We start from the raw sequence: 46931 nt of genomic DNA on the forward strand, positions 1-46931 counted from the left end.
CTGATAGAAACAGAAGCCACTGGAGCACCTCAAAAACACCATCATACACTAAATCAGTAAGTTGGCAGCATCACCCGTTATTTATTCCCACCGGTTGGCTGCCTAACGAACATTTCGCCAAAATTGTCGGCCCGATGATTACCTATTTATTGCCCGTGATGATTGGTTCTACAGGTGGTCATCTGGTCGGCGGTAAACGCGGGGCGGTCATGGGCGGAATAGGTACTATTGGTGTGATCGTTGGCGCAGAGATCCCGATGTTCCTTGGCTCAATGATCATGGGGCCGCTCGGTGGGTTGGTCATAAAATATGTCGATAAGGCACTGGAAAAACGCATACCTGCCGGTTTTGAGATGGTTATCAATAACTTCTCATTAGGTATCGCGGGGATGCTCCTTTGTCTGCTGGGTTTTGAAGTTATCGGCCCGGCGGTGTTAATTGCCAATACTTTCGTCAAAGAGTGTATTGAGGCGCTGGTACATGCGGGTTATCTGCCATTGTTGTCAGTCATCAATGAACCGGCGAAAGTGCTTTTCCTCAATAATGCGATCGATCAGGGCGTCTATTATCCGCTGGGAATGCAACAGGCTTCGGTTAACGGTAAATCCATCTTCTTTATGGTGGCCTCTAACCCAGGTCCGGGCCTGGGGCTGCTGCTGGCGTTTACCTTGTTTGGTAAAGGGATGAGTAAACGTTCTGCGCCCGGGGCGATGATTATTCACTTCCTCGGTGGGATCCACGAACTGTATTTCCCGTATGTGCTGATGAAGCCGCTGACCATTATTGCCATGATTGCGGGCGGTATGTCTGGCACCTGGATGTTTAACTTACTGGACGGTGGTCTGGTGGCTGGCCCAAGTCCGGGGTCTATCTTTGCTTACCTGGCACTGACGCCGAAAGGCTCGTTCCTGGCGACAATTGCCGGTGTTACGGTAGGTACCCTGGTGTCCTTTGCTATTACTTCGCTGATACTGAAGATGGAAAAAACGGTGGAAACGGAGAGCGAAGATGAGTTTGCTCAGTCAGCCAATGCGGTTAAGGCGATGAAACAAGAGGGTGCATTCTCGTTAAGCAGGGTTAAGCGTATCGCCTTTGTTTGCGATGCGGGGATGGGCTCCAGTGCGATGGGCGCGACCACCTTCCGTAAACGCCTGGAAAAAGCGGGGCTGGCAATTGAAGTAAAACATTACGCCATAGAAAACGTGCCTGCGGATGCGGATATCGTCGTTACTCATGCCAGTCTGGAAGGGCGCGTGAAACGTGTGACGGATAAACCACTGATATTGATTAATAACTATATTGGCGATCCAAAACTCGACACTTTATTTAATCAATTAACCGCCGAACATAAACACTGATTACAGAGGTAAAAATGAAAACCAAAGTTGCTGCTATTTATGGCAAGCGGGATGTCCGTCTGCGCGTATTTGAACTGCCAGAAATTACCGATAATGAATTACTGGTGAGTGTAATTTCTGACAGCGTCTGTTTATCGACCTGGAAAGCGGCGTTACTCGGTAGTGAACATAAACGCGTACCCGACGATTTAGAAAATCATCCGGTCATTACCGGGCATGAATGTGCCGGGGTTATTGTCGAAGTGGGTAAAAATCTCACTGGCAAATATAAAAAAGGCCAGCGTTTTGTATTGCAACCGGCGATGGGGTTACCAAGCGGATATTCAGCGGGCTACAGCTACGAATATTTTGGCGGCAATGCCACTTATATGATTATTCCCGAAATCGCCATTAATTTGGGCTGCGTATTACCGTATCACGGCTCTTATTTTGCTGCGGCGTCGCTGGCAGAGCCTATGTGCTGCATTATTGGTGCTTATCATGCCAATTATCACACCACGCAATATGTTTATGAGCATCGCATGGGCGTCAAACCTGGCGGCAATATTGCACTGCTGGCGTGTGCAGGTCCGATGGGCATTGGCGCTATCGATTACGCCATTAACGGCGGCATACAACCGTCGCGGGTGGTGGTGGTCGATATCGACGACAAACGTCTGGCGCAGGTACAGAAGCTGCTGCCGGTGGAACTGGCGGCCAGTAAAGGCATTGAGCTGGTGTATGTGAATACCAAAGGGATGAGCGATCCTGTCCAGATGCTGCGGGCGCTGAGAGGAGATGCCGGGTTCGATGACATTTTTGTTTATGCGGCGGTGCCTGCTGTCGTTGAGATGGCTGATGAATTACTGGCGGAAGATGGCTGTCTGAACTTCTTTGCCGGGCCGACGGATAAAAACTTCAAAGTGCCGTTTAATTTCTACAACGTCCATTACAACAGCACGCACGTCGTCGGTACATCTGGCGGTTCAACGGACGACATGAAAGAGGCGATTGCCCTTAGCGCCACTGGGCAGTTACAGCCGTCGTTTATGGTGACCCATATCGGTGGCCTGGATGCGGTGCCAGAAACCGTGCTCAATCTGCCGGATATCCCTGGCGGTAAAAAAACTCATTTATAACGGCGTGACCATGCCGCTCACTGCCATTGCCGATTTTGCCGAAAAAGGCAAAACCGATCCGCTGTTTAAAGAGTTGGCGCGGCTGGTTGAGGAAACGCACGGCATCTGGAATGAACAGGCCGAGAAATATCTGCTGGCACAATTTGGCGTTGATATCGGGGAGGCCGCGCAATGATGTCCCTGGCGTGGCCATTATTTCGCGTTACGGAACAGGCAGCGTTGGCTGCCTGGCCGCAAACCGGATGTGGCGACAAAAATAAAATTGATGGCCTGGCGGTCACCGCGATGCGCCAGGCATTAAACGACGTCGCTTTTCGTGGACGAGTGGTTATCGGCGAAGGAGAAATTGACCATGCGCCGATGCTGTGGATTGGCGAAGAGGTGGGCAAAGGCGATGGGCCAGAAGTCGATATCGCGGTTGATCCCATTGAAGGCACGCGGATGGTGGCGATGGGGCAGAGCAATGCGCTGGCGGTCATGGCTTTCGCCCCTCGAGATAGCCTGTTACATGCGCCCGATATGTATATGAAAAAGCTGGTTGTTAATCGGCTGGCGGCGGGCGCGATTGATCTGTCTTTGCCTCTGACGGACAACCTGCGCAACGTGGCGAAAGCGTTAGGCAAACCGCTGGATAAGCTGCGCATGGTTACGCTGGATAAACCGCGCCTGAGTGCCGCGATTGAGGAAGCAACACAGCTGGGCGTGAAGGTTTTTGCCCTGCCGGATGGCGATGTCGCCGCCAGCGTGCTGACCTGCTGGCAGGATAATCCTTACGATGTGATGTACACCATCGGCGGTGCGCCAGAAGGCGTGATTTCTGCCTGTGCCGTTAAAGCATTAGGCGGGGATATGCAGGCCGAGCTGATTGACTTTTGCCAGGCTAAAGGGGATTACACGGAAAATCGGCAGATTGCAGAGCAGGAGCGCAAGCGTTGCAAGGCAATGGGCGTTGACGTTAACCGTGTGTACTCGCTCGATGAACTGGTGAGGGGGAACGATATCCTCTTTAGCGCTACGGGCGTGACGGGCGGTGAGCTGGTGAACGGTATCCAACAGACGGCGAATGGGGTGCGGACGCAGACATTACTGATCGGCGGCGCGGACCAAACGTGTAATATAATAGACTCCCTGCATTGATGGTGATCTATCGGAAGACCAATGGCGACGCTGACAGAAGATGATGTGCTTGAGCAACTGGATGCACAGGACAATTTATTTTCATTTATGAAAACTGCGCATACCATTTTGCTCCAGGGGATACGCCAGTTTCTGCCGTCGCTGTTTGTCGATAACGATGAAGAGATCGTGGAATATGCAGTGAAGCCGTTACTCGCCCAAAGCGGCCCGCTTGACGATATTGATGTTGCACTGCGTTTGATTTATGCGTTGGGGAAAATGGATAAATGGTTGTACGCCGATATCACGCATTTTTCCCAGTTCTGGCATTACCTGAACGAACAGGATGAAACGCCCGGATTTGCCGATGACATGACCTGGGATTTTATCAGCAACGTCAATAGCATAACCTGCAATGCGACGCTCTATGACGCGTTGAAAGCGATGAAGTTCGCCGATTTCGCCGTCTGGTCAGAGGCGCGTTTTAGCGGAATGGTCAAAACGGCGCTGACGCTGGCAGTAACGACCACCTTAAAGGAATTAACGCCGTGAAAATTGAATTAACGGTGAATGGGCTGAAGATACAGGCACAGTACCAGAACGAAGAGATTGAAAATGTACATAAACCGTTGCTGCACATGTTGGCGGCCTTACAGACGGTAAATCCGCAGCGGCGTACGGTGGTTTTTCTTTGCGCTCCGCCGGGGACGGGTAAATCAACCCTAACCACCTTCTGGGAATATCTCGCGCAACAAGACCCGGAACTGCCCGCTATTCAGACGCTCCCGATGGATGGTTTTCACCATTACAATAGCTGGCTGGATGCGCATCAATTGCGCCCCTTCAAAGGCGCACCAGAGACATTTGACGTTGCGAAACTGACGGAAAATCTGCGCCAGGTCGTGGAAGGGGATTGTACGTGGCCGCAGTACGATCGACAAAAGCATGATCCTGTTGAAGATGCGTTGCACGTTACCGCACCACTCGTCATCGTCGAAGGAAACTGGTTGTTACTGGATGATGAAAAGTGGCTGGAGTTGGCATCTTTCTGCGATTTTTCTATTTTTATTCATGCACCTGCTCAAATTCTGCGGGAGCGCTTGATTAGTCGTAAAATTGCGGGAGGATTAACGCGGCAAGTAGCCGAAGCATTTTATGCCCGCACCGATGGCCCCAATGTCGAGCGTGTGCTGATGAATAGCCGTCAGGCCAATCTGATAGTAGAGATGACTGAAGAAGGCCGGTATCACTTCACAAGCTGACAATTTATTCCAGTTATTGTAGGGTTATTATTACGCCAGCCTGGAATAAAGCTTCCCACAAAAGGGGATAAAAGTGTGATGTGAGTCAGATAAATGTCTTCTTCGGCTGGACAAACATTCCTTTTATTCCACGTTTCGCTTATCCTAGCTGAAGCGTTTCAGTCGATTAAATGTTCGACAATTAACCAATCAGTCGCAGTTTGCGACAGGTAAGGTTTCCCCGGACGATTTGCTGGATTACTCTGTCTGGCAAATTTGCTCAGGGAAAACCTTGCAGGAGATCTATGACCGTACGCGTAGCGATAAATGGCTTCGGTCGCATCGGGCGTAATGTGGTTCGTGCTTTGTATGAATCCGGACGCCGGGCGGAAATTACCGTGGTGGCAATCAACGAACTGGCGGATGCTGCGGGCATGGCGCATTTGTTGAAATATGACACCAGCCATGGCCGTTTTGCATGGGAAGTACGACAGGAACGCGATCAACTTTTTGTTGGTGATGACGCCATCCGCGTATTGCATGAACGTTCACTGCAATCGCTCCCCTGGCGTGAACTTGGCGTTGATGTAGTCCTCGACTGCACCGGCGTATATGGCTCCCGCGAGCATGGCGAAGCGCATATTGCCGCCGGGGCCAAAAAAGTGCTCTTTTCACATCCTGGCAGTAACGATCTCGACGCGACCGTTGTTTACGGCGTCAATCAGGATCAACTTCGTGCGGAACACCGCATCGTTTCTAACGCTTCCTGTACCACGAATTGCATAATTCCCGTCATCAAATTGTTAGATGATGCGTACGGTATTGAGTCCGGCACTGTGACCACAATTCACTCCGCCATGCACGATCAACAGGTTATTGATGCATACCATCCTGACCTGCGTCGCACCCGGGCAGCCAGCCAGTCGATCATTCCGGTCGATACTAAACTGGCCGCCGGTATCACACGATTTTTTCCGCAATTTAACGATCGCTTTGAAGCGATTGCGGTACGTGTGCCAACCATAAATGTGACGGCAATCGATTTAAGCGTGACGGTGAAGAAACCTGTAAAAGCCAATGAAGTCAACCTGTTGCTGCAAAAAGCAGCACAAGGTGCATTTCATGGTATAGTTGACTATACGGAATTGCCGTTGGTCTCTGTAGATTTTAACCACGATCCGCACAGTGCCATTGTCGATGGCACCCAAACCCGGGTCAGTGGCGCACACCTGATCAAAACGTTGGTCTGGTGCGATAACGAATGGGGCTTTGCTAACCGAATGCTCGACACGACGTTAGCTATGGCTACTGTTGCTTTCAGGTAAGACGCAAGCAGCGTCTGCAAAACTTTTAGAATCAACGAGAGGATTCACCATGTCTGTAATTAAGATGACCGATCTGGATCTTGCTGGGAAACGTGTATTTATCCGTGCGGATCTGAACGTACCAGTAAAAGACGGGAAAGTAACCAGCGACGCGCGTATCCGTGCTTCTCTGCCGACCATCGAACTGGCCCTGAAACAAGGCGCAAAAGTGATGGTAACTTCCCACCTGGGTCGTCCTACCGAAGGCGAGTACAACGAAGAATTCTCTCTGCTGCCGGTTGTTAACTACCTGAAAGACAAACTGTCTAACCCGGTTCGTCTGGTTAAAGATTACCTCGACGGCGTTGACGTTGCTGAAGGTGAACTGGTTGTTCTGGAAAACGTTCGCTTCAACAAAGGCGAGAAGAAAGACGACGAAACCCTGTCCAAAAAATACGCTGCACTGTGTGACGTGTTCGTAATGGACGCATTCGGTACTGCTCACCGCGCGCAGGCTTCTACTCACGGTATCGGTAAATTCGCTGACGTTGCGTGCGCAGGCCCGCTGCTGGCAGCTGAACTGGACGCGCTGGGTAAAGCACTGAAAGAACCTGCTCGCCCGATGGTGGCTATCGTTGGTGGTTCTAAAGTATCTACCAAACTGACCGTTCTGGACTCCCTGTCTAAAATCGCTGACCAGCTGATTGTTGGTGGTGGTATCGCTAACACATTTATCGCGGCACAAGGCCACGATGTGGGTAAATCCCTGTACGAAGCTGACCTGGTTGACGAAGCTAAACGTCTGCTGACCACCTGCAACATCCCGGTTCCGTCTGATGTTCGCGTAGCAACCGAGTTCTCTGAAACTGCACCGGCTACCCTGAAATCTGTTAACGATGTGAAAGCTGACGAGCAGATCCTGGATATCGGTGATGCTTCCGCTCAGGAACTGGCTGAAATCCTGAAGAATGCGAAAACCATTCTGTGGAACGGTCCGGTTGGCGTGTTCGAATTCCCGAACTTCCGCAAAGGTACTGAAATCGTGGCTAACGCTATCGCAGACAGCGAAGCGTTCTCCATCGCTGGCGGCGGCGACACTCTGGCAGCAATCGACCTGTTCGGCATTGCTGACAAAATCTCCTACATCTCCACTGGCGGCGGCGCATTCCTCGAATTCGTGGAAGGTAAAGTACTGCCTGCAGTAGCGATGCTCGAAGAGCGCGCTAAGAAGTAAAAAATCACAGGGCAGGGAAACCTGCCCTTGTTTCAGCGCGCTTTTAGAGCACGCAATTTTTCATACTCTAAATAATTCGAGTTGCAGGAAGGCGACAAGAGAGTGAATCCCCAGGAGCTTACATAAGTAAGTGACTGGGGTGAGCGAACGCAGACGCAGCACATGCAACTTGAAGTATGACGAGTATAAGGCCCGACGATACAGGACAAGAGACATGTCTAAGATTTTTGATTTCGTAAAACCTGGCGTAATCACTGGTGATGACGTACAGAAAGTTTTCCAGGTAGCAAAAGAAAACAACTTCGCACTGCCAGCAGTAAACTGCGTCGGTACTGACTCCATCAACGCCGTACTGGAAACCGCTGCTAAAGTTAAAGCGCCGGTTATCGTTCAGTTCTCCAACGGTGGTGCTTCCTTTATCGCTGGTAAAGGCGTGAAATCTGACGTTCCGCAGGGTGCTGCTATCCTGGGCGCGATCTCTGGTGCGCATCACGTTCACCAGATGGCTGAACATTATGGTGTTCCGGTTATCCTGCACACTGACCACTGCGCGAAGAAACTGCTGCCGTGGATCGACGGTCTGTTGGACGCGGGTGAAAAACACTTCGCAGCTACCGGTAAGCCGCTGTTCTCTTCTCACATGATCGACCTGTCTGAAGAATCTCTGCAAGAGAACATCGAAATCTGCTCTAAATACCTGGAGCGCATGTCCAAAATCGGCATGACTCTGGAAATCGAACTGGGTTGCACCGGTGGTGAAGAAGACGGCGTGGACAACAGCCACATGGACGCTTCTGCACTGTACACCCAGCCGGAAGACGTTGATTACGCATACACCGAGCTGAGCAAAATCAGCCCGCGTTTCACCATCGCTGCGTCCTTCGGTAACGTACACGGTGTTTACAAGCCGGGTAACGTGGTTCTGACTCCGACCATCCTGCGTGATTCTCAGGAATATGTTTCTAAGAAACACAACCTGCCGCACAACAGCCTGAACTTCGTATTCCACGGTGGTTCCGGTTCTACTGCTCAGGAAATCAAAGACTCCGTAAGCTACGGCGTAGTAAAAATGAACATCGATACCGATACCCAATGGGCAACCTGGGAAGGCGTTCTGAACTACTACAAAGCGAACGAAGCTTATCTGCAGGGGCAGTTGGGTAACCCGAAAGGCGAAGATCAGCCGAACAAGAAATACTACGATCCGCGCGTATGGCTGCGTGCCGGTCAGACTTCGATGATCGCTCGTCTGGAAAAAGCATTCCAGGAACTGAACGCGATCGACGTTCTGTAAGATATTCCTTTCTGCTTATCTCAAGGCCCGCTCTGCGGGTCTTTTTTTCGCCAAAAGCAAAATTGCCTGATGCGCTACGCTTATCAGGCCTACACGTATCCTGCAATATATTGAATTTGCAGGTTTTTGTAGGCCGGATAAGGCGTTCACGCCGCATCCGGCATGACAAAACGCACATTGATATCTGTCTGAGCCCCGCTCTGCGGGGATTTTTTCGCCAAAAGCAAGGTGATTCAGATGAGAAATCTGTGATCTATTTGGCAAAATTATGCTTTATTGTTTACCCTTGTCAGACTGCCCGTCATAAGGCGGCGGAGTGTATTTCTCCATTTTGAGTCAGTTGAAAAGGAATATTGAATGGAAGATTTGAATGTTGTCGATAGCATAAACGGCGCGGGAAGCTGGCTGGTAGCTAACCAGGCGCTGCTGCTAAGTTATGCAGTAAACATCGTGGCGGCACTCGCGATCATCATCGTTGGTTTGATTATCGCGCGGATGATTTCCAACGCGGTGAATCGCCTGATGATCTCCCGTAAAATCGATGCCACTGTTGCTGATTTTCTTTCTGCATTAGTCCGTTACGGTATTATCGCCTTTACGCTAATCGCAGCCCTGGGACGCGTGGGTGTACAAACCGCGTCAGTCATTGCTGTACTCGGTGCCGCAGGCTTAGCTGTTGGTCTGGCTTTGCAGGGGTCACTTTCTAACCTGGCCGCTGGCGTGTTACTTGTCATGTTCCGCCCGTTCCGTGCCGGAGAATATGTTGACCTGGGCGGCGTAGCCGGTACTGTGCTGAGTGTGCAGATTTTCTCCACCACCATGCGTACTGCAGACGGTAAAATTATCGTTATTCCGAACGGTAAAATTATTGCCGGAAATATTATTAACTTCTCCCGCGAGCCAGTTCGCCGTAACGAATTTATTATTGGCGTGGCGTATGATTCCGATATCGATCAGGTTAAGCAGATCCTGACCAATATTATCCAGTCTGAAGATCGCATTTTGAAAGATCGCGAAATGACTGTGCGCCTGAACGAACTTGGTGCATCGTCGATTAATTTCGTGGTCCGCGTCTGGAGCAACAGCGGCGATCTGCAAAACGTGTACTGGGATGTGCTGGAGCGTATTAAACGTGAATTTGATGCCGCCGGTATCAGCTTCCCGTACCCGCAAATGGATGTGAACTTTAAGCGGGTGAAAGAAGACAAAGCTGCGTAATCAACGCTGAGGCCAGATAATACTCTCTGGCCTCTCTCTTATTAGTTTTTCTGATTGCCAATTAATATTATCAATTTCCGCTAATAACAATCCCGCGATATAGTCTCTGCATCAGATACTTAATTCGGAATATCCAACGTGTTTTCTTATTACTTTCAAGGTCTTGCACTTGGGGCGGCTATGATCCTACCGCTCGGTCCACAAAATGCTTTTGTGATGAATCAGGGCATACGTCGTCAGTACCACATTATGATTGCCTTACTTTGTGCTATCAGCGATTTGGTCCTGATTTGCGCCGGGATTTTTGGTGGCAGCGCGTTATTGATGCAGTCGCCGTGGTTGCTGGCGCTGGTCACCTGGGGCGGCGTAGCCTTCTTGCTGTGGTATGGTTTTGGCGCTTTTAAAACAGCAATGAGCAGTAATATTGAGTTAGCCAGCGCCGAAGTCATGAAGCAAGGCAGATGGAAAATTATCGCCACCATGTTGGCAGTGACCTGGCTGAATCCGCATGTTTACCTGGATACTTTTGTTGTACTGGGCAGCCTTGGCGGGCAACTTGATGTGGAACCAAAACGCTGGTTTGCACTCGGGACAATTAGCGCCTCTTTCCTGTGGTTCTTTGGTCTGGCTCTTCTCGCAGCCTGGCTGGCACCGCGTCTGCGCACGGCAAAAGCACAGCGCATTATCAATCTGGTTGTGGGATGTGTTATGTGGTTTATTGCCTTGCAGCTGGCGAGAGACGGTATTGCTCATGCACAAGCCTTGTTCAGTTAGGCGCTATCTGATGGAAAAATAAAACAGAGGCGCTAAGCTTGCCTCCAGAGGTCCTGAATTTTGGGCAAGTCAATTAACACGGAGAGACTAACGTGAAGTTCAAAGTTATCGCCCTGGCGGCATTAATGGGTATTAGCGGGATGGCAGCGCAGGCTAACGAATTGCCGGATGGACCGCATATTGTCACCTCCGGTACGGCAAGCGTGGATGCGGTGCCAGACATTGCCACTCTTGCGATTGAAGTTAACGTGGCCGCGAAGGATGCCGCTACTGCCAAGAAACAGGCAGATGAGCGCGTCGCACAATACATTTCCTTCCTTGAACTCAATCAGATCGCGAAAAAAGATATCAGCTCAGCGAACTTACGCACCCAGCCAGATTATGATTATCAGGATGGTAAAAGTATCCTTAAAGGCTACCGCGCTGTGAGAACGGTGGAAGTCACGCTCCGTCAGTTAGACAAACTGAATTCCTTGCTGGATGGCGCGCTGAAGGCGGGTCTTAACGAAATTCGTTCTGTGTCGCTGGGCGTGGCGCAGCCGGATGCCTATAAAGACAAAGCGCGTAAGGCAGCGATTGATAACGCGATTCATCAGGCGCAGGAACTGGCGAACGGCTTTCATCGTAAACTGGGGCCGGTATATAGCGTGCGCTACCATGTTTCCAACTATCAGCCCAGCCCAATGGTGCGGATGATGAAAGCCGATGCCGCGCCGGTGTCCGCCCAGGAAACTTACGAGCAGGCCGCTATTCAGTTTGATGATCAGGTCGATGTGGTCTTCCAGTTAGAACCTGTGGATCAACAACCCGCTAAAACACCTGCAGCACAATAATATTTGTAGCCCGACGTATTCGTCGGGCTAATGCCTTTACCCGATATTGCCTCCTTTTTCTGTAATTTTCTGTAAAACCATGACGTAATCACCTATCTTTGCTCGCGGTTTCATCAAGGATAGGCTGACTGAAACGGTTAAGCGGACAAGGATGCGGGGGAGGGGGATGGACATTTTTATTTCGAAAAAGATGCGCAATTTCATTTTATTAGCGCAAACCAATAATATTGCCCGGGCGGCAGAAAAAATCCATATGACGGCTTCGCCATTTGGTAAAAGCATTGCCGCGCTGGAAGAACAAATTGGCTATACGCTATTTACCCGCAAAGATAATAATATCAGCCTCAATAAAGCCGGACAGGAACTGTATCAAAAACTGTTCCCGGTTTATCAACGGCTTTCTGCGATTGATAATGAAATCCATAACTCAGGGCGTCGTTCACGAGAAATTGTGATTGGCATAGATAATACTTATCCGACAATTATTTTCGATCAGTTGATTAGTCTCGGAGATAAGTATGAAGGCGTGACCGCCCAGCCAGTTGAGTTCAGCGAAAATGGCGTTATCGATAATCTTTTTGACCGCCAGTTAGATTTTATTATCTCCCCACAGCATGTATCTGCACGAGTTCAGGAACTGGAAAACCTGACTATCAGTGAACTACCACCGCTGCGATTAGGCTTTCTCGTTTCTCGCCGTTATGAAGAGCGACAAGAGCAAGAGCTGCTTCAGGAGCTGCCCTGGCTACAAATGCGCTTTCAGAACCGGGCCAACTTCGAAGCAATGATTGATGCGAATATGCGACCTTGTGGGATCAATCCAACCATTATTTATCGTCCCTACAGTTTTATGGCCAAAATCAGCGCCGTGGAGCGCGGACATTTTCTGACGGTGATCCCGCATTTTGCCTGGCGACTGGTGAATCCGGCAACGCTGAAATATTTTGATGCACCGCACAGGCCGATGTATATGCAGGAATATCTTTATTCAATCAGAAATCATCGTTATACCGCCACGATGCTTCAGCATATTGCTGAAGATCGTGACGGGACGAGTCATTAACCCAGCATCGAGCCGGTTGCAATTAAATTACGGTGTAAGTCGAAGACGTGGCTAAGATCGTGGTGAATATGTCCGCCAGGCGCATTTTCCAGATAGCGATGCAGATAATCCCGATACATAGGATGTGCACAATTATCAATGATAGTGCGGGCGCGTTGAAGCGGGGAAAGACCGCGCAGATCGGCGATCCCTTGTTCGGTGATGATCACTTTGACGCTGTGTTCGCTGTGATCAACATGGCTGCACATTGGCACGACGGTTGAGATCTTGCCTTCTTTAGCAATCGACGGGGCCATAAAGATCGACAGATACGCGTTGCGTTCAAAATCACCGCTGCCGCCGATGCCGTTCATCAGATCGACCCCGGCTACGTGTGTTGAGTTGGCATGCCCGTAAATATCAAACTCCAGGCCGACGTTCAGAGCGATGACGCCCAGACGACGGATGATTTCCGGGTTATTGGAAATCTCCTGCGGACGCAACACAATGCGGCTGGCAAAGTAATCCATATTGTCGTAAATCTTGCGCAGGGAATCGGCCGAGATTGTCAGGCTGGAGGCGCTGGCCCCGCTGATTTTGCCGGTTTCCAGTAAATGCACCACCGATTCCTGTAGCACTTCCGAATACATCATAAACGGAGGAATTTCCGGGTTTTCCCCCAGACGCGCCATTACCGCATTATTGATATTGCCCACGCCACTTTGCAGCGGCAGAAATTCCGGCGGAATACGCCCATGCGCCATTTCCTGCAATAAGAACGTGACCACGTTATCGGCAATCTGCTGGCACATGGGATTTTGCTTATCCAGCATATTACCGGCGTCAGGCAAGTTGGTTTCCACGACGGCGACAATCTTTTTCGGATCGATTTGCACATAGCGGGTACCGACGCGATCCATTGCATGGAAGATCGACACGCTATTGCGCCGCGGTGGCGCGCCAGGAATCACAATATCCGCCAGTTCTGCAACGCGCGGATCGTGATAGTGATTGAGTTCAATGATCACTTTCTTCGCCCGCAGCAGCCATGTCGGCGCATTACCGATCCCGCTGGTTAACCAGACTCGACCATCTGGTGCCAGTGCCGATGCTTCAATGACGGCAACATCAATGTCGCCGAAGAAACCGTAATTGACCATTTGCGCCACTTCGCTCAAATGCAGGTCAACGAAACTCACCGCGCCCTGATTGATCTTTTTACGTAAACCGGACGATGTTTGATATGGCGCACGCCAGGAAACAGCATCGGCGTCAGAAAGTACATCGTCAGCGGCGGCGCTGATTGACGCCCCCGTCAGCAGGCGAATTTGATACGGCTTTTTGGCCTCATGCTGTTCGTTAGCTCTGCGGGCAATCGCGGTGGGTAGGGCTTTCGGCGAACCCGCCGGGGTAAAGCCGCTAAATGCCACCATGTCGTTATGCTGGATAATTTCTGCCGCTTCATTGGCGGTCATCCTTGTCCACTGAGTTTCCATTTTTACTCCTTCGTTCGCAGGGATTAATGACCAACGAAATTAGGTTTACGTTTTTCGAGGAAAGCGTTCATCCCTTCCTGGTAATCTTCGCTGTCATACACCGCGCGGCGCATCCCCTGAATACGTTCAAATTCATCGGAGTTCATGGTGTGTGCTTCGCCCAGTACACGCAGCTCTTCTTTGATAACGGCAATGGCTAACGGCGCTTTCTCAGAGATGTGGTGCGCCATTTGTAAGGTGAAATCTTCCAGTTCTTCCACTTCCACAACATGGTTGAGGATGCCGACAGCCAGCGCGCGCTGGGCGGTGATTGGCGAAGCGGTAAAAATCAGCTCTTTGACAATGTGGAAGCCCGCGTCGCGGGTCAGGTTGTGAATGCCGACCAGGTTATACGGGACGCCGAGGTTTACAGGCGTCATTGAGAAGGTTGAGGTACTGGCGGCGATGATCAGATCGGAACTCATGATCATTTCAAATGCGCCACCCCAAACACTACCTTCCACCATCGAAATGATCGGTTTCGGGAATTTTTGGATCATGCGGGTGATTTGACGCAATGGATCATCATAGGAGAGCGGATCGCGACCGCCAGACGGCAGTTCGTGAATATCGTGACCTGCGGAGAAGACTTTGGATCCACTCGGTGCGCGCAAAATGATACAGCGAATTTCCGGCCGGTTGAGATCGCTTAACGCCTGCATAAGATCATCAATAAAGACTTTACTTAAGGCATTAAGTTTTCGGCCATAGTTAAACTCAATGACCGCCACTTTGTTGATAGTGACAACGTTAACATACTGATAAGACATAAAAATTCCTTTAATCAAAATATTGCGTCTGGATAAATTCACTGAGCTGCCGCAGGCCGGTGCGCGGTGAGAGCGTATTGTTTTTGACCGCTAAAAGCGTCTGGCGGTAATAGCGATCGAAATCTTCATTCGCGAACAGGTGATTCAGTACTTCTTCTTCGGTCTGCTTACGCAGCCATTCCACCGATTGTTGTTGCCGCACTTGTTGTAAACGACCACTGGCAGTTAGCGCGGTTTTGAAGTCGATGATGGCGTGCCAGATCTCATCGATTCCACGTTTTTCCAGTGCGCTACAAGTCAGAACCCGTGGCTGCCATTCGTCGTATTTACGTCGCAGAATATGCAGGGCACTCTCGTACATATGCCGGGCAATGGCGACATTGGTATGGTTATCGCCATCGTCTTTGTTGATAACGATCAGATCAGCCACTTCCATCAGCCCTTTTTTAATGCCCTGCAGATCATCGCCGCCACCGGCAATTTGCAACGAGATAAAACAGTCCACCATGCGGGCGACTTCTGTTTCCGACTGCCCGACGCCAACCGTTTCGACAATCACTACGTCATAACCCGCTGCTTCGCATAACAGCATTAATTCCCGCGCTCGCTGACTGGCACCGCCCAGATGACCGGAGGATGGTACCGGGCGAATAAACGCCGCTTCGGCACGCGCCAGGTCATTCATGCGGGTTTTATCCCCGAGAATGCTACCGCCAGTGACCGGGCTGCTGGGATCGACCGCAATAACCGCGACCTTTAATCCCTCTCGAATCAACAACATGCCAAAGGCCTCAAGAAAGGTACTTTTCCCCGCGCCGGGGGTGCCGGTAACGCCCAGTCGCAGGGTGTTACCGCAGTACGGCATAATGGCATCAAGCAGCTGCGTACTTAGTGCCTGATGACGCGGGTGACGGCTTTCCACCAGCGTCATGGCCTGGGCGAGTGTGGCACGCTCACCCTGACGTAAGCGGCGAATACTTTCTGCCAGCGTGGCTTCATTAATCATGATGCTGGCTTATCAGATTCAGTACGTCGCGCACACTGTCGAGCATAGGTGTACCTGGACCATAAATCGCCGCCACGCCGCGCTCTTGCAGGAAGGCGTAATCCTGCGGCGGAATGACGCCACCCGCGACCACGCAGATATCTTCGCGTCCCCATTTTTTCAGCGCTTCGACCAGTTCCGGGATCAGCGTTTTATGACCGGCAGCCAGTGAGGATGCGCCCACTACGTGAACGTCGTTTTCTACGGCCAGGCGGGCGATCTCTTCAGGTGTAGAGAACATCGGGCTTAAATCTACGTCGAAACCGAGATCGGAATAGGCGCTGGCGATCACTTTCGCGCCGCGATCGTGTCCATCCTGGCCCATCTTAGCGATCAGAATGCGCGGGCGACGACCATTGTCGGCAAGGAACTGCTCCGTTTGCGCAACAATGGCATCGAACTCGGAGGCCGATTTCTCAGACTGATGATAGCTTTGCGCAATCACGCCGGTAACACACTGGCTTGGCACCAGATAACGGTCGAAAGCGACTTCCAGCGCATCGGAAATTTCACCCAGGGTGGCGCGAACGCGAGCGGCATTAACAGCGGCAGCCAGCAGGTTTTCGTTATGCTGTGCGGCGTGAGTCAGGGCGTTCAACGCGGCGGTTACGGCGGCATCATCACGGGTGGCGCGAATGCGTTCCAGCGAAGCAATTTGCTCGTTACGCACCATCACGTTGTCGATCTCAAGTACATCGGTTTCGTCTTCGTGATCCAGTTTGTACTTGTTGACACCAACGATGACACGCTTGCCCTGGTCGATCAGCGACTGTTCGCGCGCTGAGGCCTCTTCGATCATTCGTTTTGGCAGACCTGCTTCGATCGCTTTCGCCATGCCACCGGCTTCGTCGATCTGTTGGATAATAGCTCTGGCTTGTTTGACGATTTGATCGGTCAGCGACTCAATGTAATAGGATCCGGCCAGTGGATCGACGGTGCGGCAGAGTTCTGATTCTTCCTGGATGATGATCTGGGTGTTGCGGGCAATGCGTGCTGAGAAATCGGTAGGCAAACCAAGCGCTTCGTCAAAGGCGTTGGTATGCAGTGACTGAGTACCGCCCAGCGTCGCAGCCAGTGCTTCAATGGTGGTGCGGATAACGTTGTTATACGGATCCTGTTCAGTCAGGCTCCAGCCTGAGGTCTGGCAGTGGGTACGCAGCGCCAGTGATTTCGGATCCTGTGCGCCAAATCCACTGACCGCTTCGCTCCATAAATAACGTGCCGCACGCAACATGGCGACGTTCATAAACAGATCCATGCCGATACCGAAGAAGAACGACAGGCGAGGAGCGAAGTCATCAATTTTCAGTCCGGCAGAGATTGCTGCTTTGATGTACTCAATCCCATCAGCGAGCGTAAATGCTACCTGCTGCACGCAGTTGGCACCCGCTTCCCCCATGTGGTAACCGCTGATACTGATGGTATTAAATCGCGGCATGTTGCCGGAACACCAGGCGATGATGTCGGCGATAATGCGCATTGACGGTTTTGGTGGGTAAATATAGGTGTTGCGGCAGAGGTACTCTTTGAGAATATCGTTTTGAATGGTGCCGGTCAGTTTATCAGGTGTAACACCTTGCTCTTCTGCGGCGACGATATAAAACGCCAGTACTGGTAGCACTGCGCCATTCATGGTCATCGAAACCGACATTTTATCCAGCGGGATCTGGTCGAACAGGACTTTCATATCTTCCACGGTGTCGATAGCGACGCCCGCTTTGCCGACGTCGCCCGCCACGCGCGGGTTATCGGAGTCGTAGCCACGGTGGGTGGCAAGGTCAAACGCAACGGAAAGACCTTTTTGCCCGGCGGCCAGGTTACGGCGATAAAAAGCGTTGGACTCTTTTGCTGTTGAAAAACCAGCATACTGACGGATGGTCCACGGTTGGGCGGTATACATAGTGGCACGCGGGCCACGAACGTAGGGCGGCAAACCAGGAAGGGTACCTGTCACCTCCAGATTATCGAGATCGGCTTCGGTATACAGCGGCTTGATGGCGATCCCTTCCGCGGTTTGATGAACCAGCGAGTCGACAGTTTTCTCCCGACGGCTCAATTCCTTGTTGGCAAGCTGTTGCCACTCCTGCACGTTAGACATTATTTGCTCCGTAAAACGCAATCAAAATGAGGGTATTTGCGCCTACGGTGAGCTTTTTACGTGGGTTTGTCGCCAGCAAAAAAAATGCATTCAGACGTCGTTTTTTGCCGCCTGAGATTTGTCTATTTTGTGATGTGATTCAAGGAATACAAAAAGAAGTGAGGACAACGCCTGATATGTGCTATCAGGCATTATTTGATGGATTAATCCTGACGAAGGACTTTGTGACCATAATCGAGTAACGCATCAGTGACTTTACGCATCATGCGGCTTTCAGGAGCAAAGCGGTGCCAGTAGAGCATCCGTCGTTGAAATAGCCCAGGCGTTAAGTCAATCAGTTCACCGCTGGCCAGCTCTTTCTCGATTTGCAGGTGCGGGATCATACAGCAGGTGGTGCCCTGGCGAGCAAGTTGTACGAACGCTTCTGAAGAATTAACGATATGGCAGGGCACGCTGCCTGGAGGCAGATCGAAGTTTTGCTGCAAAAAGGCCTGGTGCATATCGTCAAGATGGTCAAACGCGACCACTGGCGCTTTCAGTAATGCCGAACGCGTTACGCCGTTAGGGAAATATTTTTCGGCAAAGGGTTTTGAGCTGACGAACAGATAGTCGAGCGCACCAAGTTTATCGACAAGACAACTCGGCAGCGCCTGATGTTGAATACTCACCGCGCCGACCACTTCGCCGCGGCGCAGACGTTCCTGAGTGCGGGTTTCATCTTCTACCTGCAAGTTGAGGCGGATAGGCGAATCAGCCAACACAGGAGCCAGTGCAGGAAGCAACCACGTCGCCAGACTGTCGGCGTTGACCGCCAGTGAAAGCAGCAGCGGAGTCGAACCGGTTTGTTCATCGCCCAGCCACTCTTCTTCCAGCAACTCCACCTGGCGCAGCAGTGCCAGCAGTTTTTGCCCTTGTTCCGTCGGGCGCGGCGGTACGGTACGCACCAACAGCGGCTGCCCGAACATATTTTCCAGTTGCTTAATGCGCTGTGAGACGGCTGATTGTGTAATGCACAGCTTTTGTGCCGCGCGCTCAAATCCTCGTTCACGTATCACCGCATCCAGTGCCTGTAATGTTCTGTAGTCCGGGCGTTTCATTGCTGTTGTCTGCTCCTGGTAAATGCTTTTTCCTGCACTATGACACAATTTTGTGTCAGGTTGCATATACCGAAGCCGTCGGCGGGTAACATTTGTATCCGTGGTTAAAAGCGCAGCTTAAAAGATCAGGGATTTGCGCTAATGCATTTCGCTCAGCGAGTTCGCGCCCTGGTTGTGTTGAATGGCGTGGCGTTATTGCCTCAATTTGCCTGTAAACAGGGGCTTGCGAACGGTGAACTGGTGCGCCTGTTTGCACCGTGGAGCGGCATACCCAGACCGTTGTATGCTTTATTTGCGGGGCGAAAGGGGATGCCTGCCATTGCGCGATATTTTATGGATGAGTTAACCACGCGGCTTGCCAACGGGGTCTGAATCGCTTTTTTTGTATATAATGCGTGTGAAATTTCATACCACAGGCGAAACGATCATGACGCAGGATGAATTGAAAAAAGCAGTAGGATGGGCGGCACTTCAGTATGTTCAGCCCGGCACCATTGTTGGTGTAGGTACAGGTTCCACCGCCGCACACTTTATTGACGCGCTCGGTACAATGAAAGGCCAGATTGAAGGGGCCGTTTCCAGTTCAGATGCTTCCACTGAAAAACTGAAAAGCCTCGGCATTCACGTTTTTGATCTCAACGAAGTCGACAGCCTTGGCATCTACGTTGATGGCGCAGATGAAATCAACGGCCACATGCAAATGATCAAAGGCGGCGGCGCGGCGCTGACCCGTGAAAAAATCATTGCTTCGGTTGCAGAAAAATTTATCTGTATTGCAGACGCTTCCAAGCAGGTTGATATTCTGGGTAAATTCCCGCTGCCAGTAGAAGTTATCCCGATGGCACGTAGTGCAGTGGCGCGTCAGCTGGTGAAACTGGGCGGTCGTCCGGAATACCGTCAGGGCGTGGTGACCGATAATGGCAACGTGATCCTCGACGTCCACGGCATGGAAATCCTTGACCCGATAGCGATGGAAAACGCCATAAATGCGATTCCTGGCGTGGTGACTGTTGGCTTGTTTGCTAACCGTGGCGCGGACGTTGCGCTGATTGGCACACCTGACGGTGTCAAAACCATTGTGAAATGATCTGACGGGGGAACCTCCCCCGTTAAAAAAATTCTCTTCATTAAATTTGGTGACATGTGTCACGTTTTTACCTGGCTATTGTCGATTGCTCTAAATAAATCTTCTAAACCAGCATATTCATCCAAGAATTACCTTTGCGTGATATTTCCTCAACATCGCGACGCAAACGTTCATATTGCCGCAATATTATTTTTTGATATGTTGAAAGGCGGACGCAAATCCGCACACAACATTTCAAAAGACAGGATTGGGTAAATGGCAAAGGTATCGCTGGAGAAAGACAAGATTAAGTTTCTGCTGGTAGAAGGCGTGCACCAAAAGGCGCTGGAAAGCCTTCGTGCAGCTGGTTACACCAACATCGAATTTCACAAAGGCGCGCTGGATGATGAACAATTAAAAGAATCCATCCGCGATGCCCACTTCATCGGCCTGCGATCCCGTACCCATCTGACTGAAGACGTGATCAACGCCGCAGAAAAACTGGTCGCTATTGGCTGTTTCTGTATCGGAACAAACCAGGTTGATCTGGATGCGGCGGCAAAGCGCGGGATCCCGGTATTTAACGCACCGTTCTCAAATACGCGCTCTGTTGCGGAGCTGGTGATTGGCGAACTGCTGCTGCTATTGCGCGGCGTGCCGGAAGCCAATGCTAAAGCGCACCGTGGCGTGTGGAACAAACTGGCGGCGGGTTCTTTTGAAGCGCGCGGCAAAAAGCTGGGTATCATCGGCTACGGTCATATTGGTACGCAATTGGGCATTCTGGCTGAATCGCTGGGAATGTATGTTTACTTTTATGATATTGAAAATAAACTGCCGCTGGGCAACGCCACTCAGGTACAGCATCTTTCTGACCTGCTGAATATGAGCGATGTGGTGAGTCTGCATGTACCAGAGAATCCGTCCACCAAAAATATGATGGGCGCGAAAGAAATTTCACTAATGAAGCCCGGCTCGCTGCTGATTAATGCTTCGCGCGGTACTGTGGTGGATATTCCGGCGCTGTGTGATGCGCTGGCGAGCAAACATCTGGCGGGGGCGGCAATCGACGTATTCCCGACGGAACCGGCGACCAATAGCGATCCATTTACCTCTCCGCTGTGTGAATTCGACAACGTCCTTCTGACGCCACACATTGGCGGTTCGACTCAGGAAGCGCAGGAGAATATCGGCCTGGAAGTTGCGGGTAAATTGATCAAGTATTCTGACAATGGCTCAACGCTCTCTGCGGTGAACTTCCCGGAAGTCTCGCTGCCACTGCACGGTGGGCGTCGTCTGATGCACATCCACGAAAACCGTCCGGGCGTGCTAACTGCGCTCAACAAAATTTTTGCCGAGCAGGGCGTCAACATCGCCGCGCAATATCTGCAAACTTCCGCCCAGATGGGTTATGTAGTTATTGATATTGAAGCCGACGAAGACGTTGCCGAAAAAGCGCTGCAGGCAATGAAAGCTATTCCGGGTACCATTCGCGCCCGTCTGCTGTACTAATTCCCCTTCTCTGAAAATCAACGGGCAGGTCACTGACTTGCCCGTTTTTTTATCCCTTCTCCACACCGTTGCCGCGTTGCGCATTCTACTTTGCGAGTCTGCTCCAGAAAATAAATCAAAGTCAGATCAATGCGTTGTGTTTATTTAATGGGGATTTACGATGGCAGGGCAGCATGGGGCTGTAACGGTAAAGCCCTCACCGAAGCGAGGGCTTGAAGGAGAAGGGTTATGATGCGACTTGTCATCATACTGATTGTACTGTTACTCATAAGTTTCAGCGCTTATTAACAGTCAGTCTCAGGGGAGGAGCAATCCTCCCTTACCCTTACTCACTAAATTAGGTCAAAGAATCAACGATGTCAATCAGGGCGATGCAGGTGTGTCGCCCTTACCACTCCCAGACTTTCGACGGTGTAACCACCGCAGGCAGTGGGATATCCCACTCTTCAACGGGGAGTTTTTCCACCAACTGACAATCATGCGCATAACCCACCGGTTGCATTTTATAGTGCTGCCAGTTTTGTAAGGTCCGATCATAAAAACCTCCGCCCATTCCCAGGCGCTGACCGTACTCATCAAAGGCGACCAGGGGGGTGATCAGGACGTCTAATCGGGAAAGGGGGAGCACGTCACGCACATCCAATTTTGGCTCATGGATCTTCAACCTGTTCATCACCAGTTCGCTTTGCGGATGGTAATTCAGGAACAGCAAATTACCGGCACTAAAGGGATGCAAAACTGGAAGATATACGCGCTTACCGGCGCGCCAGAGTTGTTCTATGAGTGGCTGGGTGTCGAGTTCGCCATCAAAAGAGAGGAATACAGCGACCGTATGTGCCATCACCACCGGGGGATAAGTCATCATCCGGGTAGCGGCTTGTTGACCCATTTCCTGCTGTTGTTCCGGCGTTAACGCACGACGACGTTGCCGAATCATTTTGCGGATTTCTTGTCGGGATAATATCAGTGGGAGTTCTGGTAGTTGCGTCATGGCTGGTGCCAGATAAGAAGGGAATCTCCGAGATGCCGCCGCAGGCTGTAACCCTTGAACCCTTGGTTCAAGGTGAATGTGTCGTCGCAGTTTTAAGGCTTCTCGGACGGACCGAGCATGCTCACCAACCGCGGAGCGCCACATTCTTGTGGTATGAAATATCGGCTCAGGGGACTGGCCCGCTTGCGAACATCTCAGAGAAATTTTGTCTTCACGGTTACTCTACCACAGTAAACCGAAAAGTGTCATTCAAAGTTTTGGTTAGTTTTTTCGGTGATGCGACCTTGTTCAAGTAACGCTTGTTCTATGGTCTGCTGCAGCATCCGAATACGCTGTTCCATACTTGCCGCGTAGTCACGAGTCTTCGCTTTTTCTTGCGCTAACTCATAGCTGATATTCAATGCGGCAATGAAGACCAACTGTTCAGTATTTGTGACTCTAGTGCGTTCTTTCAGATCTTGCAACCGTTGGTTCAGATCGTCCGCTGCCTGATTCAACGCATCCCTTTGGTCAGGCGGGCAGTTCACACGCAGTGAACGGCCAAAAATTTGGATATCGACGGGTTGTGCAGACATGCCACCTTCCTGCTGATTGACTGCGCTGCCTTCGTCTTTAGACCCATGGTCTGCGAAGGGGCGACACTATAGCTACCCTGATGAGAAGAGACAAGCCCTTTTCTGGTCCACCAGGGCCCAAAGTGGTAGCATATCATGAATATTCCTCCCTTTGACGACGAATGCTTATGTCTATACAGAACGAAATGCCTGGTTACAACGAAATGAACCAGTATCTGAACCAACAAGGGACGGGTCTGACCCCAGCTGAGATGCATGGTTTAATCAGCGGGATGATATGTGGCGGTAACGATGACAGCTCATGGCTACCGCTACTTCACGACCTGACGAACGAAGGCATGGCTTTCGGTCATGAGCTGGCACAGGCACTGCGTAAAATGCACTCTGCCACCAGCGATGCCCTGCAGGATGACGGCTTCCTTTTTCAGCTTTATCTGCCTGATGGCGATGATGTCAGCGTTTTCGCTCGGGCTGATGCATTGGCAGGTTGGGTCAATCACTTCCTGCTTGGTCTTGGCGTTACGCAACCGAAGCTGGATAAAGTGACCGGCGAAACCGGTGAAGCTATCGACGATCTGCGTAACATTGCGCAACTGGGTTACGACGAAGACGAAGATCAGGAAGAGCTTGAAATGTCGCTTGAAGAGATCATCGAATACGTTCGTGTTGCCGCGCTGTTATGCCACGACACCTTTACTCATCCGCAACCGACCGCGCCAAAAGTACAAAAACCGACTCTACACTAAAAACAAAAAACGTAAGGAGAGTGTTATGAGTGAGATATCCCGGCAAGAGTTTCAGCGTCGCCGTCAGGCCCTGGTGGAGCAAATGCAACCCGGCAGCGCCGCGCTGATTTTTGCTGCACCAGAAGTAACACGTAGCGCCGACAGCGAATACCCCTATCGTCAGAACAGTGACTTCTGGTACTTCACCGGCTTTAACGAACCGGAAGCGGTGCTGGTGCTGATTAAAAGCGATGACACTCATAACCACAGCGTTCTGTTTAACCGCGTTCGCGACCTGACGGCGGAGATCTGGTTTGGCCGTCGCTTAGGCCAGGATGCCGCGCCAGAGAAACTGGGCGTTGACCGCGCACTGGCATTCAGCGAAATCAATCAGCAACTTTATCAACTACTTAACGGCCTGGATGTGGTTTACCATGCCCAGGGCGAATATGCATATGCTGATGAAATCGTGAACAGTGCGCTGGAAAAACTGCGTAAAGGTTCGCGGCAAAATCTCACCGCACCGGCAACGATGATCGACTGGCGTCCTGTTGTTCATGAAATGCGCCTGTTCAAATCGCCAGAAGAGATTGCCGTACTCCGCCGCGCGGGAGAAATCACCGCCATGGCACATACCCGGGCGATGGAAAAATGCCGTCCGGGAATGTTCGAGTACCATCTGGAAGGCGAAATTCACCACGAATTTAACCGCCACGGTGCGCGCTATCCGTCCTATAACACCATTGTCGGCAGCGGTGAAAACGGCTGCATTCTGCACTACACCGAAAACGAGTGTGAAATGCGCGACGGCGACCTGGTGTTGATTGACGCGGGTTGCGAATACAAAGGTTACGCTGGCGATATTACCCGCACCTTCCCGGTCAACGGCAAATTCACCCAGGCCCAGCGTGAAATCTACGACATTGTGCTGGAGTCTCTCGAAACCAGCCTGCGCCTGTATCGTCCGGGAACTTCCATTCTGGAAGTCACTGGTGAAGTGGTGCGCATCATGGTTAGCGGCCTGGTAAAACTCGGCATCCTGAAAGGTGATGTTGATGAACTGATCGCTCAGAACGCCCATCGTCCTTTCTTTATGCATGGCCTTAGCCACTGGTTAGGACTGGATGTCCATGACGTTGGCGTTTATGGTCAGGATCGCTCGCGCATTCTGGAACCGGGGATGGTACTGACCGTAGAGCCTGGTCTGTATATCGCGCCGGATGCGGATGTGCCAGAACAATATCGCGGTATCGGCATTCGTATTGAAGACGACATTGTGATTACCGAAACCGGTAACGAAAACCTCACCGCCAGCGTGGTGAAAAAGCCGGAAGAAATCGAAGCGTTGATGGCTGCTGCGAGAAAGCAATGAGCGTAATCATCGTCGGTGGCGGCATGGCGGGCGCGACGCTGGCGCTGGCTATTTCCCGGTTAAGTCACGGGGCGCTGCCGGTACATTTGATTGAAGCGACTGCGCCAGAGTCACATGCTCATCCGGGCTTTGATGGACGAGCGATAGCGCTGGCGGCGGGTACCTGTCAGCAACTGGCGCGCATCGGCGTCTGGCAATCTCTGGCGGATTGCGCAACTGCCATCACCACCGTGCATGTCAGCGATCGTGGTCACGCTGGATTTGTCACCCTCGCCGCAGAAGATTACCAACTGGCGGCGCTGGGACAGGTTGTCGAATTGCACAATGTCGGGCAACGGCTGTTTGCATTGCTGCGTAAAGCACCTGGCGTAACGCTGCATTGCCCTGATCGCGTGGCTAACGTTGCCCGTACTCAGAGTCACGTTGAAGTGACGCTGGAGAGTGGCGAGACGCTGACGGGCCGCGTGCTGGTAGCCGCTGATGGCACCCATTCAGCGTTAGCCACCGCGTGCGGCGTTGACTGGCAGCAGGAGCCTTACGAACAACTGGCAGTGATTGCCAACGTTGCTACTTCTGTTGCGCACGAAGGCCGCGCTTTTGAACGCTTCACGCAACATGGCCCGCTGGCGATGTTGCCGATGTCTGACGGACGCTGTTCGCTGGTCTGGTGTCATCCACTGGAACGGCGCGAAGAGGTGCTGTCGTGGAGTGACGAGAAGTTTTGCCGTGAGCTCCAGTCGGCCTTTGGCTGGCGACTTGGAAAAATTACCCACGCCGGTAAACGCAGTGCTTATCCGCTGGCGTTAACCCGCGCCGCCAGAGCTATTACCCATCGTACCGTGCTGGTGGGCAATGCGGCGCAAACCCTGCACCCGATTGCCGGGCAAGGGTTCAACCTCGGTATGCGAGATGTGATGAGTCTTGCGGAAACCCTGACTCAGGCGCAGGAGCGCGGAGAAGACATGGGGGATTACGGCGTATTGTGCCGTTATCAGCAGCGTCGACAGAGCGATCGCGAAGCAACCATCGGCGTCACGGACAGCCTGGTACATCTTTTTGCCAACCGTTGGGCACCGCTGGTTGTCGGGCGCAACATCGGACTGATGACGATGGAATTATTCACCCCGGCACGCGATGTGCTGGCGCAGCGCACCCTCGGTTGGGTGGCGCGTTGAAGGCGGTTTTAAGGAATAAACAATGCAAAGTGTTGATGTAGCCATTGTTGGTGGCGGCATGGTGGGGCTGGCGGTTGCCTGCGGCTTACAGGGGAGCGGCTTACGCGTTGCCGTACTGGAGCAGCGCGTACCGGAACCTCTGGCGGCGGATGCACCACCACAACTGCGCGTTTCGGCTATCAATGCCGCCAGCGAAAAATTACTCACCCGTCTTGGCGTCTGGCAGGACATTCTCTCTCGTAGGGCCAGTTGTTATCACGGTATGGAAGTGTGGGACAAAGACAGTTTTGGTCACATTTCGTTTGACGATCAAAGCATGGGCTATAGCCATCTTGGGCATATCGTTGAAAACTCAGTGATTCACTACGCGCTGTGGAACAAAGCGCAGCAGTCGTCAGATATCACTCTGTTGGCCCCCGCAGAATTACAGCAGGTCGCCTGGGGAGAAAATGAAACTTTCCTGACGCTGAAAGATGGCAGCATGTTAACGGCGCGTCTGGTGATTGGCGCGGACGGTGCTAATTCCTGGTTGCGCAACAAAGCAGATATTCCGCTGACTTTCTGGGATTATCAGCATCACGCGCTGGTAGCGACCATTCGCACGGAAGAACCGCATGATGCGGTGGCGCGGCAGGTTTTCCATGGCGAAGGCATTCTGGCCTTTTTACCGCTTAGCGATCCGTATCTTTGCTCAATTGTCTGGTCACTGTCGCCAGAGGAAGCGCAGCGGATGCAGCAGGCAAGTGAAGATGAATTTAATCGCGCGTTAAATATCGCTTTTGATAATCGCCTGGGCTTATGCAAGGTTGAGAGCGCGCGTCAGGTGTTCCCACTGACGGGGCGTTATGCGCGCCAGTTTGCCGCGCACCGTCTGGTGCTGGTGGGCGACGCCGCGCATACCATTCACCCGCTGGCGGGGCAGGGAGTAAATCTCGGCTTTATGGATGCTGCAGAGCTGATTGCTGAACTGAAACGGTTGCATCGTCAGGGGAAAGACATCGGGCAGTACATTTACCTGCGCCGGTATGAGCGTAGCCGCAAGCACAGTGCGGCGCTGATGCTGGCTGGTATGCAGGGATTCCGCGATCTGTTTTCCGGTACCAATCCGGCGAAAAAACTGCTGCGTGATATTGGTTTGAAACTGGCCGACACGCTTCCTGGCGTTAAACCACAACTTATCCGCCAGGCAATGGGATTAAACGATTTGCCTGAATGGCTGCGTTAAAAATTTCTCTTCTGCTGTTTATTTGATACCCATCACACTTTCATCTCCCGGTTTTTTCGCCGGGAGATTTTCCTCATTTGAAATAAACTAATTTCACCTCCGTTTTCGCATTATATTTTCTAATGTCATTGTTTTTTGATTTAGTGTTTTTTGACATTTTTTTAGCTCTTAATATTGCCTTATTCAAATTAGCTTTCTAATGGCATCATCTTTATATAGAAACTGGTGTGTTTTTTGGTTTTTTATTCTGTCGCGATTTTGGCGTTTTTTAACCATAAGCTAATGTGATGATCAATTTTACCTTATGGTTAACAGTCTGTTTCGGTGGTAAGTTCAGGCAAAAGAGAACGATTGCGTTGGGGACCGGGAGTGGCTCCGATGCTGGGTTTCGTGGTGATAATTTCACCATGAAAAGTTGTCAGCCCCGCTTATTCAATGAGGACAAGATGGCACAACAGACTCCTTTGTACGAACAACACACGCTTTGCGGCGCTCGCATGGTGGATTTCCACGGCTGGATGATGCCGCTGCATTACGGTTCGCAAATCGACGAACATCATGCGGTACGTACCGATGCCGGAATGTTTGATGTGTCACATATGACCATCGTCGATCTTCGCGGCAGCCGCACCCGGGAGTTTCTGCGTTATCTGCTGGCGAACGATGTGGCGAAGCTCACCAAAAGCGGCAAAGCCCTTTACTCGGGGATGTTGAATGCCTCTGGCGGTGTGATAGATGACCTCATCGTCTACTACTTTACTGAAGATTTCTTCCGCCTCGTTGTTAACTCCGCCACCCGCGAAAAAGACCTCTCCTGGATTACCCAACACGCTGAACCTTTCGGCATCGAAATTACCGTTCGTGATGACCTTTCCATGATTGCCGTGCAAGGGCCGAATGCGCAGGCAAAAGCTGCCACACTGTTTAATGACGCCCAGCGTCAGGCGGTGGAAGGGATGAAACCGTTCTTTGGCGTGCAGGCGGGCGATCTGTTTATTGCCACCACTGGTTATACCGGTGAAGCGGGCTATGAAATTGCGCTGCCCAATGAAAAAGCGGCCGATTTCTGGCGTGCGCTGGTGGAAGCGGGTGTTAAGCCATGTGGCTTGGGCGCGCGTGACACGCTGCGTCTGGAAGCGGGCATGAATCTTTATGGTCAGGAGATGGACGAAACCATCTCTCCTTTAGCCGCCAACATGGGCTGGACTATCGCCTGGGAACCGGCAGATCGTGACTTTATCGGTCGTGAAGCCCTGGAAGTGCAGCGTGAGCATGGTACAGAAAAACTGGTTGGTCTGGTGATGACCGAAAAAGGCGTGCTGCGTAATGAACTGCCGGTACGCTTTACCGATGCGCAGGGCAACCAGCATGAAGGCATTATCACCAGCGGTACTTTCTCCCCGACGCTGGGTTACAGCATTGCGCTGGCGCGCGTGCCGGAAGGTATTGGCGAAACGGCGATTGTGCAAATTCGCAACCGTGAAATGCCGGTTAAAGTGACAAAACCTGTTTTTGTGCGTAACGGCAAAGCCGTCGCGTGATTTACTTTTTTGGAGATTGATTGATGAGCAACGTACCAGCAGAACTGAAATACAGCAAAGAACACGAATGGCTGCGTAAAGAAGCCGACGGCACTTACACCGTTGGTATTACCGAACATGCTCAGGAGCTGTTAGGCGATATGGTGTTTGTTGACCTGCCGGAAGTGGGCGCAACGGTTAGCGCGGGCGATGACTGCGCGGTTGCCGAATCAGTAAAAGCGGCGTCAGACATTTATGCGCCAGTAAGCGGTGAAATCGTGGCGGTAAACGACGCACTGAGCGATTCCCCGGAACTGGTGAACAGCGAACCGTATGCAGGCGGCTGGATCTTTAAAATCAAAGCCAGCGATGAAAGCGAACTGGAATCACTGCTGGATGCGACCGCATACGAAGCATTGTTAGAAGACGAGTAACGGCTTTATTCCTCTTCTGCGGGAGAGGATCAGGGTGAGGAAAATTTATGCCTCACCCTCACTCTCTTCGTAAGGAGAGAGGTTCACAATTCACTGCACGTTTCAGGAACCATCGCTCATGACACAGACGTTAAGCCAGCTTGAAAACAGCGGCGCTTTTATTGAACGCCATATCGGACCGGACGCCGCGCAACAGCAAGAAATGCTGAATGCCGTTGGTGCACAATCGTTAAACGCGCTGACCGGCCAGATTGTGCCGAAAGATATTCAGCTTGCGACACCACCGCAGGTTGGCGCACCGGCGACCGAATACGCCGCACTGGCAGAACTCAAGGCTATTGCCAGTCGCAATAAACGCTTCACGTCTTACATCGGCATGGGTTACACCGCCGTGCAGCTACCGCCGGTTATCCTGCGTAACATGCTGGAAAATCCGGGCTGGTATACCGCGTACACTCCGTATCAACCTGAAGTCTCCCAGGGCCGCCTTGAAGCACTGCTCAACTTCCAGCAGGTAACGCTGGATTTGACTGGACTGGATATGGCCTCTGCTTCTCTTCTGGACGAGGCCACCGCTGCCGCCGAAGCAATGGCGATGGCGAAACGCGTCAGCAAACTGAAAAATGCCAACCGCTTCTTCGTGGCTTCCGATGTGCATCCGCAAACGCTGGATGTGGTCCGTACTCGTGCCGAAACCTTTGGTTTTGAAGTGATTGTCGATGACGCGCAAAAAGTGCTCGACCATCAGGACGTCTTCGGCGTGCTGTTACAGCAGGTAGGCACTACCGGTGAAATTCACGACTACACTGCGCTTATTAGCGAACTGAAATCACGCAAAATTGTGGTCAGCGTTGCCGCCGATATTATGGCGCTGGTGCTGTTAACTGCGCCGGGTAAACAGGGCGCGGATATTGTTTTTGGTTCGGCGCAACGCTTCGGCGTGCCGATGGGCTACGGTGGCCCACACGCGGCATTCTTTGCGGCGAAAGATGAATACAAACGCTCAATGCCGGGCCGTATTATCGGTGTATCGAAAGATGCAGCTGGCAACACCGCTCTGCGCATGGCGATGCAGACTCGCGAGCAACATATTCGTCGTGAGAAAGCGAACTCCAACATTTGTACTTCCCAGGTACTGCTGGCAAACATCGCCAGCCTGTATGCCGTTTATCACGGCCCGGTTGGCCTGAAACGTATCGCTAACCGCATTCACCGTCTGACCGATATCCTGGCGGCAGGCCTGCAACAAAAAGGTCTGAAGCTGCGCCATGCGCACTATTTCGACACTCTGTGTGTGGAAGTGGCCGACAAGGCGGGCGTACTGACGCGTGCCGAAGCGGCTGAAATCAACCTGCGTAGCGATATCCTGAACGCGGTTGGGATCACCCTTGATGAAACCACCACGCGCGAAAACGTGATGCAGCTTTTCAGCGTACTGCTGGGGGATAACCACGGCCTGGACATCGACACGCTGGACAAAGACGTGGCTCACGACAGCCGCTCTATTCAACCTGCGATGCTGCGCGACGACGAAATCCTCACCCATCCGGTGTTTAATCGCTACCACAGCGAAACCGAAATGATGCGCTATATGCACTCGCTGGAGCGTAAAGATCTGGCGCTGAATCAGGCGATGATCCCGCTGGGTTCCTGCACCATGAAACTGAACGCCGCCGCCGAGATGATCCCAATCACCTGGCCGGAATTTGCCGAACTGCACCCGTTCTGCCCGCCGGAGCAGGCCGAAGGTTATCAGCAGATGATTGCGCAGCTGGCTGACTGGCTGGTGAAACTGACCGGTTACGACGCCGTTTGTATGCAGCCGAACTCTGGCGCACAGGGCGAATACGCGGGCCTGCTGGCGATTCGTCATTATCATGAAAGCCGCAACGAAGGGCATCGCGATATCTGCCTGATCCCGGCTTCTGCGCACGGAACTAACCCCGCTTCTGCACATATGGCAGGAATGCAGGTGGTGGTTGTGGCGTGTGATAAAAACGGCAACATCGATCTGACTGATCTGCGCGCGAAAGCGGAACAGGCGGGCGATAACCTCTCCTGTATCATGGTGACTTATCCTTCTACCCACGGCGTGTATGAAGAAACGATCCGTGAAGTGTGTGAAGTCGTGCATCAGTTCGGCGGTCAGGTTTACCTTGATGGCGCGAACATGAACGCCCAGGTTGGCATCACCTCGCCGGGCTTTATTGGCGCGGACGTTTCGCACCTCAACCTGCATAAAACTTTCTGCATTCCGCACGGCGGTGGTGGTCCGGGTATGGGACCGATCGGTGTGAAAGCGCATCTGGCACCGTTTGTACCGGGTCATAGCGTGGTGCAAATCGAAGGCATGTTAACCCGTCAGGGCGCAGTTTCTGCGGCACCGTTCGGTAGCGCCTCTATCCTGCCAATCAGCTGGATGTACATCCGCATGATGGGCGCAGAAGGGCTGAAAAAAGCAAGCCAGGTGGCAATCCTCAACGCCAACTATATTGCCAGCCGCCTGCAGGATGCCTTCCCGGTGCTGTATACCGGTCGCGACGGTCGCGTGGCGCACGAATGTATTCTCGATATTCGCCCGCTGAAAGAAGAAACCGGCATCAGCGAGCTGGATATTGCCAAGCGCCTGATCGACTACGGTTTCCACGCGCCGACGATGTCGTTCCCGGTGGCGGGTACGCTGATGGTTGAACCGACTGAATCTGAAAGCAAAGTGGAACTGGATCGCTTTATCGACGCGATGCTGGCTATCCGCGCAGAAATCGACCAGGTTAAAGCCGGTGTCTGGCCGCTGGAAGATAACCCGCTGGTGAACGCGCCGCACATTCAGAACGAACTGGTCGCCGAGTGGGCGCATCCGTACAGCCGTGAAGTTGCAGTATTCCCGGCAGGTGTGGCAGACAAATACTGGCCGACGGTGAAACGTCTGGATGATGTTTACGGCGACCGTAACCTGTTCTGCTCCTGCGTACCGATTAGCGAATACCAGTAATTCACTGATTCGACTATCTTCTAAAGGCGCTTCGGCGCCTTTTTAGTCAGATGACAAAGTACAAAAGCGCTCAGACAGTCCCCTCACCCCTTTGGGGAGAGGGTTAGGGTGAGGGGAACAGGCCGGCACTGGCGCGAATATTTACCCTCACCCCGGCCCTCTCCCTGAAAGGGCGAGGGGAAAAGCGTGCCAACATTGAAGATTGAGCCAGTTTGTTAGCAATCTCAAAGATACGTCAACGAATTAATTTTTCTCGGAAAAACAAATGGCTATAGCACTTGTGACCGGTGGCAGTCGCGGCATCGGGCGGGCAACTGCATTACTGTTGGCGAAAGAAGAGTATACGGTGGCGGTTAATTATCAACAAAACCTCCATGCGGCGCAGGAAGTGGTGAACTTAATCACGCAAGCCGGTGGCAAGGCATTCGTGCTCCAGGCGGATATCAGCGACGAAAATCAGGTCATCGCAATGTTTACAGCAATCGATCAGCACGATGAACCGCTAGCAGCGCTGGTCAATAACGCCGGGATCTTGTTTACCCAGTGCACCGTTGAAAACCTTACCGCAGAGCGAATCAACCGAGTACTTTCCACCAACGTGACGGGATATTTTCTCTGCTGCCGCGAGGCGGTAAAACGCATGGCGCTTAAAAATGGTGGCAGTGGCGGCGCTATCGTCAATGTCTCTTCGGTGGCCTCACGGTTGGGTTCGCCAGGGGAATATGTTGATTACGCGGCATCGAAAGGGGCGATTGATACGTTAACCACCGGACTATCGCTGGAAGTCGCCGCGCAGGGGATCCGCGTTAACTGCGTGCGGCCAGGGTTTATTTATACCGAAATGCACGCCAGCGGCGGCGAGCCTGGACGCGTCGATCGCGTTAAGTCGAACATCCCCATGCAGCGTGGTGGACAGGCAGAAGAGGTCGCGCAGGCCATTGTCTGGCTACTAAGTGATAAAGCCTCTTACGTCACGGGAAGTTTTATCGATTTGGCGGGCGGGAAATAAAACAGGGAAGTTGTCTGACCGGATGCAACAAGTATTGCATCCGGTACTTCATCGACTTAAAGCTTCTCGCCGTTGCTGGCAATCACCTCTTTGTACCAGTTAAAGCTCTTCTTACGTGAACGCGACATATCGCCAGTACCGTCGTCATGTTTATTCACATAGATAAAGCCGTAGCGTTTGCTGTACTGCCCGGTAGTGAATGACACGCAGTCGATGCAGCCCCACGGTGTGTAGCCCATCAGATCCACACCATCGTAAGTCACTGCTTTTTTCATCTCTTCAATATGGGCGCGCAGGTAGTCAATGCGGTAGTCGTCGTTGATGCTGCCATCTTCTTCCACTTTGTCGTAAGCGCCAAAACCGTTTTCGACAATAAACAGCGGCCTCTGATAACGCTCATACAGTTCGCAAAGGGCATAGCGCAGACCTACTGGATCAATCTGCCAGCCCCAGTCAGACGCTTTAACATACGGGTTCGGTACGCTGCCTTCAAAACCAGAGATCGCATCGCCGGTGCCGCCTTCGGCCTTCACTGCGTTGGTCATGTAATAGCTGAAACCAAGATAATCGCAGGTGCCTTCACGCAGTACATCCAGATCGCCATCTTCCATTTTGATGTTAAATCCGCGACGCTCCCACTCGTTCAACACATAGGACGGGTAATAGCCGCGTAGCTGCACATCGGTAAAGACGTAGCGTTCGCGCATCGACTCCTGAGCGAACATCACATCGTCCGGGTTACAGGAGTAGGGATAGAGCGGCACCATCGCCAGCATACAGCCGACTTTCATCTCCGGGTTAATGCGACGCGCGGCTTTCACTGCCAGGGCGCTGGCGACAAACTGGTGATGCAGCACCTGGTACATCGTCTCTTCCGGGTTGTCATGCTCGGTATACACCACGCCGGAGCAGCAGTAACCAAACAGCGGCGCACGCCAGTTACGCTGGTTGTTTATTTCGTTGAAGGTCATCCAGTATTTGACTTTATGCTTGTAGCGTTCGAATACCACTTCCGCGAAACGGACAAAGAAATCAACGACTTTACGGTTGGTCCAGCTACCGTATTGCTGCACCAGATGCAGCGGCATTTCAAAGTGGGAGAGGGTTATCACCGGTTCGATGTTGTATTTCAGCAGTTCATCGAACATATCATCGTAGAACTTCAGCCCTTCTTCGTTTGGCTGAGCTTCATCACCTTTTGGAAAAATACGCGTCCAGGCGATGGAAGTCCGAAAACATTTGAAGCCCATTTCGGCAAATAGCTTGATGTCTTCCTTGTAGTGACCATAAAAATCAACGGCTTCATGGTTTGGATAGTATTTGCCTGGCAAGACTTCTTTGGTGATTTCGCGCGGCACGCCGTGTGCGCCACCGGTCAGAACGTCACAAATGCTCGGCCCTTTGCCGCCTTTGTTCCAGCCGCCTTCGACCTGATGAGCGGCAACTGCGCCGCCCCATAAGAAATCTTTCGGTAAGGTGAGTTTTTTCACTATCATAGGCTCCAGATGAGTCAATTCTTACAGGAAATAGTACCATGCAGCCAAACGACATCACTTTTTTTCAACGTTTCCAGGATGACATTCTGGCTGGGCGTAAAACCATCACCATCCGCGACGAGTCTGAATCGCACTTCAAAACGGGTGATGTGCTTCGTGTCGGGCGTTTTGAAGATGACGGTTATTTTTGCACGATTGAAGTCACCGCAACCTCAACCGTAACGCTGGATACGCTGACGGAAAAACATGCAGAGCAGGAAAATATGACCCTGACTGAACTGATAAAGGTCATTGCCGACATCTATCCCGGTCAGACACAGTTTTATGTGATTGAATTTAAATGTCTTTAAATTGAACTCACGCCTGTTAGTTGAAATTTCGCATTTAATTTCATGATTTTTAGGAGATTAGTCTCAAATCAGAATTTATTTTAGCTAACAGGTGTTCACTGGAACTATTCTCAGTTACGCTGGAGAGGTATACATGTGCGTGTACGTTTCTCCGGAGTAAGTTATGGTTCAGAAGCCCCTCATTAAGCAGGGATATTCGCTGGCAGAGGAAATTGCCAACAGCGTCAGTCACGGCATTGGGTTGGTGTTTGGTATCGTTGGGCTGGTGTTGCTACTGGTTCAGGCGGTGGATCTCAATGCCAGCGCCACAGCGATAACCAGTTACAGCCTCTATGGCGGCAGTATGATCCTGCTGTTCCTCGCTTCGACGCTCTATCACGCCATTCCTCATCAACGGGCAAAAATGTGGCTGAAGAAATTTGACCATTGCGCTATTTACCTGTTGATTGCCGGAACCTACACGCCGTTTTTGCTGGTGGGGCTGGATTCTCCGTTAGCGCGCGGGTTGATGATTGTTATCTGGAGCCTGGCATTGCTGGGTATTCTGTTTAAACTGACCATCGCGCACCGATTCAAAATTTTATCTCTGGTGACCTATCTGGCGATGGGCTGGCTGTCGCTGGTGGTAATTTATGAAATGGCAGTTAAGCTCGCGGCGGGCAGCGTTACCTTACTGGCGGTAGGCGGCGTGGTTTATTCGCTCGGGGTGATTTTCTACGTCTGCAAACGCATTCCATACAACCATGCCATCTGGCACGGCTTCGTGCTCGGCGGTAGTGTGTGCCACTTTCTGGCGATCTATTTGTATATTGGGCAGGCGTAATGGGTATGCCTTTGTAGGCCTGATAAGACGCGCCAGCGTCGCATCAGGCATCGGAGCACAACTGCCGGATTCGGCGTGAACGCCTTATCCGATCTACGGGCCTCGTCCCTGTTGTGATAAAGGCATCAAATCCCAGACATGATAAGACGCGCCAGCGTCGCATCAGGCGATAAATGCCTGATGCGATAAAGAGATTTACTCTTCGAGCGAATACGGCAGCGGCTCGATATGCAATGTATTCGCATCGTCGCGTACGCGGAAGATGCTATCCGGTTCCATATCGTTATTCATGACGACCTGTACCACGACCTGACCATCTTCCAGTTTTACCGCAGCCAGCACCGTACCGGTACGACGCCAGTTCTCGCCCATTTTCAGCTCTAAGTCTTCACCAGCTTCCGGCAGTCGGCTGGCGCTACCTGCCAGCAACCAGAGCGCACGTTTATTGGCACCACGGAATTTTGCTCGCGCCACCATCTCTTGTCCGGTATAACAGCCTTTCTTAAAGCTGATACCGCCCAGCGCCTGGAGATTGGTCGCCTGTGGGATAAACTGCCCGCTGTTGGCGGCATCAATCACCGGGAAACCCGCTTCAATGTTTAATGCCAGCCACTGTTGGCTATTGTTCAGTTCCGCTTCACCGCGCAGTTTATCGGTCAGCATATTAGCAGTAGCTTCATCGGTTACGATCAGGAAACGTTCTGCCGGGTGTTCAAACCATAGCAAAGTGGTCGCGCCTTCTTTGACTACCTGTTTTTCTTTCGAAGGCAGTTCGCTAAAGAGATTTGCCAGCGCGGCGCGCGCCTGAAAACCGGCAACACCAAGCAGCACACGCTCGTCGTCTGGCGCGATGGTCACTTTAGAGAATACCGCATATTTTTTCAGTTCAGTCAGCTGCGGTTCACGCACGCTGCGCCGTTCAATCCATGCAAAGCCATCGCCGTCGCGGAACAGACGTAAATTGCTCCACATTTTACCTTTGGCGTCGCAATGGGCGGCGAGCAGGTGCTGATCTTCTGCCATCTGGCTGACATCTGCTGTCACCTGACCCTGCATATATTTTTCGCTGTCCGCGCCAGTAATGGTGGCAAGCGCCCAGTCATCAAGCGTCATCAGCGTCAGCGGTAAACGGGCAGAAGCCGTAGGCTGACGGGGAGGAAAAGGTGTAAAAGCCATAATAGAGTCCTGAGTTGCTTAACGGCGTATTAATGACTAATGGTAAAAGAGCTATGAGGCAATGCAAGTGCTTTCACTACGCGATCTGTGCCTTCTGCGAGGCGACTTCCAAAAAAATGAAGCCATTGAATTGTTGTGAATTAATTTCGCGATCGCGATGGTGTTTACTGATATTCCCGTAAAAGAAGGCGAAAAACACGTTACAATAGCCGGGTACTGGATTTTCGTGAGACAGGAAGAAGATGGACATTAACAACAAAGCCCGCATTCATTGGGCATGCCGCCGTGGTATGCGCGAACTCGATATTTCAATCATGCCGTTTTTCGAACATGAGTACGACAGCTTAAGCGATGACGAAAAACGCATCTTTATTCGTCTGCTGGAATGTGACGATCCGGACCTGTTTAACTGGCTGATGAATCACGGTAAACCGGCCGATGCAGAACTGGAAATGATGGTCCGACTCATCCAGACACGGAACCGGGAACGTGGTCCTGTGGCAATCTGATTTGCGCGTCTCCTGGCGCGCACAGTGGCTTTCCTTGCTGATTCATGGGCTGGTTGCCGCTGTTATTTTACTCATGCCCTGGCCACTCAGTTACACCCCGTTATGGATGGTGTTACTTTCGCTGGTGGTGTTTGATTGCGTTCGCAGCCAGCGGCGTATTAATGCTCGCCAGGGGGAAATTCGCTTGTTGATGGACGGGCGTTTGCGTTGGCAAGGGCAGGAGTGGAGCATCGTCAAAGCACCGTGGATGATTAAGAGCGGCATGATGCTGCGTTTACGTTCTGATGGCGGTAAACGGCAACATTTATGGCTGGCAGCCGACAGCATGGACGAAGCTGAATGGCGGGATTTACGGCGGATTTTGTTGCAACAAGAGACGCAAAGATAAAGATGACGGCAAAGCATATGCGCTAAGCCGTCAGTGAGATCAAGCGTAATGCTCTGCCATTTCGTTGAGGATTTGCTCGCACCAGCTCTGAATACGCTCGTCGCTAAGGTCATACTGGTTAGTTTCATCCAGCGCCAGACCCACGAACAGTTGCCCGTCAGCAATCACCGGTTTCGGGCTGGTAAATTCATATCCTTCCGTTGGCCAGTAGCCGACGAACTTCACGCCTTTGGTCGAGAGTTTGTCATGCAGCATACCGAGCGCATCGAGGAACCACTCGCCGTATCCCAGTTGATCGCCAAGCCCATACAGCGCAACAATTTTACCTTCAAGGTTCAGGTCGTCGAGCTGATCCCAGACGGCTTCCCAGTCTTCCTGGATTTCACCAAAATCCCAGGTCGGGATACCCAGAATGAGCACATCGTACTGCTCCATTAATTTCGGGGAGTCGTCCTTGAGGTTATGTAAGGTCACCAGTTCTGGGCCGATAATATCGCGGATTTTTTCTGCCGCCATTTCGGTGTAACAGGTGCTGGAACCGTAAAAAAGACCCATATTCATAACGTAAGCTTCTCGATTCTGCTGTGGCTTTTGCAGCTAGTGTATCAGAATCGCTTTAGTCACGGCACAATAAGGCATAATGGATCAAATGAGTGACCATAAGGGGCGCAAGTGAAACAGGATCTGGCACGCATCGAGCAGTTTCTTGATGCTCTGTGGCTGGAAAAAAATCTGGCTGAAAATACGTTGAACGCTTACCGTCGCGATCTGTCAATGATGGTGGAGTGGTTGCATCACCGCGGGTTGACGCTGGCGACGGCGCAAAGTGACGATTTGCAGGCATTACTGGCAGAACGGCTGGAGGGCGGGTATAAAGCCACCAGCTCAGCGCGTTTGCTGAGTGCAGTGCGCCGATTGTTCCAGTATCTTTATCGCGAAAAGTTTCGTGAAGACGATCCCAGTGCGCATCTCGCTTCACCGAAATTGCCACAGCGTTTGCCAAAAGATTTAAGCGAAGCGCAGGTCGAACGTTTATTACAGGCACCATTAATTGATCAGCCACTGGAGCTACGCGATAAAGCCATGCTTGAAGTGTTGTATGCTACTGGGCTGCGTGTCTCTGAACTGGTCGGACTGACAATGAGTGATATCAGCCTGCGTCAGGGCGTAGTGCGGGTCATTGGTAAAGGCAACAAAGAGCGCCTGGTGCCGTTAGGTGAAGAGGCGGTTTACTGGCTGGAAACGTATCTCGAGCATGGGCGACCGTGGTTGTTGAACGGTGTCTCTATTGATGTGTTGTTCCCCAGCCAGCGTGCGCAGCAGATGACGCGACAGACCTTCTGGCACCGCATTAAACATTATGCCGTGCTGGCGGGTATCGACAGCGAAAAGCTGTCACCGCATGTGTTGCGTCACGCTTTTGCCACCCATTTATTAAATCATGGTGCGGATTTACGCGTGGTGCAGATGCTACTGGGCCACAGCGACCTCTCCACCACGCAAATTTATACGCATGTCGCTACCGAGCGTCTGCGGCAACTTCATCAACAGCATCACCCGCGGACGTGATGTCTGAAAAGAACGGGAAGATTTATGAAGAAAGGTTTTATGTTGTTTACTTTGTTAGCGGCGTTTTCAGGTTTTGCTCAGGCTGATGACGCGGCAATTCAACAAACGTTAGCCAAAATGGGCATCAAAAGCAGCGATATTCAGCCCGCGCCCGTAGCTGGCATGAAGACAGTTCTGACTAACAGCGGCGTGTTGTACATCACCGATGATGGTAAACATATCATTCAGGGGCCAATGTATGACGTTAGCGGCACGGCTCCGGTCAATGTCACCAATAAGATGCTGTTAAAGCAGTTGAATGCGCTTGAAAAAGAGATGATCGTTTATAAAGCGCCGCAGGAAAAACACGTCATCACCGTGTTTACTGATATTACCTGTGGTTACTGCCACAAACTGCATGAGCAAATGGCAGACTATAACGCGCTGGGGATCACCGTGCGTTATCTTGCTTTCCCGCGCCAGGGGCTGGACAGCGATGCAGAGAAAGAAATGAAAGCTATCTGGTGTGCGAAAGATAAAAACAAAGCGTTTGATGATGTGATGGCAGGTAAAAGCGTCGCACCAGCCAGCTGCGACGTGGATATTGCCGACCATTACGTACTTGGCGTCCAGCTTGGCGTTAGCGGTACTCCGGCAGTTGTGCTGAGCAATGGCACACTTGTTCCGGGTTACCAGCCGCCGAAAGAGATGAAAGAATTCCTCGACGAACACCAAAAAATGACCAGCGGTAAATAATTCGCGTGAAACAACAGATACAACTTCGTCGCCGTGAAGTCGATGAAACGGCAGACTTGCCCGCTGAATTGCCTCCCTTGCTGCGCCGTTTATACGCCAGCCGGGGCGTGCGCAGTGCGCAAGAACTGGAACGCAGTGTTAAAGGTATGTTGCCCTGGCAGCAACTGAGCGGCGTCGAAAAGGCCGTTGAGATCCTTTACAACGCTTTTCGCGAAGGAACGCGGATTATTGTGGTCGGCGATTTTGACGCCGACGGCGCGACCAGCACGGCTCTAAGCGTGCTGGCGATGCGCTCGCTTGGTTGCAGCAATATCGACTATCTGGTACCAAACCGTTTCGAAGACGGTTACGGCTTAAGCCCGGAAGTAGTCGATCAGGCCCATGCCCGTGGCGCGCAGTTAATTGTCACGGTGGATAACGGTATTTCCTCCCATGCGGGCGTTGAACACGCTCGCTCGTTGGGCATTCCGGTTATTGTTACCGATCACCATTTGCCGGGCGAAACATTACCCGCAGCGGAAGCGATCATTAACCCTAACTTGCGCGACTGTAATTTCCCGTCGAAATCACTGGCAGGCGTGGGTGTGGCGTTTTATCTGATGCTGGCGCTGCGCACCTTTTTGCGCGATCAGGGCTGGTTTGATGAGCGTGGCATCGCAATTCCTAACCTGGCAGAACTGCTGGATCTGGTCGCGCTGGGAACAGTGGCGGACGTCGTGCCGCTGGACGCTAATAATCGCATTCTGACCTGGCAGGGGATGAGTCGCATCCGTGCCGGAAAGTGCCGTCCAGGGATTAAAGCGCTGCTGGAAGTGGCAAACCGTGATGCACAAAAACTCGCCGCCAGCGATTTAGGTTTTGCGCTGGGGCCACGTCTCAATGCTGCCGGACGACTGGACGATATGTCCGTCGGTGTGGCGCTCTTGCTGTGCGACAACATCGGCGAAGCGCGCGTGCTGGCAAATGAACTCGATGCGCTAAACCAGACGCGAAAAGAGATCGAACAAGGAATGCAAGTTGAAGCCCTGACCCTGTGCGAGAAACTGGAGCGAAGTCGCGACACGCTACCCGGCGGGCTGGCAATGTATCACCCCGAATGGCATCAGGGCGTTGTCGGTATTCTGGCTTCGCGCATCAAAGAGCGTTTTCACCGTCCGGTTATCGCCTTTGCGCCAGCAGGTGATGGTACGCTGAAAGGTTCAGGTCGCTCCATTCAGGGGCTGCATATGCGTGATGCACTGGAGCGATTAGACACACTCTACCCTGGCATGATACTGAAGTTTGGCGGTCATGCGATGGCGGCGGGTTTGTCGCTGGAAGAGGATAAATTCGAACTCTTTCAACAACGGTTTGGCGAGCTGGTTACCGAGTGGCTGGACCCTTCGCTATTGCAAGGCGAAGTGGTGTCAGACGGCCCGTTAAGCCCGGCCGAAATGACCATGGAAGTGGCGCATCTGCTGCGCGATGCTGGCCCGTGGGGGCAGATGTTCCCGGAGCCGCTGTTTGATGGTCATTTCCGTCTGCTGCAACAGCGGCTGGTGGGCGAACGTCATTTGAAAGTCATGGTCGAACCGGTCGGCGGCGGTCCGCTGCTGGATGGTATTGCTTTTAATGTCGATACCGCCCTCTGGCCGGATAACGGCGTGCGCGAAGTGCAACTGGCTTACAAGCTCGATATCAACGAGTTTCGCGGCAACCGCAGCCTGCAAATTATCATCGACAATATCTGGCCAATTTAGCGTCATCTTCTCTATAAAAAAGAGCGTGGATTGGGTACAATCCCGCTCTTATCACCGCATTTTGACTAGCTCAATAAAAGAAATCAGACCATGTTTGAAATTAATCCGGTAAATAATCGCATTCAGGACCTCACGGAACGCTCCGACGTTCTTAGGGGGTATCTTTGACTACGACGCCAAGAAAGAGCGTCTGGAAGAAGTAAACGCCGAGCTGGAACAGCCGGATGTCTGGAACGAACCCGAACGCGCACAGGCGCTGGGTAAAGAGCGTTCCTCCCTCGAAGCCGTTGTCGACACCCTCGACCAAATGAAACAGGGGCTGGAAGATGTTTCTGGTCTGCTGGAACTGGCTGTAGAAGCTGACGACGAAGAAACCTTTAACGAAGCCGTTGCTGAACTCGACGCCCTGGAAGAAAAACTGGCGCAGCTTGAGTTCCGCCGTATGTTCTCTGGCGAATATGACAGCGCCGACTGCTACCTCGATATTCAGGCGGGGTCTGGCGGTACGGAAGCACAGGACTGGGCGAGCATGCTTGAGCGTATGTATTTGCGCTGGGCAGAATCGCGTGGTTTCAAAACTGAAATCATCGAAGAGTCGGAAGGTGAAGTGGCGGGTATTAAATCCGTGACGATCAAAATCTCCGGCGATTACGCTTACGGCTGGCTGCGTACAGAAACTGGCGTTCACCGCCTGGTGCGTAAGAGCCCGTTTGACTCCGGCGGTCGTCGCCACACGTCGTTCAGCTCCGCGTTTGTTTATCCGGAAGTTGATGATGATATTGATATCGAAATCAACCCGGCGGATTTGCGCATTGACGTTTATCGCGCGTCCGGCGCGGGCGGTCAGCACGTTAACCGTACCGAATCTGCGGTGCGTATTACCCACATCCCGACCGGGATCGTGACCCAGTGCCAGAACGACCGTTCCCAGCACAAGAACAAAGACCAGGCCATGAAGCAGATGAAAGCGAAGCTTTATGAACTGGAGATGCAGAAGAAAAATGCTGAGAAACAGGCGATGGAAGATAACAAATCTGACATCGGCTGGGGCAGCCAGATTCGTTCTTATGTCCTTGATGACTCCCGCATTAAAGATCTGCGCACCGGGGTAGAAACCCGCAACACGCAGGCCGTGCTGGACGGCAGCCTGGATCAATTTATCGAAGCAAGTTTGAAAGCAGGGTTATGAGGAACCAACATGTCTGAACAACACGCACAGGGCGCTGACGCGGTAGTCGATCTTAACAATGAACTGAAAACGCGTCGTGAGAAGCTGGCGAACCTGCGTGAGCAGGGAATTGCCTTCCCGAACGATTTCCGTCGCGATCATACCTCTGACCAATTGCACGCAGAATTCGACGGTAAAGAGAACGAAGAACTGGAAGCGCTGAACATCGAAGTCGCCGTTGCTGGCCGCATGATGACCCGCCGTATTATGGGTAAAGCCTCTTTTGTTACCCTGCAGGACGTTGGCGGTCGTATTCAGCTGTACGTTGCCCGTGACGATCTTCCGGAAGGCGTTTACAACGAGCAGTTCAAAAAATGGGATCTCGGCGACATCCTCGGCGCGAAAGGTAAACTGTTCAAAACCAAAACCGGCGAACTGTCTATCCACTGCACCGAGCTGCGTCTGCTGACCAAAGCACTGCGTCCGCTGCCGGACAAATTCCACGGCTTGCAGGATCAGGAAGCGCGCTATCGTCAGCGTTATCTGGATCTCATCTCTAACGATGAATCCCGCAACACCTTTAAAGTGCGTTCGCAGATCCTCTCTGGCATTCGCCAGTTCATGGTAAATCGCGGCTTTATGGAAGTTGAAACGCCGATGATGCAGGTGATCCCAGGCGGTGCGGCTGCGCGTCCGTTTATCACCCATCATAACGCGCTGGATCTTGACATGTACCTGCGTATCGCGCCGGAACTGTACCTCAAGCGTCTGGTGGTCGGTGGCTTCGAGCGTGTATTCGAAATCAACCGTAACTTCCGTAACGAAGGTATTTCCGTACGTCATAACCCAGAGTTCACCATGATGGAACTCTATATGGCTTACGCAGATTACAAAGATCTGATCGAGCTGACCGAATCGCTGTTCCGTACTCTGGCACAGGATATTCTCGGTAAGACGGAAGTGATCTACGGCGACGTGACGCTGGACTTCGGTAAACCGTTCGAAAAACTGACCATGCGTGAAGCGATCAAGAAATATCGCCCGGAAACCGACATGGCGGATCTGGACAACTTCGACTCTGCAAAAGCGATTGCTGAATCTATCGGCATCCACGTTGAGAAGAGCTGGGGTCTGGGCCGTATCGTTACCGAGATCTTCGAAGAAGTGGCAGAAGCACATCTGATTCAGCCGACCTTCATTACTGAATATCCGGCAGAAGTTTCTCCGCTGGCGCGTCGTAACGACGTTAACCCGGAAATCACAGACCGCTTTGAGTTCTTCATTGGTGGTCGTGAAATCGGTAACGGCTTTAGCGAGCTGAATGACGCGGAAGATCAGGCGCAGCGCTTCCTGGATCAGGTTGCCGCGAAAGATGCAGGTGACGACGAAGCGATGTTCTACGATGAAGATTACGTCACCGCACTGGAACATGGCTTACCGCCGACAGCAGGTCTGGGGATTGGTATCGACCGTATGGTAATGCTGTTCACCAACAGCCATACCATCCGCGACGTTATTCTGTTCCCGGCGATGCGTCCGGTGAAATAAGCATTACGTTATGCTCATAACCCCGGCAAATGTCGGGGTTTTTTAATTGTGCTGCGCGAAAGCAGACAACAATTTTCTTGCTTCACTATTGGCTGCCTGCATCACCATCCACGGACTGAACGCCCACGGCGTGGCATCAATACCGTGTAATACATCTGCTAAATCACACCATTGATAATCCATCACTTCATCATCATTGATCTGTAACGCACTGGTCGTGCGTGCGGCAAATACCGGACACACTTCATTTTCCACAATGCCACTCGGATCGGTAGCGCGGTAGCGAAAGTCAGGATAGATAGATTCAGGAGGCGTAATTTCCACGCCAAGCTCATAACGGCAACGGCGGATCACTGCGTCTTCGTTGCTTTCTCCCAGTTGTGGGTGCCCACAAACCGAGTTAGTCCACACGCCAGGCCATGCTTTTTTGCTCAGTGCGCGGCGGGTAACTAATAATTGTCCTTTGGCATTAAACAGCCAACTGGAGAACGCGAGATGTAAGAGGGTGTCTGCCGTGTGTGCGGCATACTTTTCCAGCGTACCCGTGGGAACTCCCTGTGCATTCAATAAAATGACGTGTTCCGTTTGCATAATTTCTCACATGTAATTCTGATCACTCATCATTATAGATAATTGAAGAGTGAAATGATTAACCAAGTGAGCGTTTATCGACAACCGCCCGTTTTGAGCGGATGCCGACAGGTAAAAACCATTTAAAAAAGTAGCATCATATATTTGAAGCGACTTTCAATGGCCATTGCAACACAGTCAGAAATGACAGGAATAGAGAGAGTAAAAAGCAACAACAGACTGAATATAGCGCGCATTAAAAGATTCATATTATTCTCCATGCTCATTTTTCTTCAGCTTGCGCATCAGAAGCCACATACGTACTGTCCTGACTTTTAAATCTTTATCAGAGACGGATTCCTTCACCAGGTCAGCATGATGCTGATAGCCATTAAAGAAGACGTTCAGCACAACGGCGCTAAGGGTTGCGAGCATAATGCCGCTATGTAGCAGCGGTTGCAGTACGGCCGGTAACTTAGAAAAGAAATCGTGAGAGAGCGTCGGAGTCATGCCAACGCCGAGACTGATCGCCACAATATAGAGGTTGTAACGGTTGGTGGTGTAGTTACAGCGCGACAGAATTCGAATCCCTGTCGCCAGTACCATGCCGAACATCACCAGCCCAGCGCCGCCCAGCACAAATTGCGGAATGGAGGCGACCAGCACCGCCATTTTTGGCACCATGCCAAACAGGATTAATATAATTCCCGAAGAAATACACACCCAGCGGCTATGAACACGCGTCACGCTAACCAGGCCAACGTTTTGTGAAAATGACGTGTGGGGGAAGCTGTTAAACGTTCCGCCTATCATTGTCCCTACGCCATCGACACGCAGCCCGCGAATAATATCGTGTGAAGAGAGTTTACGACCGACTATTTCACCCAGTGCCAGGAACATCCCCATCGACTCGATAAACACGATGATTAACACGGCAGTCATGGTCAGAATGGAAACGGGATCGAAAATCGGCATACCAAACGACATCGGGGTGACAATCGCAAACCACGAGGCATCATGTAGCCCGGATAAATTGACTTCATTCATCATCCACGAAAGTAAAAAGCCAAATACAATCCCCAGTAATACGGCGACGTTGGACATAAATCCTTTCGGGTGATGCTGCCAACTTACTGATTTAGTGTATGATGGTGTTTTTGAGGTGCTCCAGTGGCTTCTGTTTCTATCAG

At 51.8% G+C, this 46931-nt stretch carries 46 protein-coding genes, 1 other RNA gene and 2 pseudogenes; 34 read left to right on the forward strand and 15 right to left on the reverse strand.

Annotated elements, in window-relative coordinates; all coding sequences use genetic code 11:
• From cmtA to srsR, 12 genes and pseudogenes are all read left to right on the forward strand, one after another.
• Positions 1-1358, forward strand: a 1358-nt coding sequence (cmtA, locus tag RTW80_RS12270) for a PTS mannitol transporter subunit IICB (protein ID WP_258113446.1), incomplete at its 5' end; no start/stop codon positions are given.
• A gap of 14 nt (positions 1359-1372) precedes the next feature.
• A pseudogene (locus RTW80_RS12275) lies at positions 1373-2651 on the forward strand (zinc-binding dehydrogenase).
• On the forward strand, positions 2648-3613 hold the full coding sequence (glpX, locus tag RTW80_RS12280) for a class II fructose-bisphosphatase (RefSeq protein ID WP_000987283.1): 966 nt from the start codon (positions 2648-2650) through the stop codon (positions 3611-3613). The pseudogene RTW80_RS12275 and the gene glpX overlap by 4 nt, the downstream one beginning before the upstream one ends.
• A 21-nt stretch (positions 3614-3634) precedes the next feature.
• Positions 3635-4144: a fumarase E gene (fumE, locus tag RTW80_RS12285; RefSeq protein ID WP_000224146.1), complete on the forward strand. Its 510-nt coding sequence runs from the start codon at positions 3635-3637 to the stop codon at positions 4142-4144.
• Positions 4141-4854 carry a nucleoside/nucleotide kinase family protein gene (locus tag RTW80_RS12290; RefSeq protein ID WP_000687705.1) on the forward strand — a complete coding sequence of 238 codons (714 nt, stop codon included), beginning with the start codon at positions 4141-4143 and terminating at the stop codon, positions 4852-4854. Before fumE ends, RTW80_RS12290 begins: the two co-directional genes overlap by 4 nt.
• A 284-nt stretch (positions 4855-5138) precedes the next feature.
• Positions 5139-6158: an erythrose-4-phosphate dehydrogenase gene (epd, locus tag RTW80_RS12295; RefSeq protein ID WP_000218480.1), complete on the forward strand. Its 1020-nt coding sequence runs from the start codon at positions 5139-5141 to the stop codon at positions 6156-6158.
• 49 nt (positions 6159-6207) lie between these two features.
• The gene (gene pgk, locus RTW80_RS12300) at positions 6208-7371 is read left to right on the forward strand and encodes a phosphoglycerate kinase (RefSeq protein WP_000111269.1); all 1164 of its coding nucleotides are present in this window, start codon (positions 6208-6210) and stop codon (positions 7369-7371) included.
• Positions 7372-7585: 214 nt separating this feature from the next.
• On the forward strand, positions 7586-8665 hold the full coding sequence (gene fbaA, locus RTW80_RS12305; RefSeq protein ID WP_000034372.1) for a class II fructose-bisphosphate aldolase: 1080 nt from the start codon (positions 7586-7588) through the stop codon (positions 8663-8665).
• Positions 8666-9022: 357 nt separating this feature from the next.
• A complete protein-coding gene (mscS, locus tag RTW80_RS12315) occupies positions 9023-9883 on the forward strand; it encodes a small-conductance mechanosensitive channel MscS (protein ID WP_000389818.1) in 861 nt (286 codons plus the stop codon).
• Between the two features lie 138 nt (positions 9884-10021).
• Positions 10022-10657: an arginine exporter ArgO gene (gene argO, locus RTW80_RS12320; protein WP_000493352.1), complete on the forward strand. Its 636-nt coding sequence runs from the start codon at positions 10022-10024 to the stop codon at positions 10655-10657.
• A gap of 92 nt (positions 10658-10749) precedes the next feature.
• Positions 10750-11490: an oxidative stress defense protein gene (locus RTW80_RS12325; protein WP_000669834.1), complete on the forward strand. Its 741-nt coding sequence runs from the start codon at positions 10750-10752 to the stop codon at positions 11488-11490.
• 166 nt (positions 11491-11656) lie between these two features.
• Complete coding sequence (gene srsR, locus RTW80_RS12330; RefSeq protein ID WP_000350807.1) at positions 11657-12553, forward strand: LysR family transcriptional regulator SrsR; 897 nt, start codon at positions 11657-11659, stop codon at positions 12551-12553.
• Here the strand turns inward: srsR and scpC are convergent.
• From scpC to argP, 5 genes are all read right to left on the reverse strand, one after another.
• Positions 12550-14028 carry a propionyl-CoA:succinate CoA transferase gene (gene scpC, locus RTW80_RS12335; protein ID WP_000449962.1) on the reverse strand — a complete coding sequence of 493 codons (1479 nt, stop codon included), beginning with the start codon at positions 14026-14028 and terminating at the stop codon, positions 12550-12552. The two genes, srsR and scpC, sit on opposite strands and share 4 nt — an antisense overlap.
• Positions 14029-14051: 23 nt before the next feature.
• A complete protein-coding gene (gene scpB, locus RTW80_RS12340) occupies positions 14052-14837 on the reverse strand; it encodes a methylmalonyl-CoA decarboxylase (protein WP_000122080.1) in 786 nt (261 codons plus the stop codon).
• Positions 14838-14847: 10 nt separating this feature from the next.
• On the reverse strand, positions 14848-15843 hold the full coding sequence (gene meaB / locus RTW80_RS12345) for a methylmalonyl Co-A mutase-associated GTPase MeaB (protein ID WP_000606525.1): 996 nt from the start codon (positions 15841-15843) through the stop codon (positions 14848-14850).
• Positions 15836-17980: a methylmalonyl-CoA mutase gene (gene scpA / locus RTW80_RS12350; protein ID WP_000073223.1), complete on the reverse strand. Its 2145-nt coding sequence runs from the start codon at positions 17978-17980 to the stop codon at positions 15836-15838. The genes meaB and scpA overlap by 8 nt, the downstream gene beginning before the upstream one ends.
• Before the next feature lie 203 nt (positions 17981-18183).
• On the reverse strand, positions 18184-19077 hold the full coding sequence (gene argP, locus RTW80_RS12355; RefSeq protein WP_000828351.1) for a DNA-binding transcriptional regulator ArgP: 894 nt from the start codon (positions 19075-19077) through the stop codon (positions 18184-18186).
• A 141-nt stretch (positions 19078-19218) separates the two neighbouring features.
• Between argP and RTW80_RS12360 the strand changes: the two genes are divergently transcribed.
• The 4 genes from RTW80_RS12360 to ibsC all read left to right on the forward strand — a co-directional run bounded on the left by RTW80_RS12360 (position 19219) and on the right by ibsC (position 21940).
• Positions 19219-19449, forward strand: a complete 231-nt coding sequence (locus RTW80_RS12360; RefSeq protein ID WP_000545308.1) for a LysR substrate-binding domain-containing protein — start codon at positions 19219-19221, stop codon at positions 19447-19449.
• 55 nt (positions 19450-19504) lie between these two features.
• Positions 19505-20164 (forward strand): ribose-5-phosphate isomerase RpiA, encoded by a 660-nt coding sequence (gene rpiA, locus RTW80_RS12365; protein WP_000189743.1) that lies wholly within the window; start codon positions 19505-19507, stop codon positions 20162-20164.
• 255 nt (positions 20165-20419) lie between these two features.
• Positions 20420-21652: a phosphoglycerate dehydrogenase gene (gene serA / locus RTW80_RS12370; protein ID WP_001151604.1), complete on the forward strand. Its 1233-nt coding sequence runs from the start codon at positions 20420-20422 to the stop codon at positions 21650-21652.
• Positions 21653-21880: 228 nt separating this feature from the next.
• Positions 21881-21940, forward strand: a complete 60-nt coding sequence (gene ibsC / locus RTW80_RS12375) for a type I toxin-antitoxin system toxin IbsC (protein ID WP_010723220.1) — start codon at positions 21881-21883, stop codon at positions 21938-21940.
• Positions 21941-22040: 100 nt separating this feature from the next.
• Here ibsC and RTW80_RS12380 read toward each other — a convergent pair whose 3' ends face one another.
• The 3 genes from RTW80_RS12380 to zapA all read right to left on the reverse strand — a co-directional run bounded on the left by RTW80_RS12380 (position 22041) and on the right by zapA (position 23218).
• Positions 22041-22643, reverse strand: coding sequence for a 5-formyltetrahydrofolate cyclo-ligase (locus RTW80_RS12380; RefSeq protein WP_000192742.1), 603 nt, complete (start codon positions 22641-22643; stop codon positions 22041-22043).
• Positions 22644-22663: 20 nt separating this feature from the next.
• A non-coding RNA gene (gene ssrS, locus RTW80_RS12385) (6S RNA) lies at positions 22664-22847 on the reverse strand.
• Between the two features lie 41 nt (positions 22848-22888).
• Positions 22889-23218: a cell division protein ZapA gene (gene zapA, locus RTW80_RS12390; protein WP_001276008.1), complete on the reverse strand. Its 330-nt coding sequence runs from the start codon at positions 23216-23218 to the stop codon at positions 22889-22891.
• A gap of 167 nt (positions 23219-23385) precedes the next feature.
• On the opposite strand from zapA, the gene ygfB reads away from it, so the two are divergent.
• From ygfB to ubiI, 4 genes are read left to right on the forward strand one after another with little or no spacing between them, the layout of a single operon-like run.
• Entirely contained in the window at positions 23386-23964 is a 579-nt protein-coding gene (ygfB, locus tag RTW80_RS12395) for a UPF0149 family protein YgfB (RefSeq protein WP_074152931.1), read from the forward strand.
• 25 nt (positions 23965-23989) lie between these two features.
• Complete coding sequence (gene pepP / locus RTW80_RS12400; protein WP_001290123.1) at positions 23990-25315, forward strand: Xaa-Pro aminopeptidase; 1326 nt, start codon at positions 23990-23992, stop codon at positions 25313-25315.
• Positions 25312-26490, forward strand: coding sequence for a 2-octaprenyl-6-methoxyphenyl hydroxylase (ubiH, locus tag RTW80_RS12405; RefSeq protein ID WP_000111199.1), 1179 nt, complete (start codon positions 25312-25314; stop codon positions 26488-26490). Before pepP ends, ubiH begins: the two co-directional genes overlap by 4 nt.
• A gap of 22 nt (positions 26491-26512) precedes the next feature.
• Positions 26513-27715 carry an FAD-dependent 2-octaprenylphenol hydroxylase gene (gene ubiI / locus RTW80_RS12410; protein WP_239978423.1) on the forward strand — a complete coding sequence of 401 codons (1203 nt, stop codon included), beginning with the start codon at positions 26513-26515 and terminating at the stop codon, positions 27713-27715.
• Positions 27716-27788: 73 nt separating this feature from the next.
• On the opposite strand, the gene RTW80_RS12415 is transcribed toward ubiI, so the two are convergent.
• On the reverse strand, positions 27789-27872 hold the full coding sequence (locus RTW80_RS12415) for a hypothetical protein (RefSeq protein ID WP_122056850.1): 84 nt from the start codon (positions 27870-27872) through the stop codon (positions 27789-27791).
• Positions 27873-28161: 289 nt separating this feature from the next.
• Between RTW80_RS12415 and gcvT the strand changes: the two genes are divergently transcribed.
• The 4 genes from gcvT to RTW80_RS12435 all read left to right on the forward strand — a co-directional run bounded on the left by gcvT (position 28162) and on the right by RTW80_RS12435 (position 33670).
• Entirely contained in the window at positions 28162-29256 is a 1095-nt protein-coding gene (gene gcvT / locus RTW80_RS12420) for a glycine cleavage system aminomethyltransferase GcvT (RefSeq protein WP_000068701.1), read from the forward strand.
• Between the two features lie 23 nt (positions 29257-29279).
• The gene (gene gcvH, locus RTW80_RS12425) at positions 29280-29669 is read left to right on the forward strand and encodes a glycine cleavage system protein GcvH (RefSeq protein ID WP_001295377.1); all 390 of its coding nucleotides are present in this window, start codon (positions 29280-29282) and stop codon (positions 29667-29669) included.
• 118 nt (positions 29670-29787) lie between these two features.
• A complete protein-coding gene (gene gcvP / locus RTW80_RS12430; protein WP_000195065.1) occupies positions 29788-32661 on the forward strand; it encodes an aminomethyl-transferring glycine dehydrogenase in 2874 nt (957 codons plus the stop codon).
• Positions 32662-32926: 265 nt separating this feature from the next.
• The gene (locus RTW80_RS12435; protein ID WP_000951948.1) at positions 32927-33670 is read left to right on the forward strand and encodes an SDR family oxidoreductase; all 744 of its coding nucleotides are present in this window, start codon (positions 32927-32929) and stop codon (positions 33668-33670) included.
• 56 nt (positions 33671-33726) lie between these two features.
• On the opposite strand, the gene bglA is transcribed toward RTW80_RS12435, so the two are convergent.
• Complete coding sequence (gene bglA, locus RTW80_RS12440; RefSeq protein WP_001338826.1) at positions 33727-35160, reverse strand: 6-phospho-beta-glucosidase BglA; 1434 nt, start codon at positions 35158-35160, stop codon at positions 33727-33729.
• A gap of 44 nt (positions 35161-35204) precedes the next feature.
• Here bglA and yqfB point away from each other — a divergent pair, with 44 nt between their 5' ends.
• A complete protein-coding gene (gene yqfB / locus RTW80_RS12445; RefSeq protein WP_001182954.1) occupies positions 35205-35516 on the forward strand; it encodes a N(4)-acetylcytidine aminohydrolase in 312 nt (103 codons plus the stop codon).
• 163 nt (positions 35517-35679) lie between these two features.
• Positions 35680-36339 (forward strand): PAQR family membrane homeostasis protein TrhA, encoded by a 660-nt coding sequence (gene trhA, locus RTW80_RS12450; protein ID WP_000250274.1) that lies wholly within the window; start codon positions 35680-35682, stop codon positions 36337-36339.
• Between the two features lie 195 nt (positions 36340-36534).
• Here the strand turns inward: trhA and ygfZ are convergent, their stop codons facing one another.
• The gene (ygfZ, locus tag RTW80_RS12455; protein ID WP_000886062.1) at positions 36535-37515 is read right to left on the reverse strand and encodes a tRNA-modifying protein YgfZ; all 981 of its coding nucleotides are present in this window, start codon (positions 37513-37515) and stop codon (positions 36535-36537) included.
• A 242-nt stretch (positions 37516-37757) separates the two neighbouring features.
• On the opposite strand from ygfZ, the gene sdhE reads away from it, so the two are divergent.
• Both sdhE and RTW80_RS12465 read left to right on the forward strand, forming a co-directional pair.
• Positions 37758-38024, forward strand: a complete 267-nt coding sequence (gene sdhE, locus RTW80_RS12460; RefSeq protein ID WP_000354046.1) for an FAD assembly factor SdhE — start codon at positions 37758-37760, stop codon at positions 38022-38024.
• Positions 38005-38412 carry a protein YgfX gene (locus RTW80_RS12465; protein ID WP_000244777.1) on the forward strand — a complete coding sequence of 136 codons (408 nt, stop codon included), beginning with the start codon at positions 38005-38007 and terminating at the stop codon, positions 38410-38412. The genes sdhE and RTW80_RS12465 overlap by 20 nt, the downstream gene beginning before the upstream one ends.
• A 39-nt stretch (positions 38413-38451) precedes the next feature.
• Here RTW80_RS12465 and fldB read toward each other — a convergent pair whose 3' ends face one another.
• Positions 38452-38973, reverse strand: coding sequence for a flavodoxin FldB (gene fldB / locus RTW80_RS12470; RefSeq protein ID WP_001055874.1), 522 nt, complete (start codon positions 38971-38973; stop codon positions 38452-38454).
• Positions 38974-39084: 111 nt separating this feature from the next.
• On the opposite strand from fldB, the gene xerD reads away from it, so the two are divergent.
• From xerD to lysS, 5 genes are all read left to right on the forward strand, one after another.
• Positions 39085-39981: a site-specific tyrosine recombinase XerD gene (xerD, locus tag RTW80_RS12475; RefSeq protein WP_000806639.1), complete on the forward strand. Its 897-nt coding sequence runs from the start codon at positions 39085-39087 to the stop codon at positions 39979-39981.
• Positions 39982-40005: 24 nt separating this feature from the next.
• On the forward strand, positions 40006-40716 hold the full coding sequence (dsbC, locus tag RTW80_RS12480) for a bifunctional protein-disulfide isomerase/oxidoreductase DsbC (RefSeq protein ID WP_000715216.1): 711 nt from the start codon (positions 40006-40008) through the stop codon (positions 40714-40716).
• Positions 40717-40721: 5 nt separating this feature from the next.
• A complete protein-coding gene (gene recJ, locus RTW80_RS12485) occupies positions 40722-42455 on the forward strand; it encodes a single-stranded-DNA-specific exonuclease RecJ (protein ID WP_063119319.1) in 1734 nt (577 codons plus the stop codon).
• Positions 42456-42545: 90 nt separating this feature from the next.
• Positions 42546-43644 (forward strand): peptide chain release factor 2 gene (prfB, locus tag RTW80_RS12490; RefSeq protein ID WP_001701073.1). Its coding sequence is split into 2 segments (ribosomal slippage): positions 42546-42620 and positions 42622-43644, totalling 1098 coding nucleotides; the frame shifts between segments, so codons are not numbered across the junction.
• A gap of 9 nt (positions 43645-43653) precedes the next feature.
• Entirely contained in the window at positions 43654-45171 is a 1518-nt protein-coding gene (gene lysS / locus RTW80_RS12495) for a lysine--tRNA ligase (RefSeq protein WP_048969467.1), read from the forward strand.
• A gap of 42 nt (positions 45172-45213) precedes the next feature.
• Here lysS and idi read toward each other — a convergent pair whose 3' ends face one another.
• Positions 45214-45762 carry an isopentenyl-diphosphate Delta-isomerase gene (idi, locus tag RTW80_RS12500; RefSeq protein ID WP_001192794.1) on the reverse strand — a complete coding sequence of 183 codons (549 nt, stop codon included), beginning with the start codon at positions 45760-45762 and terminating at the stop codon, positions 45214-45216.
• Between the two features lie 54 nt (positions 45763-45816).
• On the opposite strand from idi, the gene RTW80_RS12505 reads away from it, so the two are divergent.
• Positions 45817-45888, forward strand: a complete 72-nt coding sequence (locus tag RTW80_RS12505; protein ID WP_120795390.1) for a protein YqfH — start codon at positions 45817-45819, stop codon at positions 45886-45888.
• Here the strand turns inward: RTW80_RS12505 and yqfG are convergent.
• Both yqfG and uacT read right to left on the reverse strand, forming a co-directional pair.
• On the reverse strand, positions 45885-46010 hold the full coding sequence (gene yqfG, locus RTW80_RS12510; RefSeq protein ID WP_001050745.1) for a protein YqfG: 126 nt from the start codon (positions 46008-46010) through the stop codon (positions 45885-45887). The two genes, RTW80_RS12505 and yqfG, sit on opposite strands and share 4 nt — an antisense overlap.
• 1 nt (position 46011) lies before the next feature.
• A pseudogene (gene uacT / locus RTW80_RS12515) lies at positions 46012-46931 on the reverse strand (urate/proton symporter UacT); the annotation flags it as partial.

This window comes from Escherichia sp. AM3 (assembly GCF_032029835.1).
GTDB classification, from domain to species: domain Bacteria; phylum Pseudomonadota; class Gammaproteobacteria; order Enterobacterales; family Enterobacteriaceae; genus Escherichia; species Escherichia coli.

Excerpts from the sequence above, each read along its gene's own strand:
- glpX (WP_000987283.1), top strand. The coding sequence starts at position 2,648 with ATGATGTCCCTGGCGTGGCCATTATTTCGCGTTACGGAACAGGCAGCG.
- fumE (WP_000224146.1), top strand. The coding sequence starts at position 3,635 with ATGGCGACGCTGACAGAAGATGATGTGCTTGAGCAACTGGATGCACAG.
- epd (WP_000218480.1), top strand. The coding sequence starts at position 5,139 with ATGACCGTACGCGTAGCGATAAATGGCTTCGGTCGCATCGGGCGTAAT.
- pgk (WP_000111269.1), top strand. The coding sequence starts at position 6,208 with ATGTCTGTAATTAAGATGACCGATCTGGATCTTGCTGGGAAACGTGTA.
- fbaA (WP_000034372.1), top strand. The coding sequence starts at position 7,586 with ATGTCTAAGATTTTTGATTTCGTAAAACCTGGCGTAATCACTGGTGAT.
- mscS (WP_000389818.1), top strand. The coding sequence starts at position 9,023 with ATGGAAGATTTGAATGTTGTCGATAGCATAAACGGCGCGGGAAGCTGG.
- srsR (WP_000350807.1), top strand. The coding sequence starts at position 11,657 with ATGGACATTTTTATTTCGAAAAAGATGCGCAATTTCATTTTATTAGCG.
- scpC (WP_000449962.1), bottom strand. The coding sequence starts at position 14,028 with ATGGAAACTCAGTGGACAAGGATGACCGCCAATGAAGCGGCAGAAATT.
- scpB (WP_000122080.1), bottom strand. The coding sequence starts at position 14,837 with ATGTCTTATCAGTATGTTAACGTTGTCACTATCAACAAAGTGGCGGTC.
- meaB (WP_000606525.1), bottom strand. The coding sequence starts at position 15,843 with ATGATTAATGAAGCCACGCTGGCAGAAAGTATTCGCCGCTTACGTCAG.
- scpA (WP_000073223.1), bottom strand. The coding sequence starts at position 17,980 with ATGTCTAACGTGCAGGAGTGGCAACAGCTTGCCAACAAGGAATTGAGC.
- argP (WP_000828351.1), bottom strand. The coding sequence starts at position 19,077 with ATGAAACGCCCGGACTACAGAACATTACAGGCACTGGATGCGGTGATA.
- RTW80_RS12360 (WP_000545308.1), top strand. The coding sequence starts at position 19,219 with ATGCATTTCGCTCAGCGAGTTCGCGCCCTGGTTGTGTTGAATGGCGTG.
- rpiA (WP_000189743.1), top strand. The coding sequence starts at position 19,505 with ATGACGCAGGATGAATTGAAAAAAGCAGTAGGATGGGCGGCACTTCAG.
- serA (WP_001151604.1), top strand. The coding sequence starts at position 20,420 with ATGGCAAAGGTATCGCTGGAGAAAGACAAGATTAAGTTTCTGCTGGTA.
- RTW80_RS12380 (WP_000192742.1), bottom strand. The coding sequence starts at position 22,643 with ATGACGCAACTACCAGAACTCCCACTGATATTATCCCGACAAGAAATC.
- zapA (WP_001276008.1), bottom strand. The coding sequence starts at position 23,218 with ATGTCTGCACAACCCGTCGATATCCAAATTTTTGGCCGTTCACTGCGT.
- ygfB (WP_074152931.1), top strand. The coding sequence starts at position 23,386 with ATGTCTATACAGAACGAAATGCCTGGTTACAACGAAATGAACCAGTAT.
- pepP (WP_001290123.1), top strand. The coding sequence starts at position 23,990 with ATGAGTGAGATATCCCGGCAAGAGTTTCAGCGTCGCCGTCAGGCCCTG.
- ubiH (WP_000111199.1), top strand. The coding sequence starts at position 25,312 with ATGAGCGTAATCATCGTCGGTGGCGGCATGGCGGGCGCGACGCTGGCG.
- ubiI (WP_239978423.1), top strand. The coding sequence starts at position 26,513 with ATGCAAAGTGTTGATGTAGCCATTGTTGGTGGCGGCATGGTGGGGCTG.
- RTW80_RS12415 (WP_122056850.1), bottom strand. The coding sequence starts at position 27,872 with ATGTCAAAAAACACTAAATCAAAAAACAATGACATTAGAAAATATAAT.
- gcvT (WP_000068701.1), top strand. The coding sequence starts at position 28,162 with ATGGCACAACAGACTCCTTTGTACGAACAACACACGCTTTGCGGCGCT.
- gcvH (WP_001295377.1), top strand. The coding sequence starts at position 29,280 with ATGAGCAACGTACCAGCAGAACTGAAATACAGCAAAGAACACGAATGG.
- gcvP (WP_000195065.1), top strand. The coding sequence starts at position 29,788 with ATGACACAGACGTTAAGCCAGCTTGAAAACAGCGGCGCTTTTATTGAA.
- RTW80_RS12435 (WP_000951948.1), top strand. The coding sequence starts at position 32,927 with ATGGCTATAGCACTTGTGACCGGTGGCAGTCGCGGCATCGGGCGGGCA.
- yqfB (WP_001182954.1), top strand. The coding sequence starts at position 35,205 with ATGCAGCCAAACGACATCACTTTTTTTCAACGTTTCCAGGATGACATT.
- trhA (WP_000250274.1), top strand. The coding sequence starts at position 35,680 with ATGGTTCAGAAGCCCCTCATTAAGCAGGGATATTCGCTGGCAGAGGAA.
- ygfZ (WP_000886062.1), bottom strand. The coding sequence starts at position 37,515 with ATGGCTTTTACACCTTTTCCTCCCCGTCAGCCTACGGCTTCTGCCCGT.
- sdhE (WP_000354046.1), top strand. The coding sequence starts at position 37,758 with ATGGACATTAACAACAAAGCCCGCATTCATTGGGCATGCCGCCGTGGT.
- fldB (WP_001055874.1), bottom strand. The coding sequence starts at position 38,973 with ATGAATATGGGTCTTTTTTACGGTTCCAGCACCTGTTACACCGAAATG.
- dsbC (WP_000715216.1), top strand. The coding sequence starts at position 40,006 with ATGAAGAAAGGTTTTATGTTGTTTACTTTGTTAGCGGCGTTTTCAGGT.
- lysS (WP_048969467.1), top strand. The coding sequence starts at position 43,654 with ATGTCTGAACAACACGCACAGGGCGCTGACGCGGTAGTCGATCTTAAC.
- idi (WP_001192794.1), bottom strand. The coding sequence starts at position 45,762 with ATGCAAACGGAACACGTCATTTTATTGAATGCACAGGGAGTTCCCACG.
- yqfG (WP_001050745.1), bottom strand. The coding sequence starts at position 46,010 with ATGAATCTTTTAATGCGCGCTATATTCAGTCTGTTGTTGCTTTTTACT.